Raw genomic sequence first — 56,539 nt, 5'->3', positions numbered from 1 at the left:
GATAAAGTGGTATGCGCCGTCGACTGTGGGGTTGCCGTCAACCCCGACATCATCAAGGCTCAGATGCAAGGCGGCATAGGTTTTGGGCTCTCACCCGCCCTGCTTAGCGAGATCACCTTAAAGGACGGCGGAACCGTTCAATCCAACTTCCATGACTATCTGGTTCTGCGCGAACAACAGATGCCGGAAATTGAGGTGTATATCGTCCCTTCCGCCGAGGCACCCACGGGTGTTGGTGAGCCAGGCGTCCCACCGATTGCACCGGCAGTGGCCAATGCCGTGTTTGCTGCAGTGGGTAAACGCATCTATGAACTACCCATGAAGTTATCCTGATACTCGAGCGGAAAAGGAAACGGTGTCAATGAGCAATCACCTTTTACATTTGTTGAAAGTCTGGTTTGAGGAAAAAGACAGTGCCGAGTGGGTGCTCGGCACTGTCTTTCAAACCGAAGGCCCTTGTTACAGGAAAGCCGGCGCGATGATGCTCTTTAGCAGCAACGGTCATCAGTTGGGCATGCTGAGTGGCGGTTGTCTGGAATCGGACCTTCAACGCCATGCCCGAAAAGTGATGGCAACCGGCAAGCGTTGTGAACTGGTATATGATGCGCAGGATGAAGATGACCTGACCTTTCAGCTTGGTATTGGCTGCGGCGGAAAAGTACACATCCTGCTGCAACCCCTGTCATCGTCAAACCAGTATCTGGCATTGGATAAGGTATTTCTGCATCTGTCCCGGAATCAATCTGGCCACTACTATCAATCATTGACACCAACAGGTCAGGAAACCGCCCATTTCATTCCAGGCTCAGCCCCCTCACTCTACCTTGCCGACACTCATACTATCGGAGAAAAGATTGATGAAGGAGGCGCAGTCTGGCTGAAAACTTACCTCCAACCTCCTGTTCATTTACTCGTCTGCGGTGGGGGTTTCGATGCGCGCCCGGTTTGCGACATCGCACACCGCCTCGGTTGGCGGGTAACACTTTGGGATCCCCGCCCCGCCAATGCCCGGCGCGACTACTTCATGAATGTTGATACAATTTTGCGCGAGCCTGCCGGAACACTGGCCAATTACTGCAATTCACAGAACGTGAATGCAGCAGTTGTGATGACGCACAGTGTGTCCTTGGATTCGGCCGCCATTGAAGCGCTTAATGGCACGCGAATTCAGTATGCAGCGCTGTTGGGACCAGTTCACCGGAAATTCGAAGTGCTGGAAGCCGTAACACTTTCAGAAGAGAGACTTTCGTACCAACTTGCGGGACCTGCAGGACTAAAATTAGGTGCAGCATTGCCAGAAGGCATCGCACTTTCTATTCTCTCTGAATGTATGGCGTATTTAAACGAAGCAAGCGCCAAATCATTGAGTGGAATAGTGAAAGAATGACAAATATTGCTGCGGTTATATTAGCTGCTGGCCGCGCATCCCGATTTCAGTCTTGCAAAATGTTGGCACCGGTCAACGATACCCCTTTAATCAGCTTCCCTATCAAGGCTGCGCTCAGCGTGACGCCCCATGTATTTGTGGTGACCGGCTACTGGCATGAAACACTGTCTGAGGCAAAAGAGCGCTATAACTGGCCAGTGACGCTGCTCCACGAGGATACGTGGGACGAGGGAATAGGAAGTGTCATCGCTAAGGTCACGAAGCAGCTGTCTTCGCAGTATGATGCCCTGTTGTTTATGTTGGCAGATCAACCTGCTGTCAGCGCAGACAATGTCGCGTTGCTGTGGAAAGTATTTAGCGAGCATTCAGTAGATGCCGTTTGTTGTCAGTACCGGGACTCTGTCGGTGTGCCCGCTATTGCCGGAAAATCAATGTTTGGAGCACTCCAGCGACTTAGTGGGGATTCCGGAGCCAAACATCTGCTCAGCGATGAAAGATACAAGATAACGGCTGTAGACATTGACCAATGCAACATTGATATCGACACCCCCGCTGACCTTGAATGTTATGTGCACTACATCAACAACATGGCATCCCTGTGGTAGTGCAAATAGTTTAAAACAATCTCAGTTCAGAATTATGAGTGTCAGATGCGTTAATAACTACCTTATCACTAAAGAAACCTGCAAAAATGCCGCTAGTTATGGGACATATACCCAAACAACCTGAAGATGCAGGATTCAGCGAGATTGACTGTCGTTGTGATCGCGGCGTTCCTTTGTAGGTGTAGCCACCTCCATCAAAAAGGAACAACAAAGAGCATGGCGTCAGTCAACTCGCCCGAAGGGAGGCCATCAATGCGCCCACTTCTTCGTTAAATTCCACGGAAATAGAACGACTATTCCTCGTAAAATTTGCCTCGAATTGAACGCATTTATGACCTCTGAATGCGCGCATCTTCAGGTCGTTTGGGTATAAAATCAACGTTTACTCTGTGTATCTTTCCTTTTCGAAACAAGCCATGTTTCAGAGTAACGGCTATACAGCTCATGATGAGTGGCTCCCAAACTAACTGGCGGATAATCAACCTGTTACGCTAAATATACATCTCGGATGATTATTAAAATATGTCAACAATTCCCTGCTACGCTTATAGGGCGGCTTTTTAGGGACTAAAGGATACAAAATGGCGTTCTGGAACAACAAAAAAAAAGAAAGTGAGTTTAACGCGAAAATAGCTGAACTTGAGGCCGGCTATAGTGAGCGTCTTTCTGCAGTAGAAATGCAACTCCAGGAAAAGGATGCATTCATCGCGGAATTGGAAAGTCGAATCGTCGATTTGACTGAAACCAGTCGCTGTCAGCAGAAAGGCTCGGCCATGCTTGAAGCCATCCGTGAAGGACTACTAGCAAATGCAAACACCCTCGTCACAGAAAAAGAGGAACTGGTAGAACTGGACGATATGTTCGCTCAGACCCTGAGCGCTATCCAAAACCTTGCCAACCGCGCCGACCGCATCACACAAGAATCGCAACGCAACCGTTCAGCCGTTGCAGAGCTCACCCAGACCACCACACAGATCAACCGCTTTGTCGCAGCCGTTCAGGAAATTTCTGAGCAGACCAACCTTCTTGCGTTGAATGCCGCCATTGAAGCCGCACGCGCGGGCGAAGCAGGTCGGGGTTTTGCGGTTGTTGCCGATGAAGTACGCCAACTGGCGAGCAAAGCGGGTGAAGCAAGTAGCCAGATTGAAGGGTTGGTGAAGAAGGTTATCAACCAGAATACTGATATCGAAAAACTGGTTGAAGAGAGCCAGAAAGGCGCAGAAGAAGTATCAGCATCGTCCACACAAATCGAAGCAGTTGTGGTTCAGGTGGTGGAAAAATCAAAATCCATGCAGCGCGTCATTCAAAACGCCGTGGTTTCTTCGTTCCTCAACACGGTGAAACTCGACCACGCCGTGTGGAAAAGCATGGTTTACAAATATGTCAGCAACGGCGAATTCCACCAGACGGTTAACCGACACACCGAGTGTCGCCTTGGTAAATGGTATTTCGAAGGGGATGGTGCAAAACAATTCAAAGCCATGCCGTCGTTTAATGCTATTGATAACCCGCATAAACAAGTGCATGAATCAGGCCGCCAGGCACTTGAAGCAGGCACACGCGGTGATTTCCGCACCATGGTTGAATGCCTCAATTCAATGGAAGAAGGCAGTATCCGCGTGACTGACGCGCTTGAACGACTGATTGGTGAAAGCGCAGCTTAGCCCTGTTTTCAATAAGTCATAAGCATAAAAAAGCCTGATTTATCAGGCTTTTTCTTTGGATTTCAGTTTTGCATTCGCATGCGCTTCAATGATCTGCTTGTGCAATGTCTTTGCTGCACGCTGTAGCTTTGGATGGATCTGCAGTTTCTTATCTGCCACCAGCGTTTTGTTGTAATTAATCACTGACGCTGTCAAACAGGCTGCTACCTTAACCTGCCCTAATTTTTGTGCGTACATGGCTGTTTTAATAGCCATAAATGCGCGCTGATCATTCTTTTTGTACGTCTGTACAGCGAACCGCTCAAATCGCTGAAAGTCTGTATGGTAAGCGCTATGAATACGGGCGACATGCTTATCGTAGTATTCGCGGTACTTATTGTAGCTACCAGAGCGGTTGGCTTGCATGAGCTTTTTAACCCAATCCGTTGATTTCAGGGTCTCTTTTCTGAACAAGCTAGTTAGCCATGCAAACATTAATCCTCCTAGAACACTCCCAACGACGTCGATCCAAAATAGATGTCAAAGCTTCGAAGGGAAATGGTTATATCTTTTCTCTACTATCCCGCATCATATTGTGTTTATACGCTGTGCGGTATCGGCAGATTCTACTGGAAATTAGCCCAAAGTCTCCAAAAGATTTGTCAGGAATCGTTAGTGCGTCGGGGCTGAATCACCCTTTGCGACGCTAACGCCTTTGAGCTGCGCATATACACGCTGCCCCTGCGACAACGAGAGCTCATCAGCAGCCCATTGGGTAATATTTGCCAACAGAGTTTGCTGACCGATTTTCAGTGCAAGCTGGCAATAACCCGCCTCACCATTCCCACTGTCACACTGCATGACGTCGGCAATTTCCGCTGGGATTACGTTTCGAATACTCGAATCAGTCGGCTTGGTTTTAACAATGGAAATATCATTGGCGAAAATGCGTAAACGCATTCGCGCTCCCTTTTCAGCCTGAACCCGCTGCACCCAAAGTGGCCGTCCTTCGAGATCCAGTTGGGTCATCGCATAGTTTTCGTGATGCCCCACCACTGTCGCCATTACCAGCATACTTTGCTCTTTTGCGCTAAGCCACGGCCTCATGGGCTCAGAACCCCACACTTCATGAATAGGGCCGTTTGCGACTACATGACCGCGGTCAAGGATCAGCATGTTATCAGCGAGCTGTAGGATCTCATCCAGGCTGTGGCTGACATAGAGCACCGGAACTTTGAGCTTCTCAACCAAAAGCAACAGATACGAAATCAATTCCTGTCGGCGTGGTGCATCCAAAGATGCGGTAGGTTCATCCATGATGAGCAGTTCAGGTGCCGCCATCAGAGCCCGGCCAATCGCAACCCGTTGTTTTTCGCCGCCGGAGAGATCCCTCGGATACCGGGTCAGTAAAGTTTCGATATCAAGCAAAGCGACGATTTCTTTGAAAACTGAAGGCTGGTTTCGCTTTTCTCCATAACGCAGGTTCTTCTCTACGGTCATATGAGGGAAAAGACGTGCATCCTGAAACACATAGCCTACCCTGCGTTTTTCAGGCGGAAGGTTAACCTGTTGTTCACTGTCAAAAAGGGCTTTCTCCCCCAATGAAATACGGCCCTGTCGTGGAGTAATTAAGCCACTCACCGCGTTTATCAGAGACGTTTTACCGGCGCCGGAACGACCGAATACCGCAGTGATCCCCGAAGCAGGAAGTGTCTCATCAAGGTGAAGCGAAAAACTGTCCAGAGAGATATCAAACGAGAGCGTAATCATTTCAGCCCCATTTTTCTTTTCATACGTCGGCTGAGCCATTCCGAGCCGAACAGGGAACCAAGGGCAATCACAATGGAAATGATGCAAAGCCGGGCTACCTGTTCTTCTGCGCCCGGTGTCTCCAAAAAGGCGAACATCGCCAAGGGTATCGTCTGGGTTTCACCGGGAATATTGGATACGAAGGTGATAGTAGCGCCAAACTCTCCCAGACTTCTTGCGAAGGCTAAAACCACCCCGGATAAAATACCTGGCATCATCAAGGGCAAAGTAATCGTGAAAAAGACACGCCACGGTGATGCGCCCAGCGTACGTGCGGCTTCTTCAAGCTTGCCATCAATCAACTCCAGCGATAACCGCACAGCCCTGACCAGAAGCGGAAATGCCACCACGGCTGATGCCAGTGCTGCGCCACGCCAACTGAAGGCAAAAGACAAGCCGAAAGTGTCATAGAGCCAACTGCCAATCACACCGCGTCGCCCCATAGAAATAAGCAGCAGATAACCTATAACAACAGGGGGCAGAACGAGAGGTAGATGCACCAGGCCGTCGAGGATCGACTTGCCGATAAACTGTTTTCTTGCCAGCAACCAGGCAACCGCGATGCCAAGAGGCAGACTCACCATAACGGCGACAAAAGATATTTTAAGACTAAGCGACAGCGCTTCCCACTCCAGCGGGGTCAGTAACATGACGTTTATTGCTCTTGTTTATTCAGGGTTAACAACAAAACCGTTCTCCATCAGAATGGCTTTCGCCGCGGGAGAATCAAGGAAACGGAAAAAAGCCTCGGACGCTGCTGATGCTTCATTCGTCAGCGCTTTGGGGAACACAATCGGCGTGTGCGAATTATCCGGCAACATAGCCGCCACTTTAACATGGGAGGAAGCTTGCGCGTCGGAGTAATAGACAATGCCAAGAGGTGATTCGCCACGCTCAACCAACGCCAGTGTTGATCGCGCACTGTTCGACAGCGCCAATTTGTTTTCCAACGCTTGCCAAAGGCCAAGGTTTTCCAGCGATTCTTTACCATAGATCCCTGCCGGGACATGGGTAGGATCGGCAAGTGCCAACCGGCTGTCACCCAACACCGCGAGCATCTTATTTGCATCCAACGCGACAGGTATATTTTCCTGGTCACTGGCGATCAGCACCAATTTGTTTTTGATCCAAGGTGTCACTGACTCTTTGCGGATCACGCCTTGAGACACCGCATAGTCCATCCATTTTTCATTCGCAGACAGAAAGATATCTGCCGGCGCACCATACGCGAGTTGACGAGCCAATGCAGAAGACGAGGCAAAGGAAAGCGTGACTTGTTGCCCTGTCGCTTCATGATACGCAGAGGCAATGTCATTCAATGCCGTGGTTAACGATGATGCTGCAAAAACGAGGACATTGTCGTTTGCAAAAACTGGTTTGGAGAAAAGGAGAAATGCGCTGAAGAATGCCAGTAAAACGCGTTGCATATAACCTCTTGCAGGCTCATGACTGAAAGGCGCTATCATAACAACGATTTGGCGTGGACAGGTATTCAATACGCCAAGTAAACACCTGTCTGCCGTGAAAGCGAGCAACAGAGAAGAAGGTCAAGCCTCTGTATTCATGGTGATGGTATAGCGGTTGTTGCCTGCAGGAATCATATAAAGAATTTGCTGCCCCATACTGTGGTGGGAAATCAGATAATTTCCTTGGGGGAATTCGGCACTGTCCGGCCCTTCAAGGACAATGGTGTAGTGCTCAACCAATCGTCCATCTATGGTTTCACCGTTGTGCGCCTCTTCACGCACGGTCTCAACCTGCACTTCATACTCATTTTCAGCACCGTCTAACAGTTGTACCGTTTGCCCAGTCAACTTGGAGATATTCTCCCAAGACAATACATTCATCGCTTTCTCCTGAACCATCCAGTAGCCATAGTCACGGCGACAGCAGACAGAATGCCATTTCTAGCCGCGTACTGACGCCATCAGCATTAAATGAGTGTAGCTTTCCCCACTAACAGAAACCGTTTTTAAGCTGAATTTTCTGACAGTTGCCCCACTTTTTCATATATGGGTATAGGTGGGCTGAACGTGATGAATGCGAGGAGAGAGAACGGATGAGGAATATTTAAACCAGAAACGCCGGTTGGCGTTTCTGGCCTTTTTACGATTAACGCAATTTTATTGGACGCGTTTTCTGAGTTTTACTTTGATGGTAGAACCACTGGCGTCTGCTTTTATTTGTCATATTAACACCTCATAGAACAATGTCAGTCTTGTCTCAAAACCACTCTTTGAGGGTTTTGTGTCCTGACAGATAGTCATACGTCGGCCGCACTTTGCCACTGGGTGGCTGTCTCCCCTTTTTCATTTCTCAAGGAGCACGTCTTGTTGAGATGAAGGACTCATCATCACGTGCAAGTCGACGATATATCTATGACAACAATAACAAGGAAAAGATTCGTTTCGTTGTCACGATAAGCTTATATTTATTACATACACTTGCATCTTTCAAGTGAATCCACACCCATCGATGCAACCTGAATCACACTTCTTTCCATTAATTCAATTAGTTGGACACAAAACGGCCAAGTTTCTCAGAACATCTCATTTCCCTTTGTCCGTAACACTTCCGTGTCCACTCTCTGGCTCGTCAGCCAGCCGACTTGGGGATCCCAGCAATTTCAGATACACTCCCGGCGAAAGTATCAATACAGAGTGACAAACATGTCGCAAGAAGAAATTGAAATTGAAGCAATCGGCATTGAAGTCTCAGAACAACCGGTAGAACTTTATAAAGTGCTGAAAATTGCCAATGCTGTCAGTGGCGGCGGTGAAGCAAAAATGGCGATCACCGAAGGGTATGTCATTGTTAACGGCGAAGTGGAAACCCGAAAACGTTGTAAAATTTACGACGGTGACCTGATTGCCTTTAACGAAGAATTTTATGTACTGGTTTGTGATACGCCACCGCTTCCGGTAGCGCCTAGAGAGAAAAAAGCAAAACCTGCGGCTCAGCAAAACTCAAACCCAAAATCGGCCAAGCCTGCTAAAACCAAGCCGCAACCGAAGCAGTCGCCACAAAATAAAAAAGCTCAGAAAAACAGCACAGTAAAAGGCAACAAAGATGCAACGCCAAGTGTGAAAGCGAAGCGTGAGCAAACCCAAGGTGAGATCGCCCCTAACGGCAGAAAACAGATTTCATTCTGACAAAAAAAGCCACCGTGATTCGGTGGCTTTTTACTTAACTCTATCAGTTAATGTTGGAAAAATGTGGTTTGTTAACATTTGTATCACTGTGTATGCCTTACGCCGCTCATTACGTTGAGCCACTTGACCTCGTGCTGGTTTGCCATGGGTCGATTTGCGATAAGGGCTTTTGACTATCAGTTAGCGTATTCCTACGCACATTAAACATTCCAAATTGTTATGCGACCATTGCCAGATTCAAGTCTCTGACGGGACACGAGCTTTTTGCTCCTAAGTTGTACCTTATTTCTTGGTCGCACTTTGATTATAGGCCAGTCCCCATGCGGGTCTACGTCTCGTATTTGTGATTGTGACGCGCTTTCCCAATTTAAATTTTTCTCTGCGCCCAAGCACCAACTGGGCGGGAATTATGCATGAGAAAAGGCCCTTCACGTTTAACATCCAGTTCCATTTTTTCGGTGTCTCCTATTCACTTATTTTTCAAAAAGAAAGTAGAAAGTTAACCCGCACAAGTCACTCAAGCATGCGTATAATGCAGCTGTTAATTTGAATTTTTGGGTGTTTTTTTGACTGTGTTTCACTCGCCTTTTCGTTTTATTCCCACAGCACAAGCTTCCCTTGCCATGGCATTTTTTGGTCTTGGCGCGGCCTGGTCTTTGTATCATCCAATCACCGGCCATATTTCACGCCCCCTATTGTCCACCATCGGTATTTTGCTAATTGCGCCGGTATGGCTGAAATACTTTTTTGAGCCAAAGCGTTTTTTTCAGGATTTACGCGACCCGCTATATGGCAGTCTGATGGCGCCAATGACAATGTCGCTGCTGTTGATGGCGGACTTTCTTTCCGGTGTCGATTCAGATTGGGCGACGGTAGTTTGGTATCCAGCCATGGCTATGCATGTCTTTATGATGTGCTACTTCTTCTTTTTCCAGTTCAAATCCTTCGATAAGAAAAACATTTATCCAAGCTGGTTCCTGTATCCCGTTGGCTTAATCAGCAGCACCCTGGCGGGGCCAAAACTCGGCTTTGGCGAAGAGTCTGCATTTTTAGCGCATATCTGCATTGGTGCGTATTTCTGCATGTTGCCATTTGTTTTGTACCGGCTTTGTTTTCTCGAAACGTTACCACGTAACTCCCGTCCGGTACTGGCTATCATGGCCGCGCCGGTAAATCTGGCGCTTACAGCTTATCTGGTGAACCTGCCGCAACCGGATCCGGTATTGGCAGGTGCTCTGGCCGGTGTGGGCATCATGATGACATTGTTCGTCTATCTCTGTTATATCGATTTGCTGCGTGAGCCATTCCAGCCCACCTTAGCCGCACTCACCTTCCCCTCAGTGATCAGTGCCGTCGCCATGGAGCGACTGACGATTTGGCTGGGACACGATTTTCCCCACTGGTCATGGCTCGAAAGGTTGGGGTTGGTAGAACTGGCCGTCGCCACTTTGCTGGTGACTTGGGTGAGCATTGGCTATATCCGGCATTATGGATTCGGCAAACACCTTCAATAGCCGCTTATCGAAACTGCAATGAGCAGGAACTGCTATCCTGCTCTTTTTAACATCCCTTCAGATACCAAAAACTCCAGTATTTCCGGCAACCCTTGGCGCTCTTTAAGGTTGGTAAAGACATAAGGTTTGCTTGGGCGCATCCGTTTGGTGTCCGAGTCCATCACATCCAGATTCGCGCCAACGTAAGGCGCCAGGTCGATCTTATTGATGACCAGAAGGTCGGAGCGGGTGATGCCCGGCCCCCCTTTGCGCGGTATCTTCTCCCCTTCCGCCACATCGATGACATAGATGGTCAGATCAGCAAGCTCGGGACTGAACGTTGCACTCAGGTTGTCTCCACCGCTTTCAATGAATACCACCTCCAAGTCTTTATGCAATTTTGCCAATCCCTCTACCGCTTCCAGATTCATTGAAGCATCCTCCCGGATTGCTGTATGTGGACAACCGCCAGTTTCCACACCCACAATACGGTCAGCAGGTAGAGCGCCTGCTTCAGTCAAAATTCTCTGGTCTTCACGGGTGTAGATATCGTTGGTAACTACCGCGATGGAATAGCTGTCCCGCATCTCTTTACAGAGCACTTCCAGCAATGCCGTTTTCCCCGACCCAACCGGGCCTCCTACGCCAACTCTAAGCGGCTGTTTATAATCCATATATCAAACTCCTTATGATCGAAAAAGTCGGGTGTATTGGTGCTCATGACAACTTGAAGCAATGGCCTGCGCAGGGGCAAAGCTGCCAATCTGTGCATCAGAAATAAAATTGGATGCCTCCACTGCTTGCTCAAGGGTTGCAGTAACCGCCAACAACACCCGCTGACCCGCTGTCTGCCCAAGCGGGATCAGCTTTACACCTGCCATCACACTGTTTTCAAGCCAACTCCACGCATACCCTCTGCACAGCGCGTCCGGTTCGATGTTCCACTTCACCCCAGCACAGGCGAACCCCGCCAGGGCTGACTTACCTATCGCCTCATTGTGCGGCGAATCTGGTTCGGTCAATCCCAACTGCTCCAGCAGTTTTCGCATGGTTCGTCCACGTTGAACCTCTTCCAGCCTCAGCTCCGAGGTCTCACGGGTAACGTAGAGCTGAGTAACCCAATGTTCCAACGCTTCAACATCCTCGTCCCTGGCGGCTTGATATAGTCGACGCAAAATAGGCAACTCAAGATATTGCAGTGTTTCTACCCCCAAGCAGTTGAGCCAATCCACCAGCGCAGATTCGCTGTCGACCCATCCGGACTCCACCGCCCACTCCAGCCCCTGGGAGTAACTGAACGCCCCTACAGGCAAAGACGGGCTGATCAGCTGGAAAAGACGATATTCCTGATTCACTGGCGTCTCTTCTTGATGTAAACCAGCACACCTACCACGGCAGCAATCGCCAGCCACGTCGTTAGGTGGGTAAAACTGTCGCCAATGTGCGCCATCACCGAGCTGTCTGGCCCATGGCCACTGTGAGCAAATACGGGAGAAGCCAAAACCACCGCCGTCGCTGCCAGTAATTTATTGATGTTCATAAAACGTCCTCTGTCCTTGTTTGAAATTCTGTAACCGTTAATGGGAATGGTGGTGGCCGGATGAATGACCGCCATAAGCCCCTGCCTCGGGCTCAAACGGGGCCATTTCCACAATCACTGTGCCGCCAAGTAAACCGACCATTTCATCCAGCACATGGTCGTGCTGGTATCGCACCCACCAGTCTCCTACCTGCAGCGGTACATGCCGGTTTCCAAGGTGATAGGCAAGGCGCGCCAGAAGAACGCCGTCTTCTGCGTGGGCAGTCGACACCTTTTCATCGGCTGCAATCACCCTGACTTCCTCACCGGATTCAGCCTTTAAAACGTCGCCACTCCGCAGCGTGTTGCCACGCGGCAAAAACAACCCGGCTTCACGGCCATCGTCGAGTGTGATTCTAAGCCGGCTCTTTATCCGTGCATCTATGGGGAGGTGCACTGTCGGCAAGTCTTTGTCCTGCTCACCGCTAACAACCTGCGTAAATTCGATCATGCATGTCCTTTATCAATGTCGTTGTTTAAACAAATGCCTTACTAAAACAGGAAATATCGCTGTGCCATTGGCAGTACATCCATGGGCTGGCATACCAGCAACTGCCCATCCGCCCGCACCTCATAGGTTTGGGAATCCACCTCAATGTTGGGCTGCCAGTCATTGAGCTTCATGTCTTTTTTGCGGATGTTTCGGCAGGATTTCACCGCGGCAATGCCGCTTTTCAGTGCTAAAGCATCCGGGACACCTGCGTCTATCGACTGCTGGGACATAAACAGCAATGAACTGGTTGCGGGGCCTGCGCCAAACGCGCCAAACATTGGGCGGTAGTGGACCGGTTGTGGCGTGGGGATTGAGCCATTGGGGTCACCCATTGGCGCAGTAACGATCAGACCGCCTTTGATAACGAGTGAGGGTTTCACGCCGAAAAATGCCGGCTTCCAAAGCACAAGATCTGCCAGTTTGCCCACTTCAATCGAACCAATTTCATGGGACATACCGTGGGTGATGGCCGGATTGATGGTGTACTTGGCGACATAGCGTTTCACCCGGAAGTTGTCTTTGTAAGGAGAGTCCGATTCCAGCGCGCCAAACTGTACTTTCATTTTGTGGGCGGTCTGCCAGGTACGGAGCACTACCTCGCCAACCCGGCCCATTGCCTGGGAATCTGAGGAGATCATCGAAAATGCCCCCAGATCGTGCAGCCTGTCTTCGGCGGCGATAGTTTCACGGCGAATACGCGACTCGGCAAAAGCGACGTCTTCAGCAATGGAGGGTGACAGGTGATGGCACACCATCAACATATCGAGGTGCTCATCAACGGTGTTAATTGTGTAAGGGCGGGTCGGGTTCGTGGAGGACGGCAACACATTCGGTAATCCGGCCGCTTTAATGATGTCGGGTGCGTGACCACCTCCCGCCCCTTCCGTGTGATAGGTATGGATGACCCGATCGCCAATCGCGTTGAGCGTCGCTTCCACAAAACCGCACTCGTTCAACGTATCAGTATGGATAGCGACCTGAACATCGGTTTTTTCTGCCACTCCCAGACAACAGTCAATCGCGGCTGGTGTCGAACCCCAATCTTCATGCAGCTTCAAGCCACAAGCGCCTGCTGCGACCTGCTCTTCCAGCGCTTCGGGCAGACTGCCATTGCCTTTACCCAATAAGCCGAAGTTCATCGGAAATGCATCCAGTGACTGCAGCATCCGGTGAATGTTCCACGGCCCTGGTGTACAGGTTGTCGCGTTGGTACCGGTTGCAGGCCCTGTTCCGCCACCAATCATAGTGGTGACGCCGGATGTCAGTGCCTCTTCAATTTGTTGGGGGCAGATGTAGTGAATATGGCTGTCTATCCCGCCTGCGGTAACAATCTGACCCTCACCGGCAACCACTTCAGTACCGGGGCCGATGACGATATCGACCTTGTCCTGAATATCTGGGTTACCCGCTTTACCAATCGCCATAATGCGGCCGTTTTTCACCGCCACATCCGCTTTGACAATGCCCCAGTAATCGAGCACCACCACATTGGTGATCAACAGATCCGGCGTTTCCGCACTTGGCCGCTGGCTTTGCCCCATCCCGTCGCGGATGGTTTTACCGCCGCCAAATTTCACTTCATCGCCATAAACGGTGAAGTCTTTTTCAATCTCAATCCACAAATCCGTGTCGGCCAGACGGACGCTGTCTCCGGTTGTGGGACCGAACATTTCGGCATAAGCCTGTCGTGAAATCTTCGCCATGTCAGTCGTCCTTATCACTGTCTAACGCGCCCATCACCCGCCCCTGAAAGCCATACACAGTGCGGCTGCCGCCATAGGCAACCAGCTCAACCATGCGGCTTTGCCCTGGCTCAAAACGCACTGCTGTACCGGAAGGAATGTTGAGACGGAATCCTTTAGTCATGCTCCGGTCGAACACCAGCGCATCATTGACTTCGAAAAAATGGTAGTGGGATCCGATTTGCACTGGACGATCACCGGTATTGGCGACATCCACCACCACGGTCTGCTTTCCGGCATTCAACTCAATGTCGCCTGCCTTTGCCCGAAGTTCGCCGGGTGTGAAGCCAAAATGGGTAGACTGTTTCATCCAAACCTCCCTACACAATTGGGTCGTGAACAGTGACCAGTTTGGTACCATCGGGGAAGGTCACTTCTACCTGCACATCGTGGATCATCGCCGGAACCCCCTCCATCACATCATTTGCAGTGAGTATGGTGCGCCCGTAATCCATCAACTCGGCCACGGTCTTCCCGTCACGAGCGCCTTCCATAATGGCAGCACTGATCAGGGCGACGGCTTCTGGGTAGTTGAGTTTCAACCCCCTCGCCATCCGCCGCTCCGCCAGCAGCGCAGCGGTGAACAGCATTAGCTTGTCCTTCTCTCTGGGTGTTAACTCCATGTCTCGGCTCCTCGCCTCATGTTGATTTGTATAACGTTATGTGCGCCAAATCCGCGGTATTTCCGGTGTTTTGCCCGTCCAGTGTTCACGCGTATGCTGCCAACAGTGTGTAAAAGCAGAGAACAGGGCATCCGTGCGCTTGGCAAGCCCCCGAACCACCAGCAAACCGTCAATGACTGTCAGCCCAATGGCCAAATCACGGTGCGATGCCAGCGCCTCACGCCACGCTTCCAGTTTCAATGCCAATGCTTGTGCATCGCCATAAACGTAAAGGGTTCCGCTAACGGGGAACTCCCGCAATGTCGCCGCGCGATACGCGCTGAATCTGGGGTTCACCCGAAACCGCTCACTCAAAATTAACTGGTTATCAATGCTGATTTGTGTCATCCCATCTACCGAGCCCTCTCCAAAAGATTGCCCAGCCACCGGCTGACCAAGCATCCAGATGTCCCAGCCAATAAACTGTGAACCCGTGGAAAGATTAACCATGGTTTTGGTTTCAAGATGGGCATTGGGAAAGGCAATATTTTCCAGCGGCATCCACTCAAGGCGACTGTCTGCAGCAACATCAAGTTGTTGGCTCAAGGAAGCAACCAGACCATCTGAACGATAAAAACGGGTTGCACCAGGTGTGGTAACCAGCGCTACAGCCCCCGCCTCAGTACGCGCTTTTACCGTCAGGCTGTCACCACCCACTACACCGCCTGGCGGATGTAACAGATAGCTGTGACAAATAGCCCCCTCAGGATACAGCGCCCTTTGTACAGACAAAGGGCCTTTGTGGCTGCGGTGTTTTAGCACCGTTTTACCCGCACCAGCCGCAAATCCAAGGCACAACTCCGCCTCCCAGCGCCCATGGCCAGGAAGCGGTTCAGTTTGGGTAAGATCAGACAGGGTTTGCGCCATTCAGTGTCCTTATACCGTCAGATACTGGCGGATGAGATCATCACTGAGATCATCCATTTCCCCGCTGGCAACATTCCTGCCACGGTCGAGCAGGACAAACCTGTCGCCGACTTTGCGCGCGAACGGCAGTTTCTGTTCTACCAGAATCACCGTCAGTCCCAGCTCCCGGTTCAACTGACAAATAATGTCGCCTATCTCCTGAACAATATTGGGCTGAATGCCTTCTGTCGGTTCATCAAGCAACAGCACGCTGGGGTCAATCACCAAAGCCCGGGCAATGGCGAGTTGCTGCTGCTGACCACCGGAAAGGTCACCGCCATTCCTGTGTCGCATCTCGTGCAGTACCGGGAACATCTCAAAGATATGTTCCGGAATTTTCCTGTCGTTTTTTGGACGGATAGGTAAGCCAATTTCGAGGTTCTCCTGCACCGTCAGGCGAGGAAAGATCTGCCTTCCTTGCGGCACATAACCGATTCCCACCCGTGGCCTTTTTTCCGCCGGAGCCTTGGCAATATCCTGACCATCCATCAGGATCTGCCCGTCATCTATGTTGAGCAGTCCCATAATGCTCTGTAGCAGCGTGGTTTTTCCCACGCCGTTTCGTCCCATCACCACGGTGCATTGCCCTTTGGGGGCATCAATTGATAAATCCCACAGGGTCTGGCTCTCGCCATAGCGCTGGTTTAATCCGTTTACACTCAGCATGGCCGCTCCTATTGTCCTAAATAGACTTCGCGCACCCGCGCATCGTCCTGAATTTCTTTCATGCTGCCTTCAGCCAGCACATGTCCCTGATGCAGCACAGTCACTGTGGACGCAATACTGCGCACGAAGTCCATATCGTGCTCAACCAACACAATGGAGTGGTCACCGGTCAGTGAAAGTAAAAGCTCCGATGTCCTGTCCATTTCCTGGTGGGTCATGCCCGCAACGGGCTCATCCACCAGCAGGAGTTTCGGCTTTTGCATCAATAGCATGCCAATTTCCAGCCATTGCTTCTGACCGTGTGAAAGCTTGCCCGCCAGCATATTTATCTGTGCTTCTAAGCCTATAAGTTCAAGCACTTTTTCGATGTCGCATTTCTGCTCTGACGACAACACGGCGCGGAATATCTGCCAGACACTTTTGTTCCCCGCCATCGCAAGTTCCAGGTTTTGCCAAACCGTCAGCGCCTCAAACACCGTCGGTTTCTGGAACTTTCTGCCGATACCCGCATTGGCAATATCAGCCTCTTCCATCTTGAGCAAGTTAAGTTGCTGTCCAAGCCATACTTCGCCTTGGTCTGGCCGCGTTTTACCGGTGATGATGTCCATCATGGTGGTTTTCCCCGCGCCGTTAGGGCCGATGATGCAGCGAAGCTCGCCCTCTTTGATGTAAAGGTTCAGATCGTTTATCGCCTTGAACCCGTCGAACGACACCGTCACGCCTTCCACGTAAAGCAACATCCCATTCTTTACATCAACCTTTGGGTTATAAGGCGGCGTCAGGAAACTGAATACCTGGTCGCGGCGAGTAAAATCATTGAGGATCTCTGCGGCTTTACCGCCTTTTGTTGTCTCTTTTGGCTGCATTTTTGCCAGCCCCTGATCTAACGTATTGGTAGTCATGCCGTCGCCTCCTGCTTACGAAGCAATCCACTCACCCCTTTTGGTAAATACACAGTGGCGAGTACAAACAGTGCGCCCAGCGCAAACAGCCAGACTTCCGGAAATTCCACGGTGAACCAGCTCTTGGCATAGTTGACCAAAAGCGCACCGATGACTGCGCCGAACAGGGTCGCGCGGCCACCCAATGCCACCCAGACCACCACTTCAATCGAGTTGAGCGGAGAAAATTCTCCCGGGTTAATAATGCCAACCTGCGGCACATACAGTGCCCCGGCGATACCGGCGATAACCGCAGACAACACAAACAACGCCAGTTTGACGTGTTCAACTTTGTAGCCGACGAAACGGGTACGTGACTCAGCATCGCGCACCGCCACTGACACGGCGCCCAAACGGCTGGCGACCACGCTGCGACAGAGCAGATACGCAAGCATCAACGCCACAACGGTGGCGACAAAAAGCCCCATGCGGACGCCATCGCTTTGCAGACTGAAGCCGAGCAAGTCTTTAAAGTCGGTCAGACCGTTGTTTCCGCCAAACCCCATTTCATTGCGGAAAAACGCCAGCATCAGGGCGAACGTCATCGCCTGAGTCATGATGGAAAAGTAGACGCCGGAAACCCGTGACCGGAATGCTAGCCAGCCAAAGACAAAGGCCAACAAACCAGGGATAACAACCGCCATCAGGCAGGCAAACCAGAACTGGTCAAACCCAGACCAGAACCACGGCAGTTCAGTCCAGTTGAGGAAAACCATAAAATCTGGCAGCTCGGGGTTACCGTAAACACCGCGGTCACCAATCTGGCGCATCAGGTACATGCCCATGGCGTATCCACCCAAAGCGAAAAACGCGCCATGACCCAGACTCAGAATGCCGAGATAGCCCCAAATCAAATCCACGGACAATGCCAGAATGGCGTAACAGAGGTATTTGCCGAGCAGTGATACTGTGTAGGTTTCAAGGTGCAAAGGGCTGGTTTCCGGAACCAAAAGGTTCATCATAGGAACCAGAACAGCCAGTGCCGCCAACACCACCATCATCCAAACCGTCGGACGGTCAAAGAAAGTACGGTTCATCGTTTAGCCCTCCTCTGCCATGCGGCCACGTTGCGGGAACAGACCCTTTGGCCGTTTCTGGATAAAGAGGATGATGAACACCAGCACCAGAATTTTTGCCAGCACAGCCCCCGCCCAGGGTTCAAGCACCTTGTTCAGCACGCCAAGACTGAGGCCTGCCGCCAGTGTGCCCCAGAGGTTTCCAACGCCGCCGAAGACCACCACCATAAATGAATCAATAATGTAAGCCTGTCCCATGTTCGGGCCGACATTGGTTAATTGCGACAGCGCAACACCCGCCACTCCGGCAATACCAGAGCCCAGCCCGAAGGTCGCCATATCTACCCATTCAGAACGCACGCCCATGGCACGCGCCATTGCACGGTTTTGGGATACCGCACGAACCTGAAGTCCCAATGGCGTACGTTTGAGCACATAAAGCAATGCGAAAAAGACCGCCAGACAGAACACGATGATGTACATGCGGCTCGCCGTCAGTTGCAACATAGGGGAAATTTCAATCATGCCGCTCATAAAGTCCGGCGTGCTGACTGAGCGGTTAAGGGGGGAGAAAATACTGCGGACTGCCTGCTGTAAAATGAGGCTGATACCAAAGGTCGCCAGCAGTGTCTCCAGCGGCCTGCCGTAGAGGTGGCGGATCACTGTCCGCTCGATAACAATCCCAACAGCACCGGCAACCAAAAACGCACAAGGAATAGATACGATCAAGGCAACCCCTGTGTATTGGGGCAGCAGTTGCTGGATAACGTAGGTTGTGTAGGCACCCAGCATGATCAGCTCTCCGTGTGCCATGTTGATCACGCCCATCACCCCGAAGGTAATAGCAAGACCAATCCCGGCCAGCACCAGAACAGAGCCAAGACTCAGGCCAAAGTATAGGGTTTGCGCCGCGTTCACGACCCGCTGCTTTTGCTGGAAATCGTTAATAGCTTCTGTCAGCGCAATGCCTAAAGGCGAAGCCAACCCGCTTTCGGTTGCGCTTTCAAGACGGCTGGCAGAGAGCAGTGCGTCGTACGCTTCAGGCAAACCTGAGTCTTGAAGTGTGTCAACGGCAGCAAGCTTTTCGCTTTCCCCTGCACCACTTTCACCCAACGTGTACACCGCAAGTGCAGCAGCAAGATAAGACTTAGTGACACTGTCACTCTCGGCATTTTGTCTTTCGATAAGCACAGATGACAAGTCGGCATCCACGTCGCCAATCAACCTTTTGGCTGCTGCACGTTTTGTCGATTTATCTTTGCTGCCAAGGGCACTTGTCGCCAGGGCTGTTTTAATCAACCCACGGATATGGTTGTTGATGGTGACGGTTCGGTATTGACGTTTCTTCTCAACAGTGATGCTTTCATCACCGTTAAGTGCGGAGAGAACACTCCCTTTATTTAGCGGTTTTTCCGCCACAAGCCAGACCGTTTCGTCCTTTTTGTCGTAGACCACCTGCCCGTTGAGCAGATCTTCAAGCACCTGCATTTTTTGAGGCAGTTCAGAGGCTGCCAGCAAATCCACCGCTTTGGCTTTGTCATCAAATGACTTGCTGGTTAACAGCGATGAAATTGAATCCGGCGTAACTTCTTCACTGTAACTGCTCAGTGAAAGCAGTGTCAGGAAAAGCACACCTAACCATTTTACTAGCTGCCACGTCTTTCCTATTTGGAAAGGAAGACGCGCTATAGCTGTCGAACGTTGCATGTTTCGATCCTTCGAAAAAGACCTGCCAACGCGCTAGAACAAGGAGATAAGGTCCGCTGGCAGGTAAACAGAAATCGTAAGCAATGCGGACGGGTAGCCGCCCGCATGAACGTCTTAGTGTGATTATTCTGTGACGCCGCTACATTGACCCGTGGTGACATTGAAGCTGCCGCAAGACATAGGCTTGAGCCAGCTTGCGAACAAGTCTTTCGAGCCGGATAGATAGTCAGACCACGCATCACCAGCAACCACGTCTGGGGTTTCCCATACGGTTACAAACTGGCCGTCGTCCTGGATCTCTCCGATAAGGACAGGCTTGGTAATGTGATGGTTTGGCATCATGGTGGCGTATCCGCCGGTGAGGTTAGGCACAGTCACACCGATAATGGCATCCTGAACGGCGTCAGAATCTGTAGTGCCCGCCTTTTCAACCGCTTTCGCCCACATGTTGAAGCCGAGATAAGTCGCTTCCATCGGGTCATTGGTCACACGCTCATCGTCTTTGATGTAGGCATGCCATTTCTCTACGAACTCATCATTCGGATCCGTCTCTACGCTCATGAAGTAGTTCCAAGCTGCGAGATGGCCGACCAGCGATGATGTATCCATGCCTGAGAGTTCTTCCTCGCCCACAGAGAACGCCACGACTGGGATGTCTTCTGCAGACACGCCCTGTGCGGCCAGTTCCTTATAGAAAGGCACGTTGGCATCGCCGTTGATGGTAGAGACAACCGCGGTTTTCTTGCCCTGGGCACCGAATTTTTTGATATCAGAAACGATCGACTGCCAATCTGAGTGTCCAAATGGGGTGTAGTTGATCATGATGTCTTCTTTGGCGACACCGTTATCAAGCAGGTAGGCTTCGAGGATTTTGTTAGTGGTGCGTGGATAGACGTAATCGGTGCCCGCCAGTACCCAGCGTTTCACACCCAGCTCGTCTTTCAGATAATCCACCGCAGGAATCGCCTGCTGGTTTGGCGCAGCGCCGGTGTAGAAAACGTTTTTCGACGATTCCTCACCTTCATATTGCACGGGATAGAACAGAAGGCTATTCAGCTCTTCAAACACGGGAAGAACAGATTTGCGGCTGACAGATGTCCAGCAGCCAAAGACGACATCGACGTCCTCTTTTTCAATCAGCTCACGGGCTTTTTCGGCAAACAATGGCCAGTTTGAAGCAGGGTCAACGACCACGGCTTCCAGTTTTTTACCGAGCAAACCCCCTTTTTTGTTTTGCTCCTCAACCATCATCAAAACCGTGTCTTTCAACGTGGTTTCACTGATGGCCATGGTTCCGGACAGTGAATGAAGCACACCCACTTTAATCGTGTCCTCTTCCGCTACCGCGTTAAAGGCCAGTCCTGCCAACGCAACAGCGCTTACCCAATTTAATGCAACCTTCTTTCCTTTCATTGCAAAAGCTCCTTATGAGTACCTGATGAGCCTTTGAGCAAGGAGTTTGCCAATATTGAATTATCACTCGCATAAATATCGCAACTTTATGTAAATAAAGGAAATATATGAATAGTCAGCATGGAAATAGGTGTGTATCAAATTAGACACAATGTCATTGCGTGGTGCACATGCCCGCACATCATGCGCTAAATTAGCATTCACTTATCTAAAGGTCGTAATTTGCACAATAACGGTGCGTCATACGATAAAAACGACAGATTAATCCAGCCACGCTACGCTTTCGTAATGCAGTCTATCGGTCTCAAACTGGAGAGAGTGACTATGCGCAGCATCCGCATTTTTCTGTTCCTAAGCAGTTTGCTTTTCACAGGTTCAGTTGCTGCTTACCCGCACTATGCTGTGATCGAGCCCCACCGCACTTTGATGTTTTTTTCGCCGGGATTTGATGAAAAGGTGGCAGATTTCAAGCGTCAGGTACTTATCCATCGTTGCCAGATTGAAGACAGGGATCTTTACACCCTGATCCTGGACACAGGTACGCTTTCAGACTCCGCTGGGATTTTCTCTGCGAAAGATGTGTTGAAACTGAAAAATAAGTACCGGATTGGCAGCGATGAACACATCGCGGTGTTGATTGGAAAAGATGGCACCGAAAAGGCGCGATGGTTCCAAACCATCGACATCAATGAACTGGTGGAGATCATTGACGATATGCCAATGCGCCAAGCCGAGATCAGAAAACGCGGGCTAAGGTGTAGCATCTAGCCCGCGTCATAACAACTGACCTGTTCAGTGTTGTAACCGGTTCAGTCTTGGTGCAGCGCATCCGTTTTGGCCGCACAGATAAAATCGTTCATATGCAGCCCTTTAATTTTGTGTGTCCACCACGTCACCGTGCAGCGCCCCCACTCCAACAGAATCGCCGGGTGATGCCCTTCCTCTTCTGCTAGCGCCGCCACTTCGTCTGCAAACTCCCACGCCAGTCTAAAGTTACGAAACGTAAATACCCGTTGCAGCTGATCTATGCCGTCCACATTCAGGAGTTGCCATTCAGGCAACGTTTTCAGCAGCTCTGCAGCTTCTTCTGCCTGCACCCTCGGCGCGCCGGCCTGACAAGCTTCACATTTTAGTTCGGACAGGTTTTCCATTTCACTCTCCCTATTGTGCGATTTTTTGTGGGTACTTCTCTGGGTATAAAGGCGCATGCAGTCCAAGCGCCATGGCCCGGCGAACACACGCGATTAAATCCATCTTCTCAAGTTCATACAGCTCGTCAAGCGACTCCAGGCAGTAATAGAGTGGCTGGAGAATGTCGATGCGGTAAGGTGTGCGCATTACATCCAGAACATCCAGCCTTTTTCTGACTGGTTCACTGCTGGCAAAGGCGTACTCAGTCTCAGCAGGTGATGACAGAATGCCACCGCCATAAATTGAACGGCCACTGGCGTTTTCAATCAGCCCGAATTCGACGGTAAACCAATAGAGACGAGCCAGATAAACCCGTTCTGCTTTGGAGGCATTCAATCCAAGCTTGCCATAATGATGGGTAAAGGATGCAAAAGCCGGATGGGTCAGCATGGCACAGTGACCAAAAACTTCGTGGAAGAAGTCTGGCTCCTGCAAATAGTCAAAGTCGTCTTCGGTACGCAAAAACGTTGCGACGGGAAACTTCCGGTCTGCCAGTAAAGCGAAGAATTTATCGAAATCTATCAGCGCGGGTACGGCTTCCAGTTGCCAGCCCGTGCTTTGCATGAGCACACGGTTTATGTCGCTCACCTGAGGCGCATTGTCTGTTGGCAGGCTTAGCATGTCCAAGCCATCAAAGTATTCCTGGCAAGCTTTACCTTTGATGCAGGATAGCTGTCGGGTTACCAATTTGTGCCACACAGTATGCTCAGATTCCGACCACGCGATCTGTCCATTATCGTCCATGGGTTTTGATACGTATTTGCTGATTTTCATCATCCATCTCCCCAGCGCGAGCCATAACCAAACGATAGCGGCTTAAATTTGAAGCGGAAGTGAAGGCGGATTTTTACCGCATGGCGATGTGTAACAATTTTTTTACGTACGGTTTTTACATTGCGGAAAATAGGGTTTAACAGCCTGTCTTCAATTCAAAGCCGAATAACCCTAAACTTTTGACACTGACATGGAGTGGATCACATTAATCTCGCGCCGTGAATTGAGGGAGTTTTTCCGTGCCTATGTTTCGCGTAACATGGTACAGATCCGCATGCAGAGGTAGCGAATTTTGGACACCCAGTTAATGACACAAGCCGAATTTGAACAGTGTCTTCACGTCGAAGAAAACGGTGATGTAATTGCACTTTTCAATGGTCTTGTATTTCGTAGTGTTTACCAGCCAATATTCCGCGCTGACCAAACCGTTCTGGGGTTTGAAGCATTGCTCAGGGCTACCAACGAAGATGGAGAAACTGTCTGCCCTGCCCATATTTTCCGCAACCTCGATAGAGGGCACCCCGACTACTACAAGCAGATAAGCATCGATAAACTGGCGCGTGTTATTCACCTGCGTAACTTCTCTCGATGCGCAGGCACTTACTCTATATTTTTGAATATGTTGCCATCGTCTGCGGTGGCTTCCATTGCTAACTTTTCCAGCCAAAAACTGATGCTGAAGCGGTTGAAGGAAATTGGTATTCCCCGCCGCCATGTAGTGCTGGAAGTAGTCGAGCATTTACATGATGATCCCCTCTCCCTGTCAGTCGCTGCCGAACAGTCTATTTCGTCCGGTTTTAAGATTGCGGTTGATGACTATGGTGTGGAAGGGTCAAAAGAATCGCGCGTTAGGATGATCAACCCAAATGTGCTAAAAATTGACCGTTCTATGCTCGAACGCTACATGACAGGCGAAACAACACCTTTGATGGAAGCAATCACCCTGGCGAACGAGGTGAATGCCAAGGTATTGGTTGAAGGAATTGAGAATCTTGATGAGTACAACGCAATGCGCTTATTGAACGTTGATTACTACCAAGGGTACTTCCTGGGTATGCCGCAATCTATCGAGGCTTTCTTTTCCCATCCGCAAGATTTCATCACCATTCCGCAAGTGGCCGAAGTTATGTAGCCTTCCTCCCGGCGGTAGCGCCGGGATATCGCCCATCCCTTAACCAGTCATGGGTCTGTCTCGCTGTAAATTTTTACGTTCGCTCACGTAAAGTGCTAGAATCAGCGCCAAATTCCGTCGGCACCTTTTGCAACGTTTGCAAAGCGGTTGCGCGATAGACAGATTTCAGAAAGGCAATCATCCCCATGATTAATAACTCTATTCAGTGGTTCCCTGGCCACATGCACAAAGCGCGCAAAGAGATTGAAGAAGTCGTTCCAAAGATCGACGTCATCATCGAAGTTCTTGATGCCCGTATTCCGTTCAGCAGCGAAAACCCGCTGATCCGTCGTATCCGTAAAGACAAGCCTGTGATCAAGGTGCTGAACAAACGTGATTTGGCAGACCCTGAAATGACAGCCCTGTGGCTTGAGCACCTTGAGAAAGAGCAAGGCGTAAAGGCGATGGCAATTACTACTGAGCAAATCAGTGAAGTAAACAAAATCATGGAGCTTTGCCGTAAACTTGCGCCACATCGCGAAGAGATGGGCAAGAACATCCGCACCATGATCATGGGGATCCCGAACGTGGGTAAATCCACCATCATCAACACTCTGGCAGGCCGAGTGGTTGCAAAAACCGGTAACCAACCTGCAGTAACCCGTCAGCAGCAACGTATCAACCTGCAAAACGGTGTTGTGCTGTCAGACACGCCGGGGATCTTGTGGCCGAAAGTTGAAAACCCGCACAGTGGTTTCCGTCTGGCGGCAACTGGTGCGGTAAAAGACACCGCGATGGAATATGATGAAGTCGCTTTCTACACCGTTGAGTATCTGGCAAAAGCCTACCCAGAATTGCTGAAAAAGCGTTACAACATCGACGAGCTTCCAGAGAATGAAGTGGAGTTGATGGAAGCAATTGGCGAGAAACGTGGCTGTCTGCGTGCCGGTGGCCGTATCGACCTGCACAAAGCCTCTGAAATCCTGCTGAATGACCTTCGTAGCGGCACCCTTGGCCTTATCACGCTGGAACATCCAGATATGATCAGTCAGGAACTGGTTGAAGTGGAAGAAGCTGCCGCGCAAAAAGCGGAAGAGAAAGCCAAGAACAAAGAAGAACGCCGTAAGCGTTATCTGCGTAACAAACGCTGATCATTTCAAAAATTAAAAGCCCCGCATCTGCGGGGCTTTTTGTTGGCAGCGCTACTACTGAAAATCCGCCAGTGTCCAGGCACACACCTCTTCTGGCGTTAGCCTTACCAACTTAACCACCGACAGTTCATAACGGCGTGCATGACCAAGAATGGAAGATAAGTGGGATGAAATGGTGTCGTGACACGCAAGATAGAGGCGTTTTTTGCAGCTTACCGCCATGTCTATCAGTTTGAGCATATCTTCCGGCTTCAGCAGATGAGTGTCATCCACCGCAATAAACCGGCAGTCGCGCTCTGCCATCTGCTGCCATTCCTGTTCGGTAATGGTTGTGTCACCGCCGCAATAGGCGATTTTTGCCTTGGAAACGTCAAGCGTAAAAGGCGTGTCACCGTACTGCTCTAAAAGAAATTTGGTCTTCTCGGTGCGGTTTGCGCCGACAATCAGGCTGATGTCGTGAAGTTTGAGTTGGTAGTCGACTTTATGCCAGAGCATGATTTCCCTATATGCAACTGTGTTGTTTAGATAAAGGTTATCGTAATTACACTTCAATTCACTGTCCATTTTGATGAAAGTTTTGTGTAGGCAAACCGAGACTTAGGTTCGCTTAACCGTTTTCTTTTGCGCAAATCAAGATTGTTTTCCGTCTCAAACCTACCCCAACAGTACAGCCATCTCTGTTCTATGATTCGTGAAACTAACGACAACTCATCGAACAGGATGGTTTATGAACGAACTCATTGCTCTGGCACAGCCGGGCGTTTTGTCTGATCCAACAACCCATGCAGAATTTCTGACCTTTACGCTCAAAGACCAGTGGCTGAATGTTGAGGAAATCAACGAGGCACTTTCCCAACTGCCCGGTATCGAAAAGTCCATCCGGCAAAAAGATTCAAATGCCGGGCTTTCCGTAACAATGGGCTTTTCTGCAAACAGTTGGCCGATCCTGTTTCCTGATGTCGCCTTACCGAAAGAGCTGCATCCCTTCCCTGCCCTTGCCGATGGCGGGCGAACATTTCCCTCAACGCCTGGTGATATCTTCCTGATGATTAAATCAGAAAGGAAAGACCTAAACTTTCAGGTAGCCAAACACATGGCCGGTGCGCTCAAGCACATCGCGGATTTGTCCGAAGATATCCAAGGCTATAAGTATCTCGACAACCGCGACATGATCGATTTCGTTGATGGCACAGAAAACCCTGTCAGTGATGAACGCGCTGAATCGGTATTGGTGAGCGAGGGCTCTGACACAGAGCTTGGTGGCAGCTACCTGGTTGTTCAACGTTATGTTGACCGACAGGAAGATTGGGATGCGCTTGCAACCGAGCAGCAAGAGCGTGTGGTTGGGCGAACCAAAATGGATGATATCGAATTAAGCGATGAGGAGAAGCCTGCCTCGGCGCACAATGCAAAAAGCAAAGTGGAAATCGACGGCGAGGAGATCAAAATGTTTCGCCAGAACCGTCCTTACGGGAATGCCATTGAGCATGGCACCATGTTTGTCGGGTTCGCCGCCTCGGTCTCAACCATCGAAACCTCACTTAGCCAGATGATCCATGCCGATGAAAACGGCCACTACGATCACCTGCTGAATTTCGTTGAGGCTCAGACAGGCTGTAATTACTTTGTACCTTCACAGCGTTTTCTTGATGAAAGATTTGAAGGATAGAAGCGAGAGACAACAGATTAGAGACTTGAGGTTAGAGATTAGAGATTTGGAGACAAAAGAGAGAAGAGAGAAGAGAAGTAGAAACACAATGAAGGCGGTGAAAACCGCCTTCATTGTTATGCGCAGCCTTAGCTTTGGTAGGCTTCGCCGGCTGCGGCAACGAATGCCATCTCGACCAAGTACTCAGGGTCAGCCAGCTCTACTTTCACACACGCGCGGCTTGGTGCAGTACCCGGTTCAAACCAGGCATCCCACACTTCGTTCATCGCAGGGAGATTAGCGAAATCGGTGATGTAGATAGTGACTGACAGAATGCGTGTTTTGTCGCTGCCAATACCGGCAAGATTTTTCTCTGCCTGCGCCAGGACCTGTTCAGTCTGTCCCTTGATATCGGCGCTTAAGTCGCTCTCAGGCACTTCTACAAAGTGAGCGATACCATTGAATACGGTGGCATCTGACCAACGTTGCTCTGGATTAATTCGATGAATTTTCATTGGTTTACTACCTGACTTTCAAAAAAAGACATAGTAACAGAAACGCCCTTCAATGGTTACCCAAATGGCTCAGAACGACGGCAATGAATTTTACATGATTTGTTGCCATCCGACTATTTCATCTTGTTTATAAAACAACTGTCCCGAAAATTATTAATCGATATTTCAGAAAAATGTAATCGTATTTATTCACTATACATTTAACAACAAATAAACGAGCATAAAAATCTCTACACATACATTTAAACATAACAAGGGAAATAATAATGAATAAATTCCTGGCAATGCTGCCTTTTGTTATTGGTACAACAGCGATGTCTTTTACAGTAAATGCTGATGAATATGTATTAGATTCTGATGCTTCTTCAATTAACTTTGCCACCATTAAAAAAGCCTACACAGTAGAGCCCGCAAACCTTACCAACGTTGAAGGGAAACTCGATGACGATGGTGCGTTTTCTATTACATCTCCGCTTAGCTCAATTAGCACAGGTATTCCCATCCGTGACGAGCGCTTGAATGCCTTGTTTTTCAATGCCCAGTCATTCCCGACATTGAGTGTGGCTGGCACGTTTCCCATGGATGAGGTAGAAAAGTCAGGTCGTCAAATGCAGGTTTCCCTGCCAGTAAAAGTGACACTGCACGGAAAAACAGTAGACGTAAACTTTGATGTCAATGTATTAAAGCTGGGTGATACTTTGGTCGCTTATACTTATAAACCAACCATTATCAGCGGCTCTTCATTTGGTATTCCAACTGAAAACCTGAATAAACTGGCAGAAACCGTTGGTAGTATTCCACTGTCTGATACAGTTCCGGTTAATGTTAGTCTCGTATTTAATAAAAAATAAGACACGCCACTTAAATAAAAATGGCCGATTTGTCCGGCCATTTTTATTATATATACCCAAACGACCTGAAGATGCTCATATTCAGGTTGTTTGGGTATATTTCAGTTTATTCTGAAATAGTGATTAAGGCATCTGCCAAATAGTCGATTCTCGCTTCAGTCAAACCGGCAATGTTAATCCGGCTGTCTCCTACCGCGTAGATGCCGAATTCATCACGCAACTTCGCAACCTGCTCAACCGAAAGGCCAAGCACAGAGAACATCCCTTTGTGCGATTTGATGAAATCGTACCGGTTATCACCAGTGCGTGCAGATAACGCCGAGCTCAACCCTTCACGCAAAGAAACAATGCGGTTTCGCATGGTATTTAGCTCTTCACGCCATTGTGTGGTCAGTGCGTCATCCGTCAGGATGGTCTGTACGATCGCTGCGCCGTGATCAGGTGGCATGGTATAGGTAGCTCGCGCCAGCTGAAGAATGCGCCCTTTCGCGTTCATTGCTTCTTCTTTGTTTTTGCCGATAACAATCGCAGCACCGGTACGTTCACGGTAAAGACCAAAGCTTTTCGAGCAAGAAGTCGCAATTAGCATCTCTTCCACAGAGTCCGCAAGCAAACGCAGACCTGCTGCATCTTCCTCAATGCCCGAACCAAAACCCTGATAAGCAATGTCGACAAACGGGGTAAACCCATTTTTCTGTGCCAATTCATTGATGGCTTCCCAATGCTCATGGCGAATGTCCGCGCCTGTTGGGTTGTGGCAGCAGCCATGAAGCAGGACGACATCGTCCGGGCCTGCTTTAGAGAGCGCTGCCAGCATCGCTTCACCATCAACCTGTTTGGTGGTCATGTCAAAATACGGGTAATACTTCACCGTCAACCCTGCCGCCTCCATCACAGGCTTATGGTTCACATAGCTTGGATTGGTGATCCACACCGTAGTGATAGGCTTTGCGAGATACATAAGATCAGCCAGCATGCGCAAAGCACCGCTTGCGCCGGGCGTTTGTACCGCGGCACAGCGACTGTAGCCATCGGTACCTTTCAGCAGCAGATCAACCATTGACTGGTTAAACACTTCGCTGCCCGCAAGGCCGACATAGCTTTTGGTTGTCTGGGTTTCTGCAAGTTGCTGTTGTGCCGCTTTCACAGCCTGCATAATCGGAGTAATGCCTTGACTGTCTTTATATACACCAATGCCAAGATCCATTTTTTCGGTGCGTGGATCTTCACGGAATGCGATGGAGAGGGACAAGATAGGGTCTTGTTGCGCTGGAGTAAGCAGGTCTAACATTCAATAACTTCCATATTTGTAAACGGTGAAAGCTACATTACTAAATGCACAGTAAGGCGCAAGTAAAAAAGCGCATCCGATAGGTATCGTGATGCGCTTTTTTTTGTACCCAAACAACCTAAAGTAGCAGGATTCAGCGTGACTGACTGGCGATGTGATCGCGCCGTTACGGTTTAGGCTGCACGTAGCGGCGGCTGACATCCACTAAAGCAGTGTCTCTCAGATAACTACGCCCCAGCAGCACAGGATAAATAAGATGCTGGCGATCCCTTAGCGTAAACTCGGTTTCTTCCGTTACATCACCAATGGTAATCGGCATTTCAACCACATAACGGCGATCATAACCCTCAACACTCGACTGGATAATACGCACAATGCGTTTCACCGGACGTTCCATCACTTCGCTTTTTTTACCATCATGAGCCAGTCGGAAGCGCACCCACTTTTTACCATTGCGGTCGAACGGTTCGATATCTACTGCGCTGATGGAAGATGTGGTTGCGCCGGTATCAACACGCGCCTTGAGTACGATGTTTATACCATCTACCTTCACCCACTCTTTTTCACCCATCATCAGCTTGCCATCAACGGCGTGTTCATATGTTTGGGACGAGTCAGCTGCCAGCGCCATATGAAAAGGCAGGAAAGTCAGAAGAAAGAGAAAGGCAGCAATACGACGTTTCATTGCATAGTCCTTGTGGTTTACAAAAAGAGAAAAACGAAAACGCGCCGTAAGTGGATTTTCTCCCCTTATCCGGCGCGCTTTAACAACTATAGCGGAAAAGATCCTGCTGAATGTTAGCAGGAGGTCAGGCGATGCACTACCTGATTACTGCTCCCCCGCCAAGGCAGCGAAGGGTCTGCAAGAGATTGGTCGAATTTTCCATCCACCAGCACATCCACATACTCAACAACCTTGCGTTGGTTTTCGGTCAGTGTGTCCAGTGTGTACCCCGTCCAAAGCCAGATGTCTTTGCCATCACACTCTGCTCTCACCCGCTGAACCAATTGCAGAACTGCATCGAGGTTAGCGGGATGAAGCGGATCGCCACCACTCAGTGACAAACCACGGCGTTTGATTCGCGTGTCATTCAGATCGGCAATGATCCTGTCTTCCATGGTTTGATCAAATGGTTGCCCTGAACTTGGCGACCAGGTGCTCTGGTTATAGCACCCGCGGCACTGGTGCTCGCACCCTGAAACAAACAGGGTGCAGCGCGTACCTTCTCCATTCACCACATCGACGGAGTAATATTGATGGAAGTTCATTGCCTGCCTTACATGTGCTTAACGCGACGTTTCACTTCTTCCTGTTTACCGTCGTTGAATGGGCGCGCATCCGGGCTGCCCAGGTAGCCACACACGCGGCGGGTTACCGAAACTTTGGTACTGTCATGGTTGCCACAGCTTGGGCAGACAAAACCTTTGCTTGAACAATCAAACTCACCGGTGAAGCCACACTCGTAGCACTCGTCGATTGGCGTATTGGTGCCGTAGTAAGGTACGCGCTCATAGCTGTAATCCCACACGTTTTCCAACGCTTCAACGTTGTGTTGAATGTTCGGGTATTCGCCGTAACAAATGAAACCACCGTTAGCGATTGACGGGTATGGCATTTCGAAATCGATCTTGTCGTAAGGGTTGACCTTCTTCTCCACATCTAGGTGGAAGCTGTTGGTGTAGTAACCTTTGTCGGTCACGCCCTCAACAACGCCAAACTCTTTAGCGTCAATCTTACAGAAACGGCTGCACAGGTTTTCACTTGGTGTGCTGTAAAGGCTGAAACCATAGCCCGTCTCTTCTTTCCAGCGATCCGTAGCTGCTTTCAGGTGCTTAACGATCTCAATCGCTTTTTCGCGCAGGATTTCGGAGTCGTACACATGCTGGTCATTGCCAAACAGAGCATTAACGGTTTCATGTACACCGATATAACCCAGAGAAATGGACGCGCGGCCGTTTTTAAAGATTTCGCTGACATCGTCATCCGGATTCAGGCGCACACCACACGCACCTTCCATGTACAGGATTGGAGCAACGCGGGCTTTCACACCTTGCAGACGTGCAATGCGCGTATCAAGACCTTCACGGGCAATGCCCAACACATCGTCCAGCAGTTTGTAGAAGGTTTCTTCACAGCCGTTGGCACGCATAGCGATGCGCGGCAAGTTCAGGCTGATCACGCCAAGGTTGTTACGCCCTTCATGGATCAGCTCGCCGTTTTCTTCGTAAGGACCAAGGAAGCTTCGACAGCCCATTGGTGTTTTGAATGAACCGGTCACTTCAACCACACGGTCAAAGTTCAGGATGTCCGGGTACATGCGTTTAGATGCACATTCCAGCGCCAGCTTTTTGATGTCGTAGTTTGGCTCGCCGTCTTTCAGGTTCAGACCTGCTTTCAGGCTGAATACCAGTTTCGGGAATACCGCTGTTTTACGGTTTTTACCCAGACCGGCAATACGGTTGCGTAAAATAGACTGCTGGATAAGGCGCGCAGACCAGGATTGACCAAGGCCAAAGCCAAAGGTCACAAACGGCGTCTGGCCATTTGCGGTGTGGAGCGTGTTCACTTCATATTCCAGTGATTGGAATGCGTCGTAACACTCTTTTTCGGTACGTGCCATGGCGTAACCTTCCGCATCCGGAATGTTCCACTCTTTGGCAATCGCCAGATGTTTTTCGTAGCTGATTTCAACATACGGTGCCAGCGTTTCATCGATACGGTTGATCGTGGTGCCACCGTAAATGTGACTCGCCACCTGCGCGATGATCTGTGCTGTTACCGCCGTTGCCGTCTGGATAGATTTTGGCGTATCAATTTCCGCGTTACCCATTTTGAAGCCATGGGTAAGCATGTTTTCCAGATCCACCAACATGCAGTTGAACATCGGGAAGAACGGTGCGTAATCCAGATCGTGGTAGTGGATATCGCCCTGCTCGTGTGCACGTACAACCGCTTTTGGCAGCATGTATTGTGTTGCGTAGTGCTTAGCAACGATGCCCGCCAGCAAATCGCGCTGGGTTGGGATCACCTTGCTGTCTTTGTTCGCATTCTCGTTGAGGATATCTGAGTTGGTTTGCTCTACCAGACCGCGGATTTCGTTATTCAAGCGGCTTTGTTTTTCACGAATACTGTCGCGGTCGTGACGGTATTCGATATATGCACGTGCAACTGCCTTGTACGGCCCTGCCATCAGGTGATTTTCAACAGCATCCTGGATCTGGTGGATATCCACTTCATCGTGACGCATAAACTGCGACAACACGCCATCTGCTACTGCTGCTGCATAGGCTCGATCCATGTCTTCTACTGCTTGTGCCGCGCTCAGCACCGCTTGTTCGATGCGGTGGCATTCAAAAGGTACGCGGCATCCATCGCGTTTGATGACAACAGGTTTCACAAATAGCTCCTCAACGAACTTGGACCCTTTACTAGCAGGGAGAGAATGAAAAACGTAAGAAATTGCCGATAGCTAAATCGGGCAATGATTGCAGCGGTGAGACCCTCAATCTTTGTCCATTTTGTACAAAAATGATCAAGATCGTTTAAAGAATCAGCGATATTCCAGCGGCCTACATGCAAATGTGAACGAGGTCAAGGAATACCAAATATGGGGATAATCGGACGCACAACTACAATATGTGGTGCATTAGACCGCTGACGACGAATTGATACATTGATTTAGATCATGGCTCTGGGGGATGCGATTTTTATCTATTCGATTGTTGTGGTCGAACTTCAATAAATGAAAAAAGGCCAGCAAAATTTGCTACTAAGCACGCAAATTCATGATGTAGACAAATCTGGACGTTACCGTATGCACTACTATCCGAGGTGAGCCACCCTTTTTTACCATTACTACAATAAGTTACCTTTCTATTAATGATGTTGTCCTCCCCATTGCCATTTTCACGTTTGTCAGCGACAAGACTGCAAAGCCTTTTCAACCACACGTTGATCCTGCTTTTCGTCTTCTATTCTGCTTTGACGCATGCCTCGCTGACACTGGCGACCTGGAACATGGAATGGCTTTCTGAGAAAGGCGACATGATTCAAAGCAAGCGTGAAGATCAGGACTACCTGATGATGAACACCATCAACTCCGTTCTGGATGCAGATCTACTGGCGTTTCAGGAAGTCGACAGTATCGAAGCACTCTCCCGCGTGGTGAACCCCGATATCTATGACTACTACTTTTCTGATCGCGCCGAACGCTTGGGCTTTTCCCGCCGCAGCCAGCAATATACCGGTTGGGCAGTGAAGAAGAATCTAGACGTGATAGACAGGCAGGACTATCAACCCCTCGGCCTACCGACATTTCTTTCCGCTGGTGATCTTCGCTATGGTGCTTATATTGAAGTAGAACGCGACGGTTTACCGCCATTGCATCTGCTCTCCATTCACCTCAAGTCCGGCTGTTTTGAAACCCCCGTACGCCGCAATAACAGCTGCAAAAAGCTAGACCACCAAATAGAAGCGTTGATTATCTGGATCCAGACCCGCATCCGGCTCGGGCAGGAATTTGTGATTGCCGGTGACTTTAACCATTACCTCAATGACAGCAACGAATGGGTCTGGGACAAGCTCGAAAAAGAGATTGGACAAGGCAATTTGGTAAAACTGACCGAAAACACGCCAGCAAAATGTAAAGCGAGAAAATTTAACTATCGAACCAAACGCTGGGAACATGTTGTTTATAGCAAACTGATTGACCATATCATTGCCAGCAAAGGCGCACTGTCGTCAATGTCTATTCCGCAGGCCAAGCAATATCAGTTTTCTTATCATGCTGTTGCGACATACCGACTATCAGACCACTGCCCCATCATTGTTAATTTGTGACATTAAGCCACAAAAATCGAATAAACCCGCCAAAAAATCACTTTTTGTATCTGCATCCCTCTTGTCTTAACCCTCTGCTGACATTTCTGACAATACACAGCAGTAAACTGCCGCAAAACGATGATGACGGATCACAACCATGCGCAAGTTCAATTTGGCATTTATTGCTGCTGCCCTTCTCTCCTCTTTCAACGCGACTGCCTCTCCAGAGCTGAACACATCAGCTGTGCTTAATGTAGGTTATTTCCAGAAAGTGCAGGAAATGACTATTTATGGTGATATCAAGCAAGATATCGTCGCTTTAGCAACAAAAGAGGTGTCTGACTCAAACGCGGATTTGTTTATCATCGATGACATCAATGAGGATATTGAGCACAACACAGTGATCCTGCTGGTTTCTCTTTACGATGATCTCAGCGATGGTCTCGTGAATCGCTAACCGCCCTCCTTCGTGGCGCGGATATCTGATAGAATCATCCGCTTGTGAAGGACAACAGAAACACATCATGATTACTGGCACTTTGAGCAAAATGAAAAGCACACTCAACGACGGTGTGCTTTATACCCTGCCTGTTGGTGAGAACGGCATTGATCTTAACGCCCTCATTGGCAAGCCCCTCAAACTTACCTACACAGGCAACATCTATTGTGATGCCTGCGGCACCAAAACCAACAAAAGCTTCAGCCAAGGCCATTGCTTCCCTTGCACCAAAAGGTTGGCCCGCTGTGACATGTGCATTCTTAAGCCGGAAACCTGTCACTTTGCAGAAGGCACCTGCCGCGAGCCCGAGTGGGCTGAGCAGTTTTGTATGACTGACCACGTGGTGTATCTGTCAAACACCTCAGGATTAAAAGTCGGCATCACCCGTGCGAACCAAATCCCTACCCGCTGGGTAGATCAAGGTGCAACACAGGCGTTGCCTATCCTGAAGGTGAAAAGCCGCTTCCTGTCAGGGTTGGTTGAAATCGCTATCGCCGAGTTTCTGGCAGATAAAACCAACTGGCGCGCCATGCTGAAAGGCGACAATGTAGAAATAGATTTGAAGGAAGAAGCACGCAAGCTGTTGCCGCAAATCGACGCGCGGGTTTACAGCCTCAGGCTGCAATACGGTTTTGATGCTGTTGAACCAGTTCAACATGACATTGTGAATATTCGTTACCCTGTCACTGAATATCCGACCAAGATTGCGTCGCTTAACTTTGACAAAGACCCAGTCGTTACCGGAGTATTACAGGGTATCAAAGGCCAATACCTAATCTTCGATACCGGTGTAATTAACATCCGCAAATTCACCAGTTACGAAGTCACGGCTGAATATTGATTTTCCGTTTCCCGTAAAAGCAAAAAGCCACTGTCCGTCAGTGGCTTTTTAGTTTCACTTCTTTTCGTAGCCCGCCCCAGCCATGAACATTGTCCTTGGCTTCGATAAACACTACCTCTACCCCATCGGGAATAACCACACCGGAAAGGCTGCGGGTAAAAGGCTGTTCATTGACATGGGGATGCAGCAACACCCGAGTCCCCAACACATCACCCTCTGCTGAAACAACCCGCCATGCGTCGGCATAATGATCCCAGCCTTCATCAGCATGTTGAACCGTAGCAGAGAATTGCCACGTATCGCCGGTGGGTGTAGCGGTTGCATCAACGACATCCGCTTTTCCGGCCAGCGCCATACCACTGGCCAAACAAAGAACTGCTGCGAATATCCCTTTCATGCTTACTCCTTGTGTTATATTTCGGGGCTAGCGTTTTATCGCGATACCGGTGGCCTGCGCCACAGCTTCCAGGTTTTCCTGGCTACCAAGTGAAATACTCCAGTTTACCGAACCACCGCTGGCCACCAAGATACACGGTAAGCCCAACAGGCTGATGTCATCCGTCTGGGCCTGCAAGGTGATTTGGTTTTCCTGCAGTTTCACCATCACTTCATGCGCCGTGGCAATCACACGCCCACCGGGAATTGTAATCACCATTATTGCTTTCCTTTATGCTGCAACACCGCCATGGTCAAACGGCTTGTACACACCAGTCGCCCGCGCTCGTCAGTGATTTCAATTTGCCAAACCTGTGTCGTTGCACCAAGGTGGATAGGCGTTGCCTTTCCGGTCACGCTTCCCGAACGCATGGCACGAATATGGTTGGCATTGATATCAAGACCGACACAATAGCGGTTTTCTTCCACACACATATTGGCAGCAAGTGAACCCAAGGTTTCAGCCAGTACCACAGATGCCCCGCCGTGTAGCATACCCAGCGGTTGATGGGTTCTTGCATCAACAGGCATGGTGCCACTCAGGCTGTTGTCATCAAACTCGGTGTATACGATGCCCAGATGTTCAACCAAGGTATTTTTTGAGGTCGCATTTAACCCATCAAGCGAAATTGGTTTCTTCCAGATAGCCAAGACGACTCCTTATAGCTTTTCGTTTTCGTTGGTACTCATCGTCACGCTGCTGTGCCATCTTTAATTTGGTGACATTCGCTGGTAGGTGACGGTCTTAGACTTAAATCCATGAACAGGTTACCTTAAAATAACGACAGGACAATCACCGGGCTCAAGGGACACAGAAATGAAGCTCAAATCACTCAAAATTTATACCGGTGCAGCGCTGTTGGGCGTTCTTATGGGTTGTACCACTTCACCGACTGGGAGAAGCCAGTTTATATTGGTTTCCGGTTCAGAAATGGCCTCCTTGGGTGCGCAGTCTTTTTCCCAGCTCAAAGAGAAAGAGAAAATCAGCACTGACAAAAAGACCATTAAGTACGTTCAATGTGTGACGGATGCGATACTGGCTGTCACCCCACCACAGGCGGATTTCAAAAAATGGGAAGTGGTGGTTTTCGACAGTGACCAGGTGAATGCCTTCGCCTTGCCGGGAGGAAAAATCGGGGTCTACACAGGCTTGTTGAAAGTCGCGAAAACCCCCGACCAATTGGCTTCTGTCATTGGACATGAAGTAGGACACGTCATGGCAAACCACGGTGGTGAACGGGTTTCGAGCAGTCTTGCTGCAAACAGTGCGCTGCAAATCACCAACATCGCCCTCGGTGCATCCGGTACAGCCAATGCTGATCTGATTATGGCTGGTTTAGGCGTAGGGCTGAATGTCGGCGTTTTGTTGCCGTTTAGCCGAACTCACGAATCAGAATCTGATCTGATTGGCGTGCGTTTAATGAACGAAGCAGGCTTTGATCCAAACCAGAGCGTTGCTCTGTGGCGGAATATGGCAAAAGCCTCAGATGGCGCACCACCTGAGATTCTTTCCACTCACCCTTCACATGACACCCGAATCGCAGATTTGCAGGCAGCCATCAACGCCCTTCCAAAATCAAACCGCAAAGCGCCAAACTGCGGAAAACTGAATATCTAAGCGCTTCACATCTTCACTACACTGGCAGCGACTACATACGCGCTGTCAGTGTTCTGCAGCCATTTCAATCCACTTCATAAACCTCCCTTCAAAGGAAATATCGAGTTATTCCCCCTCATGCCCCGGCACAAGCGGCCAGAGTAAAAGTCACCATGCCCAGATATTCAGACCAATATAATGGAAGCCATAAAAATAATGCGTCTAAATTTCATTCAAGATCAATCACTCCAGAAAAGGAAGTTAATTAGTAGCTTGTTTACAATGTGACTAGAATCAAAATATTTAAAAAACTTAAAATAAAACCGCATATTCAAATACACATTTTATAAAACCAAGTTTCATATTTATTCCTGTGACAAATATCATGACAAGTGAATTTTATATACAACTAATTAATTATCAACCAAAGAAACAACAATGATTATGTGTTCAGTTGATGAATCCACTGAATCACATTAGAGACACCCCCTCCCACTGCAGCCAACTAGATAAAAATTAAAATGACTTGTATCTTGTGTCCGGACTTGGATGAAAGTTGAAATGGGGGTTTTCCTTTGTTACCCAAAGCACTGCGCCCAAGTTTTGATTCCCTAATCAATTTCAAAATGGAGTTTTCCTATTATGCTTTCAAATATTGTTAAAGCATTCATCCGCGATGAGCGCGGTGTTACCGCTATTGAATATGCAATTATTGGCGTTGCTATTTCAGCAATTCTGATGGCGGTATTCGCGAACAACGGCACGTTAGGCGGTGCACTGGATGGTGCGATGGACTTTATCTCCCAACAAATCACTGATGCACAAACAGGTCCAGGTGCTTAATTGATTTAACTAGCTTTCTCTTCGCGCAGGCATGCTCGTTACAGAACTGCTACTTGCAGTCAGCTCAGGTGTCGTAGTCATTACTGATGTAAGAAACAGAAAAATAAGCAACAAGATTTGTATTTTGATTTTGCTTTGTTGTCTGTTAATTAGCCTTGAGAATGAAAGCATTAAACTTCAATTCATTCAGGCAGTATTGGTAGTTGTATTTGGGCTGGCTCTTTTTTCTCTCGGAGTCGTAGGTGCGGGAGATGTGAAGCTTCTTAGTTGTTATTCGTTGATAATCTCTCCAAAGTATTGGTTATTAACATTGATGCTTATTGGCTTCATAGGTGGTATTTGTGCGATTACGATTCTAGTGAAAAACTTGTTATTTAGTCGCCAAGAGAATTTCGGGGTGCCTTATGGTATTCCTATCGTTATATCGAGTCTGTTTTTTATACACCTGACGATAGTCAGCTAGACCGATAGTTGGCGTAAACCCCTATATAAAATGAAGTCAAATGAGCCAGCGATTATTTTTTTTCATAGCATTATTGACGATCTTGATTGGCCTGTTTGGACTAACTGGTGTTATCCGATTTAACCAAACAACCGCAGAAGAAGCCCCTCTCCCCACTTTTCAGGTCGTTCAACTTCAAAAAGCATTAGAAAAAGGTGAGTCTCTTGAGCGGGAAAATATCCAATATGTTCGCTTAAGTGAATCCGAGGCGATGCAGAATGGGATAGCACAAGACACATTGCTCGATATTATCCCTGGCATGATCGCCCTGAAAGGTCTCAATGAAGGCGCGTACATTTTTCAGCGTGACTTTATTACCCCAGGCGAGAAAGGCTATATCGAAGCTGCGATTAAGCCAGGTATGACACCTTATTCATTCCGACTGAAAGGCCGGGATTTCTTGGGCTCTGGTATTGCCGTTGGGGATTACATCGACGTCCTTGTTCTGACGTCTGATGAGCAAAATATCGGCGAAACAGGCAGAAGTGGTTCTATTCAGTCTTTTCGCACCTTGTCTGTCTCTCCCTTGCTGTACAACGTAAAGATCCTGGCTATTGAAGGCGAAGAAAACAGTGCCGATGCCAGCCTCCCCATCACCATCGAATTGAGACGCGACCAAATCGGCAAGATGGTGATTGCAAAGCGTATTGGCATTATCGAAGTGGTGAAGTCACTCACCCAAAATTCCTCCACTGCAGGATTGGAAGCGGATACCCATGATGTCCTTCCAAACTTCAAATCCATCACAGAAATACGTGGCCAAACTAAGGCATACAACTAGAGAGCTCAGGATGATTACTCATTGTTTTCGCTTCGTCGGTATTATTCTGCTGCTAAGCGCACTACCCAACGCTGTTTTTGCTGCACCCATTTTAAACCTTGGCACAGGTGATAGTCGCTCAATGCACTTTTCATCGACCATAGGCACAGTGTTCGTCGCTGATCCTGAAATCGCAGACTATCAAATCATTGATAACAATAGGATTGTTATCTTTGGTAGAAATATTGGCACAACCACATTCATCGTTTTCAGCCAAAACAGTGAAACCCTCGCAGAAAGGAAGGTCGTGGTGAACAAAAGCCTGATCAGCATTGAACAAATCCTCTCATCCCAATACCCCAATGCCGATGTATCGGTATTAAACCTTGGTGATCGCGTTGTTTTGGCGGGTACTGTTCCCACACAAAAGGAAAAGGACGAGATCTATGCCATCGCCGGGGAACTGCTCAGCAAAGAACAAGAAGAAAAGGACACCACACTGGTTTCTTTGAACACTGACACACCGGACAAAAACATCGCCTTTTTGCGGCACAAAACCTATGAAGGATTGGTGAACAACCTTGAAGTCACGGTGACCAAGCAAGTCAATGTAAAGCTGACAATTGCCGAAGTTAACAGCTCTTTGGTGAATGAACTGGGTATTCAATGGGGAACCGTACTAGAAAATACGTTCAACAACGGTCAGTTCTTCCGCGCCATTACAGGCTTCAACGGCAGTGCAACCAACGTGGCGACCTATCTATCCGCCATCAATGACGACCGTATTGGTCAGGTGCTTTCCGAACCTAACCTTTCCGTTATTTCTGGGGAAACCGCCAGTTTTCTGGTCGGTGGTGAAGTACCCGTTTCTTACCTGACGCAAGACGGCTACGTGATTGAATACAAGACATTTGGTATTGGTCTTGAACTGGCGGCAAAAGTACAACGGGATGACAAAATCATCCTCACGTTATTCCCTTCGGTCAGCTCCGTTGACGAACAGTTTGGCGACACAGCACTCGATATCCCTGCCTTTCGTGTTCGCCGTGCACAAACCACCATCGAATTGGGTGATGGAGAAAGCTTTGTTCTCGCAGGCCTGTTGAGTACGGAAGATCAGGAGTCTCTGGCCAAGATCCCGTTTATTGCTGATGTCCCTATTTTGGGCGCGCTGTTCCGCCACTCCTCCACCATACGCAGGAAAACTGAGTTGGTGATTGTCGCGACTGTTTCGTTAGTTGCGCCTATTTCATCTGCCAATGTCTCAATACCTACCATCCAGCGTACCAGCACATTGTCGCGATTCTTCGGTGTTGATTTAGATGACAAATCTGACATTGCTCAATGGCAAACCGACATCTTGTCTACCGGAGGGTTCAAGAAATGAACATGAAGAAACCTCACCGCCTCATCACATTCTTCGCATTGTCTTTGCTGCTCCTCGGCTGCGAAAACGCCAGTCACAGTACCGCTGTAAGTGGCGGCGACTTAACTGTCATCCCCGTCACCTACACCTATACCGTGACACTCAAAGACGGCAAAACAGAAAAAGCGAAGAAAGAGCTTTTCAACTATCTGCAAAACAACAAAAAAACCTTACTTGTTTATGGGGCGAATATTACCTGGACTAACAAGCAGACTAAGGCACTTGCAGACAGTGCGTCCAAATGGTTGATAAGTTCGGGCACCCCTATTGAGCTGGTGAAGGTCGTCCAGTCTCCAGACACAAAACAACCCGGCGCCATTTCGCTCTCCACCAAGCTGTACCAAGTACAGACTCACCTATGCAAATTCCGGTCAATCAGTAATTACCACTCGGGTGATGATGGCTGCTATTCCGACAATTTGCGGTGGCAAGCCATGCTGCATCCCGACAGAAAACTCGCTGGATACTCAAATATCACTGCCGACAATACCCAAGATCAATGAGAGCAACGCAATGATTTTTGACGAACTATTAAAAAAAGATGTCAGTAAAGAAGCCGAAACGCTGGGCAGCAACACCGGGATAAAAACCGTTCAATTCTACCGTACAGACGTAACCCGGACGCTGATCGAAGAAACATTTACCTTCATCGGTGAAACGCTGCCAGCGGCAGAGAAATACGTTTTCAAAGAGGTTCCAAGCTCGATAGAAACGCTCAAGGCGCAAGTGGCATTTATTGACCTTATTGATGCAGACAACATTCTCAATGAATGCCGTCAATTGTCTGAACGCCTGCCCGCGTCGCTGTCGGTGATTATTCTTGGCAGCGTTGACTCAATTTCCGTCGTTCGCGAGCTGAAAGCCTTTGGTTTCTATTACCTCTTATGGCCGGTGACCAAAATTGAACTGGGCGAATTCATCGAAGGCGTATTGGAACAAATTGAAAGCGCGAACTTCAAAAACCGCCGTCTTGCGAAACGCATTGGCGTTGTAGGAACGCGCGGAGGTATCGGCGCGACGATGATCGCCGCAGAGCTTGGCTGGCTTTTGTCCCACGAAAAGCGGGCATCCTGCATTGTTGTCGACAACAACTACCTTTCCAGCAACCTTGATATCTTTTTGGGTGTAAAAAACCGGGAAAAGAGGCGCCTTAACGCAACGGAAATCACAGGTAACATGGATGACTCCGCCGCCAGGTCATTACTGACGCGCGTAAGCCCGCGGCTTGATTACTTGTCCCTGGGTTTAAACAATGAAAGCTCGTCAGACTTTCATGAAACCAACGATGTCATCGTCTCTGTGCTCAAGCGCGACACAAACTTTATCGTTGATGACCTTTCTGCGTCGGTAAGCTTTGATATCAAAGCCAAAATGCTGGTGAAACAACTCGATCTCGCCGTGATTGTCATGGAGCCGACTATCGCCTGCCTCCGGGAAACCTCTGCCCTTTTGCAAAGCATTAAAAAACACATAGAAGAAAGCGAGCAACGCAAAACGCTGCGTATTTTATTGGTACTCAACAAACATCGCGCTTCCCGTTTTCAGAGTGTCACCGAAGCCGAAATTACTAAATACCTCAGCACCAATATTGATGTGGTACTTCCCTATGAAATATCCGCAGAGGAAGTGCTGGTCAGCGGCAATAAATTAAGCAGTGGGAAAACCAAACTCGGTAGCCAACTTCGCAGCCTGTGCTCCCTTATCGTGGGTGAACAAACCTCTTCACCACGTGCGAAATCCCTATTGTCTCTGTTTTCCAAAAATGGAGCCTAACCGATGCACCCTTCTCGCCAGCTTTACCTTTCTTTTCGCACACGTATCTTTGATGCATTGGATGCGGAAGCCGTCACCACGCTGACCAAAGAAGAGCTTAAACACCAGCTTTCTCAGGCCATCAGTGTCCTTGCAGAACAAGACAAGGCTGCGGTTTCAGTGGCATTGCGCAATGAATTCACCACCATGCTCTATGACGAGCTGCGCGGGCTGGGGCCTATACAAGGCCTGATGGAAGATGACGGCATCTCTGACATCATGGTCAATGGCCCCAACAACGTGTTTATTGAACGCCACGGTTTGGTAGAAAAATCCCCGGTCACCTTCATGGATGAAATCCAACTGACCAACGTGGCTAAGCGCATTGCTGCGCGGGTTGGCCGCCGAGTCGATGATTCTATTCCCCTGTGTGATGCGCGACTGGAAGATGGAAGCCGTGTCAACATCGTGTTGCCGCCTATCGCCATCGACGGTGCGTCGATTTCCATTCGTAAATTCAAAAAACAAAGCATCAGTTTTGGCGATTTGATTGAGTTTGGCGCGGTGAGCCCTGAAGTCGCAAAGCTGATGATTATCGCATCACGTTGCCGTCTCAACATTGTCATTTCCGGGGGTACGGGCTCAGGGAAAACCACCATGATGAATGCCCTCTCCCAGTACATTTCTGAGTCTGAGCGTGTGGTGACCATCGAAGATGCCGCCGAGTTGCGACTGCAACAACCACACGTAGTGCGACTGGAAACCCGCACTGCTGGTATAGAAGGAACCGGCGAAATTAACCAGCGCCAATTAGTGATTAATGCGCTGCGTATGCGCCCTGATCGCATCATTATCGGTGAGTGCCGTGGCCCTGAAACGTTCGAAATGCTGCAAGCGATGAACACGGGGCACGACGGCTCAATGACCACCTTGCACGCCAACACCGCCAGAGATGCCATTTCCCGTATCGAAAGCATGGTAATGATGGCGACATCCTCACTGCCCCTCGAAGCCATTCGACGCACCGTTGTCAGCGCGGTGGATCTTATTATTCAAATCAGCCGTCTTCACGATGGTAGCCGTAAAGTTATGAGCATTTCTGAAGTCGTCGGTATGGAAGGTGATGGTGTGGTGATGGAAGAGATTTTCCGATTTGAGCACCAGGGCTTCTCTCAAAAAGGCCGGATTTTGGGGCAATTTATCACCTCCGGACTGATGGAGCGTTCAGCGCTCTATGAGAAAGCGCGTTACTTTGGCCTGGAAAAAGAGCTGAAAAGCATCTTTGGCGGGTTAGCGTCATGATTGAAAACATCTTTTTCATCCTTCTGATTGGTGTTGGTCTCTACATGATCAAGAGACAGGCAACGCTCAATGAAAGACGTGAAAGCTTATTGCGGGAAAATAACACCTTACCTGAGTCAAAAATGATCGAGAACCGGGCGGTCGATATGGAAGCCCTCTCAAAGATTTCGCTCTATCAACGTATCTCCCGGACACTGCGGAACTTGTATATCGATCTTGGCGACTACGCGGTTGTCAAAATACTGGCCTTCTATTTTGTCGCGTCTTTGATTGGTGATTTTGCTTTTGTCACTGTCTTGGGGTTTTCCACCCAGACTACTCTCTTGCTGACATTTCCAATCGCGACCGTTTTAGGCATTCGCTTTATTGAATATCGAACCCAAAAAGCGTTTGAGGATCAATTCCCAGACGCGCTCAACATGATTGCCAGTTCCGTATCTGCCGGCGAGAGTTTGCTTCATGCCATTCAGTATGTCGGACGGACACTCGACAGTATTGTAGGCAGGGAATTCAAAATCATGGGAGAGCGGTTAAACCTGGGCGAAAGCACGGAAGCGGTATTCGCGCGCGCCTGTCAGCGTTTTCCTACTCCCACGTTTCAGTTTTTCGTTATCGCAATGCGGGTAAATGTAAACCGTGGCGGGCAACTTCGCCGGGTCATCAACAATTTGAACCGGGTTCTGTTTGACGCAAAAAGCGTTGAAATGAAAAAGCGCGCACTCACCGCTGAAGCGCGCCTTTCCTCCTACATCATTTGTGCCATTCCATTTTTCTTTCTCTTTGTGGTGCTGCGCTTTATCGCGCCAGAGAACTACGACTTTGTCATGCACGACCCTGACGGGCGCTTTTTGCTCTACTACGTGTTGATCAGTGAAGCGATTGGTATTGGCATCGTGACCCTATTGATGAAGAGTGTGAAATAGCCATGACGCTTCTACTCATTATTTTCATTTTTTTGATTGCGGTGGGCTCTGCCATTGTCCTTTCGATGATTTACACCCAAATCAAGCGAAAGCGCTACATTGAAAGCACACTGGACATTGAGCAAGTCGAACGCCGCTCTGTATTGGCGGAATCGTCAAAAGTCATTGCTTCATTCTTTGCTGCCAGCAGTAAAGAAATTGAAGAAAAGTTCATTGGCGCAGGTTTCTATAACACTGCCATCGCACCCTACTACTTTCTTATCAAATACACGGTTTTTACTGTCGGGGCTGCCATCATCATTTTGACCAGAGACGTTCCTTTTACGGACGCGCTCTTGTCACAAATTATCTGGCTTGCCGCGCTGGCGTTGGTGGTGGTCATTGGCCCTGATTTCTACCTCGAATTACGCCGGCGCGCACTGGCGCTGCGCCTCACAAGGCAGCTTCCGTTTCTGTTGGATTTGATGGCAACCTGTGTGCAAACGGGCATGACCATTGAGTCGACGCTGTTTTATTTAACCGCGGAAATGGCCTCATTTGATCGCCACCTTGCGCATATGCTCAGACGACTCAGCCAACGTGCAAAAACCGTGGGCATTGAGCAGTCACTCAAAGATCTCTATACAAGGGTTCCCTCCCCCGAGATGCACAGCTTCATCATGACGCTGAGCCAAAGCATGCAACACGGTACGTCGGTATACGAAATATTGACGACCCTCGCCAATGATATTCGCAAAATTCAGCTACTCGCCTTAGAGGAAAAAGCGGGAAAGCTGTCATCGAAAATGTCTGTCCCTATGATCATTTTTATCATGATGCCAGTCGTCGTTCTTATCGTCGCACCGGGCGTCATGAGGATGCTGGAAAACATATGAAAAAAATTACATTTTTCGTTTCTGCCTTGCTGCTTTCTGCCTGCTCATCCAATGGCGTTGTTGAAGAGTACGCGGGAGAAAAAGGCGATCAACTGCTGATCCAGACAGGGAATTACTCTGCATTGGTAAACCGTTACCAAAAGCAGGTAAAAGAATCCCCCAGCCCAGAGCTAAGGTTCAAGCTGGCCAATGCCCTCTACCTTTCAGGTGACCCCGAAGCCGCGCAATTTCAACTGGCGCTTATTCCTCAGGATGACCTGAAAAATGCCGAACTGGATATGCTACGTGCGAACGTCGCGTTTGATCTCAACAAGAACAATGTCGCTGAACAGTTTATTAATGCTGCACTGCGAAGAAATGACCGTTATGCAGAAGCCTACAACTTAAAAGGACTGTTGTTGGCGCAGCGTGGCAGTTTGCAAGAAGCCAAGAAGTCTTTTGATGCAGCAAGACAATATGGTTTCGATGACGCCATTGTAAAAAACAACCTCGCTATGGTTGCGATGCTCCAAGGCAATTTCGAACTCGCGGCTGATATCTTACTCCCACTGGTTCGCAACGGCCGTGCTGACAGCACCGTCGAGGCAAACCTTTTACTCGCCTTAGCGAAGTCAGGCAGAACCCGTGAGTTCAGTCAGCTAATGAGCACTCAGGGTAGCAACGCTGCAATGCGCGAAAAGTACATCAGCCTGAATCAAGCAAAAGCGATCAATCAATTTTCGCAATCAAAAATCACGCAGCGCCCCACGACGCTGCCAACTGCTTTGCCCAATTTAGAGAAAGAAAAAGACCTGGCTGAACCAAGCGCCATCATCGCGGCAAGAACGCTTTCACCTAAGCGTGAAATTTTGCCCAAGGAGAAGCCAAAAGACGTTATCCCCGCGCCAAAAACGCCAGCACCTATCGTGGAAAAACCGACGGCATCGGCAGATGAAATGAAGCTTTTGCTAGCTAAAAAACGTCTCAAAGCCGCATTGGAGGCCAAACGACGTGGCGAAGAGATAAAGCCCGTTCCAGTAGCTAAAACCGCTTCAACGCCCAAGAAAAAAGTGAAAAAGAGCCGCTCCCGCTATTTGGTGACGGACATGAACTACGTCGTTCAAGGCACTGATGCACAATACACAGTCACGTCAGATTTCGAGCTTGGGTCTATTCGTACCGAGTACCTGGAAAAGCGTAAAAAGTGGGTATTCGACATCAAAGGGGCGAAAGATTTTACGATCAAACGCAGGCGCTACCTCACCGACGGGCCAGTGAAAAAGATCGTGCTGGGCGAGCATCCCGGATTTGTCAGGGTGGTACTAGAAATGCGTGAAAACACCCCACAAAAGCCAGAGCTTTTGGTTGAAAACAACACCTTAACCATCCGCTGGAAATCTTGACATGAACAGGCGCTATCCCTTCGCCAATCGCAAACACCGTGGCTTGGTCACGCTGGAGTTTATTTTCGGCTTTATGGTGATGTTTACCTGCTTGATGTTTTGGGTTGAGCTTTGTGTGATCGGGTTTCTCTCATCCATGGTGGACTATGCCGTCGCCGAATCATCACGGGTCGCCAGAAGCTCAGCCAATGCCAACTATGCCACCGTTTTTCGCTCTGCCATTGATAACAGCGACGACGTGTGGACCAAGATCATTGACCCCGAAAAATTCGCCGTTTCAGTTGAGTATTTTAGCTCATTCCAGGATGCGGCCACGCCACCTGGTTCTGTTTTCGGCGTCGATAAGCCCATTGCGCTTTATGAAGTGACGTATCACTACGACCCAATTTTCCCTATGTTTTTCAACGAAGACAATTTGACCCTCACCCGTCAGGTGTTCGCTATTCAGGAATATGAACGTGACCAGTTTAGCCAGTAAACAACGCGGCGTTTTCAGTATTGAGCTTTCCATCATATTGATCGGATTCGCTCTCCTTATCGTGTTCACGATGGACGTGGTCACGAAGCAGTCTGTAAAAGGAAAACTGGACCGCCTTTCCTACTCCCTTGTGAGTCTATTGAAAGAACGTACCCAGCTCTTCGACGGCAGTGCCACATTGTCGCGCAATGAGGTAAACGCTGCCCTATCCCTGGCGCAATACTCGCTCAGAAGCACGATGGGAAGTTTCGACGCCAGCCGGCTAGGTCTCATGATCGAGCAGCAACAGTTCAATAGCGAACAAGCTCCCACTCCAGCAATCAATGGACTGCACGTTTTCAGAGCCGGTGAATATGCGTGCGAACCCTCGGAGAGACTCAGCACGAAAACGGATTTATCACCGATCACTAACTTCGGTAATCGTCTGGCGCTTTACCAAGTCACGCTTTGTTATAAAACCAACAATCTCTTTGGGTCACTCGTTGGCAAACAGTGGGAGCTGACCAGCTCAACATCCCTTTCCATCGGACGGTAGCTGCTATGAAAATACCATCAAGCCGCAAAAAGCAACGCGGTGTAGCCAGCATCATCTTCGTGCTGACATTTCCACTTCTATTTAGTGTGTTTGTGCTTGCAGTTGAATCCACGCGATATTTGCAAACCCATGCACGGATTAATGACGCTGTCGAGATGGCATCGTTGGCCGTTGCGGCGAGCGCTTCCCAAACGACCCGTGAAAACCAGCTTCTTGCCAAACGTTTCGTTGAAAGCTTTGTTCCAGATGGCGACATTGACCCGTCTGACATAAGAATTGAGAGAAAAAGCTGCGACGATATCTACCAGGATTTATGCGGTCAGGCGGGAGTTTATGACAGGGATGGCCTGATATTCACCCAATACAAAGTCACTTTAACTTCCGATTTTGATAGCTGGTTTCCTAAAGACGGCTATCACTTAGGTTATGCCGAAACCATGACGCTCGGTGGTGACGCAACGGCGAGAAAATACCAGGGCTTCACCATAGACGTTGCTTTTGTTGCGGACTTTTCCGGCTCGATGGAATGGGTATGGCAAGGGAATCAGTCAGAAGATAACGGAGAGTTTTCTGGCATTACTTCGAAGTACCAAGGTGTGGTGGAAGTCATCAAGCGTGTCACTGAAAGGCTTGAAGATTATAACGCGTCAACCGATCAACAACTTAGCGGACAAGATCTTGCCAATCGCGCGGCTTTTGTTGGCTACAATTTTTACCCACACAAAAATGGGTCTTACTACAGCAATGTAAGTTATCACAACAACACTGGCTCAAAATCGTGGCGTTGGGATTACAACATCCCCCAGATTAACTTCAATGCTACAGCCCGCGATCCACTCGGAACCCCTGTCACCACGATCATCGGGCGCAGCAGTGCAGACTCCTCGTACTTTAATACCTTACCGCTCACTGAGGACTTCCAAACCTTTCGCGCCCAAATCAGTCAGTTTGTTCCAAACTATGGTACCGCCTCATATGAGGGGATCATTGAAGCCGCAAAAATCGTTTCACGCGGAGAAAACGTCAGAAAGCTCATTGTTGTGCTTTCAGATGGCATTGACTCCGCAAACGGTAATAACTCCGGTGACAGACGCTACCCCAACTATGCCGCAACCCAACTCTATGACCGTGGGTTGTGTCAGAACATCATCCAGTCGTTGGAGCAGCAGGTGGTTAATGGCCGCAATGCTGAAGCCCGCATATTCGTGATTGGTTTTGACTACAACCTTGATGACAACCCGGGGCTAAAAACCTGTGCAGGCGAGGAAAACGTTCAGGCTGCACAGTCTTATCAAGACATCTATGACACTGTGCTCGAACTCATTAGTGAAGAAGTCGGACGGCTCTATTTTGGAAGCTGATAAAACCAAACATCCTGCATCTTTAGTTCGTTTGGGTATCAATATTTGGAGACACCATGAAATTATCACCACCAGCATGCGCATTGACGATACTCATGAGCGCCGCTATTTCGTCGGCACACGCAGACACGCTGTCCACCACTGTATTTGAAGACATCTGTGCCGATAAAAACACCGAAGTCGCATTCCGCGTGGATATCGAACCGGGTACTGACGTTTATTTCCATAAATCACAATACATCCAACTCGAAAGACAACGTCTGTCGCCGCCGACTACCCCATTGTTTATCAATGCGCTGGTAAATGTGGGTTTAAGTAAACAATGTGCAGAACTCTTGGTTCGGGAAACACCGAAATTGACGCCAGAGAGCGATACCTTATTGGCGCAGGTTCAGTTTGGTTTCGACAAGTCATCTCTCACGCCCACCGGCAGAAAGATTCTGGCCGGCATCATTGATACCATCAAACGCGCTAACGGCCCGCTCACGTTATCCGGGCACACGGACAGTATAGGAAGCCCAGGTTACAACCTGAAATTGGGATTAAAACGGGCTGACGCGGTAAAAACCTATTTGGCGAAAAGCACGAATGGCGAGATAAAAACCCTCTCCTACGGTGAAACACGCCCTATCGCCCCCAATAACACGCCAGATGGTCGTCAACAAAACAGACGGGTGGAAGTTATCCTGAAGCCAGGCAGCAACACTGCCAAGTGACCCCTGTCCCGAAAAGAAACGTTATCGAGCTTTGATAATACGGCAAGAAAAAACCAGCGGATTCGCTGGTTTTTTGCAATTCACTATATGTTAAAGATGTTAGCGCATCGCGAGCGCTTCACCGGTGACATCCGCAATCGAGATAAACATGTGCTGCGCTTCACCACGCAGGTTTACCATTGGGTTCAGGGTAACGTTTTGGTACATAAAATCGACCTGCCCGGTAATGGGGCGCACATTCCGGCAATGGAACAGATACGGGCGCTGCTTCCATACCACGAAGCTTCGGCACTTGAGTTCAAACACGGGACGGCATTTAGCGCGGAACCAGGGCTCAGGGATTTCTGGGAAAACCTCAAACAATGATTTTCCCTGCACCTTGTTCGGATGCTTGCCGGTGTGGTGCACCATAAAGCCATTCCACATCTGGATGGTGAAATCACGGTCAACCACAATCAGTCCCATGTCGATATTCTGAACCATATCGACCATCCAGTTGAATTGCTCAAATTCTGGCGAGTCAATCATGGTTACTCCTCATCCAACAAATAGGCTAATTTCGCATCCAACAGAGGCAGCGATTCGTCTACGAGCAGCAAGAGCAAATCACATTTGATGTTGGTGTCGCCGATGGCATAACTGACTTCAATCGTCACTGTGCGTTTCCATGTCCCCCGCATACCGTCGACCAACTTGTCTACCGCTAGGTGTTGGCCAATGATCGCCGGATAGCTCTGCGCAAACACCAACCCCGCCTGTTCGCCTAGCCCGGAAAGGAAGGCACTGATCAGGACGTTACTGACATCCACCAGCACTTCCAGTTCATTGTCCACCGAGCCGTCGTCCGGATAATCAAGAATTTGCAGCAACTCTTTCATGGAAGAGTCAGAGATCAGCATCAGGGCTTCCCCTGCGAGCCCTTCGCCGCTAAAGCCCTGACAAATGCCCGACATGTTGTCGTTGTTTGCCAGATGGCGAATGGTCATCGTTAATTCGCTGACTTCAAAGACGTTCACCTGCGGTAACGGCATATGGACAAAGACATCGAAAAAACGGGCCAGGGAGTCAGCAGCACGCCCCATCGCAACATTAACCACTTCGAGGTACATTTCACGGCGGCCAACTCGCATCGTGCTTGCGACAGGCTCCGCTTTAGGTGCTGCCGACGCCGCGTCAGATTTGAACGGTTCAAGTATGTCCTCTAACTGTTTCGGGCTGACCGGTTTTTGCACAAAGGCTTTCGCGCCCAGTTCCATTACCCGTGCCTGTGCCTTAGGCTGAATATCGCCTGAGACCACATAAACCGGGACAGTGAGCCCGTGTTGACGCATCGCCTCCAGTGTTTCATAGCCATCCAACACCGGCATGGTGAGGTCGAGAAACATGACGTCGAATTCGTTGGCTTTCAATTGCTGGATAGCCACTTCGCCATTCTCGGCAAAAGTGACTTCGGCGTTGATAGATTCCGGCAACGAACGCGCCAGCTGCTTACGCGCTAAACCGGAGTCATCGGTGATCAGTACTCGGGTCGTCAAATTATCTACCCCCGAAAGGTCGGCTGAATATTTTTAAAGTCGTCATTTGGTTTTGCAAGGGTGCGATATGATTCGCAAATATTGGAATTGTTTGACCTTACTCTCATAAGCATAGTGTGTCTTTGCGACTTTTCCGCCGAAAGAAACACTTTCGGCGAAATTCGTTAAGCTCAGGAAAGTGAAGTGATTTAAGAGCGTTCGGATTCTTGCTGGGCGTCAAATGCTGAGAGTTCGCGTTTGATTCGGTCAAGATCAGCACTGACGTCATCAAATTCGGTCATCAGGGCATCATTTTTGGACTTAATTTCATCAAAATCATCGCAATCTTGCTGTGATACGCGATTCCAAGAATTGCCTTTCTTGTACTCTTCGCACGCTTTATGGCTAAGTTCCATTTTATGGCTGTCTTTCAAAATGCGCTCGCGAAGATCATTCACTTCTTGGGTTAAGCGGTAGCGCTCTGCATAGAGATAATCTGTGTCTGCCACCCGTTTTTTCAACTTAGCGATGGCTTCAGACTGGGTTTCAACCGTCTTTTCTAGCTCAACCGTGCTGTTTTTCGCCCGGTTTTGTTGCTGTGAAATCGACGCCTTCAACGATTCAATCTCGCCGTTTTTCGCCACAATCTCTTCAGCAAGTTTCTCAGCGTCAGTGCGCTGTTGGTCCAGCTGCGTTGTCAGTGTTTCCAGCGTCAGGTTTGTTGCCTGTAATTTGTCCTTGGCTTCTGCAAGTTCCGCTTCTACTGAGCCCAGTGTTTGTTTCTGGATGTGCTCTTGTGAAGACCAATGGTTGGTTGCCACCAGTCCCCCAAGCACAATGCCGCTCACAAACAGCAGCGCCCCTTTTTTATTTGCGCTTGTCATTGTATTCCCTGCGGTAAAATCCGCTTAACCCTAAAAAAGAAAATACTCAGACAGCGGGTGTCTGAGTATTTGTAATCATAGCGCAATCGTGTGCTGTGTTTTGTTAGTAATAGGAAAAAATCCTTTGCATTCCGACTGTTTGGTCAGGCTTTAGTCAATACCACATCACTTTTCGGCACACAGCAACAGGCCAACACCAAACCCTCTTCTTTTTCGCCCGGGAACAGGGCTGGCATATCCGGTTGATGTACTTCCCCTTCCAGAAGTCGCATCTTGCAGCAACCACAAACGCCGGCGCGACAACTGTAGTCGATGAACACGCCAGACTCTTCAGCCTGAATCAGGATCGGACGTTGGTTGTCACCCCGAACGTACTCTCCTTCAACCGTAATATTCACTTCCATTGGCGGGGCATCAACCCCGGAGACTGGTGGCGAGAAAAACTCCTGGTGACACTGATTTTCCGGCACGCCCAGCAAGGAGAGCAGATTCAGCGCCGAGTCCATAAAGCCTTCAGGCCCACAGACAAACACTTCACGTTGTGCCAGCTTCGGGATCAAGGCCAAATGTTCCTGACTCAACCGTCCTGACATACCCTGCCACGCTTCAGAAGGTTGGCTCAGTAGCGTGTAGATTTGCAGCCCGGCATGTTTTTCTTTCAATGCATTCAGCTCTTCGGCAAATGGAATGTCTTCTTCGCTTCGGCATTGATGGAAGAAAACCACGTCCCCGACGTCATCGTTATCGGACAAGGCACGCAGCATGGAAATCATTGGGGTGATACCACTGCCACCTGAAAGCAATAACAGGGACTGGCGCTTCGCGCTATCTTCACTGAGGTGGAATTGCCCATCCGGTTGCTGCGCTTTAATAACACCGCCTACCGTCATATTGTCGTGCAGCCAATTAGATACGGTGCCGCCTTCCACGCGCTTCACGGTAATTGAAAGCAGTTCCGGGCGGGTTGGCGATGACGACAAGGTATAGCGGCGCTGAACACGTTCACCGTCGATATCAAGCTCAATGGGCAGATGCTGACCTGCCTTGTAGGTAGGTAACGTTCCCTGTTTGCTGGTGAACCAGAAGGTGCTGAAATCACGCGCTACTGGCTCAATGTCGCTGCACTTGAGGTTGAGCTTAGGCGTCGTGTGGTCTTCGTAGCGCTCAGGCTCACGGTAAGCTAACACTTCAATCTCATCATCGGTTGAGATAATGCCTTCGTTGAGCGCAATAAGGTTCATCCCGAAGTTCACATTGCCCTGCCCGTCAGTACGGAACTGGCTCAGGGTCGTGATAGGTTCACCATTGGGACGGAAACGGCCGCTTTCCAAATCCAGCGTGGTGAACACACAGCGGCTGCATGGGCGATCCAGTTTAAACGTAACGCCACCAATACGGATTTTGTCCCAGGTATCTTCCTCAAACGCACCACAACCACGCGCAACGATATTGGTGCGGAACTGATCCATGCTGTGTTTGTCCGGAGAACGCTCATTCAGCGCCTCCAACGACGCTTCAGAGATCAGCAGCAAAGGATAGCCGTCAGCAAAACTCACTTGGGTGTCGGCACTCTGGGAATAGCGTGGCGACGACTCTTCACCGGTAAACAGCAGCTGTTTGTTACCGCCGAGAAGGTGACTGAACCAAGCATTGGCCGTCGACGTTGTGGCGAAACCCAGAAACTCATCTTTCCAGACGCCGGTGGCAGTTTCACTCATGGAAAACTGCGCATACTTCAACACCAGCGGTGACATTGTTGGATGTGTCAGGGTAATGCCATTGGCTTGGAGGGAAACAGAGACTTCGGTCAGTTTTGGCTCAGTGCGGCCAGTGACCATTTTCCCTGTGCTGTCGGTGACCATAAAACGGCGATCGAAGCTCAGGCCGACTTTTTCGACCCAGGCATTTGAAAGAGAAATTCCGCCGGCAGATTTCACCGGAAAGATAGTAATTTGGCTGACTTTGCTTCCCACACTCACTCCCTGTTTATTTTTCTTTATTTAATTAGGCTTCATTGTACCCAAACGCCTTATCAAATCTGCAAGAAACTGTTCACAAAGAGAAATGCGTAACCTAAATTTCGTTCAACTAACAGGCGATGCTTTTGCCGTTGCAGGCAATAATGCGCTCCAGTCGGTATGGGTCACTCACCATGGCGGGGAATTTGAGGTAAAGGTGGTGTAAGCAGGTCAGGCAGAGTGACATACAGGCCGTGGTCTTTTCACGGATCTCTTCGCTGTCCCACCACGCCTCACCGGAAAGGATCATGTCCCAATCCTCAGCCAGCGTTTTGGCAAGTTCAAAAGCTTCCCGGGCATCTTTTGTGATAAGCACACCGACAGCATCCGGCACTTTGTCCGCATTGGCACCGGCGGCGAAAATATTTCGCAGTGCCACAATAGCATCCAGTAACCCGTCGAGGCGTTCCGGCTGGCGCGCTGCACTGAACAGGCGACCAAACGCTAGGCGGATGCCTGTTGAATCTGTGTCTTCCAGCAGCAGGCTCCAGTTTTCCAGATCATCCAAAACCTGATTGGTGACGCAAACCGGCTCGTCAGCTTCGCGCACCGTATCAAGCTGGGCTTTCGCTCCTTCCAGCGAGAAGGGATCGATATGCCACGCCCATTCCGGCGCAACAAACGGCGGCGTTTGGTTCAGGAAGCACATGGCCATACAAAGAGTGATGTTCAATTCGGTGGCGACCTTTTCGTTATCGGCCTCCATCACTTCATCCGGCCAGTCGTCATCGTCGAGCAAATCCCCGACGTTAATCGCATAGGCGTAACCGGACTCCAGCATAAAGCCGCTGTCTTTGCGTTTTGCCATCTGGCTGGGCAATTGCAACACATATTCAGCAATGGCGGGGGTATACCGGCGCAGCATGCCCCATTTGGTATCCAGTTGATCGAAGTCCACCAGCGCGGCGTTTCGAAAGCCCACAAACAGGGGAATATGTGCCACTTCGCCATCTGCCACGCTTCGTGCAATTTCGAGCATTTCCAGTACGGTTTCGACAAAGATTTCCGGTGATATCGGCCCGCGCACGCGCATCAAGTCATAACTATTGATCAACAGCGCCGAAGGCAGCGAAGCCAGTGTGATAACGCCGCGTTTGCCGTTTGAGTCGGCATAGTGGCCGAATGTTTCGCTTGGCGCATTGCCGATAGTTTCAAAAACCCGTTCGAACGACGGATCCTCTGTGAAGCTGCGGTAAAGTGCTTTGTTACCGGGAAGATGAGCAACGGCTGCGGTTAAATATCCCGATGCCCGGTAAAACAGGTGTGATCTTGCACCTGCTTTGATCAGAAACAGCGGGTACAGCTCGGCCGCGACATGGGCAAGGTTT

Annotated in this window: 63 protein-coding genes (2 of these 63 cut by a window edge); 29 read left to right on the top strand and 34 right to left on the bottom strand. The window is 49.3% G+C overall.

The window, feature by feature from the left end; translation table 11 throughout:
* From KU854_RS01310 to KU854_RS25195, 4 genes are all read left to right on the top strand, one after another.
* Positions 1-333: the final stretch of a xanthine dehydrogenase family protein molybdopterin-binding subunit gene (locus KU854_RS01310; RefSeq protein WP_218356689.1), read on the top strand. The gene continues 1,866 nt to the left of window position 1, outside the view; the window shows 333 of its 2,199 coding nt (coding positions 1,867-2,199); the start codon falls outside the window, past its left edge; it ends in the stop codon at positions 331-333.
* A 28-nt stretch (positions 334-361) separates the two neighbouring features.
* Complete coding sequence (locus tag KU854_RS01305; protein WP_218356688.1) at positions 362-1,387, top strand: XdhC family protein; 1,026 nt, start codon at positions 362-364, stop codon at positions 1,385-1,387.
* On the top strand, positions 1,384-1,992 hold the full coding sequence (locus KU854_RS01300; protein ID WP_218356687.1) for a nucleotidyltransferase family protein: 609 nt from the start codon (positions 1,384-1,386) through the stop codon (positions 1,990-1,992). Before KU854_RS01305 ends, KU854_RS01300 begins: the two co-directional genes overlap by 4 nt.
* Positions 1,993-2,573: 581 nt before the next feature.
* Positions 2,574-3,656: a methyl-accepting chemotaxis protein gene (locus KU854_RS25195; RefSeq protein WP_218356686.1), complete on the top strand. Its 1,083-nt coding sequence runs from the start codon at positions 2,574-2,576 to the stop codon at positions 3,654-3,656.
* A 42-nt stretch (positions 3,657-3,698) separates the two neighbouring features.
* Here KU854_RS25195 and KU854_RS01290 read toward each other — a convergent pair whose 3' ends face one another.
* From KU854_RS01290 to KU854_RS01270, 5 genes are all read right to left on the bottom strand, one after another.
* A complete protein-coding gene (locus tag KU854_RS01290; RefSeq protein WP_218356685.1) occupies positions 3,699-4,130 on the bottom strand; it encodes a hypothetical protein in 432 nt (143 codons plus the stop codon).
* Between the two features lie 177 nt (positions 4,131-4,307).
* Entirely contained in the window at positions 4,308-5,405 is a 1,098-nt protein-coding gene (gene modC / locus KU854_RS01285; protein WP_218356684.1) for a molybdenum ABC transporter ATP-binding protein ModC, read from the bottom strand.
* Positions 5,402-6,094, bottom strand: coding sequence for a molybdate ABC transporter permease subunit (gene modB, locus KU854_RS01280; RefSeq protein ID WP_218356683.1), 693 nt, complete (start codon positions 6,092-6,094; stop codon positions 5,402-5,404). Before modB ends, modC begins: the two co-directional genes overlap by 4 nt.
* An 18-nt stretch (positions 6,095-6,112) precedes the next feature.
* A complete protein-coding gene (gene modA, locus KU854_RS01275; RefSeq protein ID WP_218356682.1) occupies positions 6,113-6,871 on the bottom strand; it encodes a molybdate ABC transporter substrate-binding protein in 759 nt (252 codons plus the stop codon).
* 120 nt (positions 6,872-6,991) lie between these two features.
* Complete coding sequence (locus tag KU854_RS01270) at positions 6,992-7,291, bottom strand: DUF6916 family protein (protein ID WP_218356681.1); 300 nt, start codon at positions 7,289-7,291, stop codon at positions 6,992-6,994.
* Between the two features lie 822 nt (positions 7,292-8,113).
* On the opposite strand from KU854_RS01270, the gene KU854_RS01265 reads away from it, so the two are divergent.
* Positions 8,114-8,596, top strand: a complete 483-nt coding sequence (locus KU854_RS01265) for an RNA-binding S4 domain-containing protein (RefSeq protein ID WP_218356680.1) — start codon at positions 8,114-8,116, stop codon at positions 8,594-8,596.
* A gap of 566 nt (positions 8,597-9,162) precedes the next feature.
* Positions 9,163-10,110, top strand: a complete 948-nt coding sequence (locus KU854_RS01260; RefSeq protein ID WP_218356679.1) for a TDT family transporter — start codon at positions 9,163-9,165, stop codon at positions 10,108-10,110.
* A 32-nt stretch (positions 10,111-10,142) separates the two neighbouring features.
* On the opposite strand, the gene ureG is transcribed toward KU854_RS01260, so the two are convergent.
* The 13 genes from ureG to urtA all read right to left on the bottom strand — a co-directional run bounded on the left by ureG (position 10,143) and on the right by urtA (position 21,214).
* Positions 10,143-10,763, bottom strand: a complete 621-nt coding sequence (gene ureG / locus KU854_RS01255) for an urease accessory protein UreG (RefSeq protein WP_218356678.1) — start codon at positions 10,761-10,763, stop codon at positions 10,143-10,145.
* A 12-nt stretch (positions 10,764-10,775) separates the two neighbouring features.
* Positions 10,776-11,444 (bottom strand): urease accessory protein UreF, encoded by a 669-nt coding sequence (locus KU854_RS01250; RefSeq protein WP_218356677.1) that lies wholly within the window; start codon positions 11,442-11,444, stop codon positions 10,776-10,778.
* Positions 11,441-11,629 (bottom strand): hypothetical protein, encoded by a 189-nt coding sequence (locus KU854_RS01245; protein WP_218356676.1) that lies wholly within the window; start codon positions 11,627-11,629, stop codon positions 11,441-11,443. The genes KU854_RS01250 and KU854_RS01245 overlap by 4 nt, the downstream gene beginning before the upstream one ends.
* A gap of 37 nt (positions 11,630-11,666) precedes the next feature.
* Positions 11,667-12,119, bottom strand: a complete 453-nt coding sequence (gene ureE / locus KU854_RS01240) for an urease accessory protein UreE (protein ID WP_218356675.1) — start codon at positions 12,117-12,119, stop codon at positions 11,667-11,669.
* A gap of 41 nt (positions 12,120-12,160) precedes the next feature.
* Entirely contained in the window at positions 12,161-13,864 is a 1,704-nt protein-coding gene (gene ureC / locus KU854_RS01235; RefSeq protein WP_218356674.1) for an urease subunit alpha, read from the bottom strand.
* Position 13,865: 1 nt separating this feature from the next.
* Positions 13,866-14,213 (bottom strand): urease subunit beta, encoded by a 348-nt coding sequence (locus KU854_RS01230; protein WP_218356673.1) that lies wholly within the window; start codon positions 14,211-14,213, stop codon positions 13,866-13,868.
* Positions 14,214-14,223: 10 nt separating this feature from the next.
* Positions 14,224-14,526, bottom strand: coding sequence for an urease subunit gamma (ureA, locus tag KU854_RS01225; RefSeq protein WP_218356672.1), 303 nt, complete (start codon positions 14,524-14,526; stop codon positions 14,224-14,226).
* A 36-nt stretch (positions 14,527-14,562) separates the two neighbouring features.
* The gene (locus KU854_RS01220) at positions 14,563-15,432 is read right to left on the bottom strand and encodes an urease accessory protein UreD (RefSeq protein WP_218356671.1); all 870 of its coding nucleotides are present in this window, start codon (positions 15,430-15,432) and stop codon (positions 14,563-14,565) included.
* Positions 15,433-15,441: 9 nt separating this feature from the next.
* Complete coding sequence (gene urtE / locus KU854_RS01215) at positions 15,442-16,137, bottom strand: urea ABC transporter ATP-binding subunit UrtE (protein ID WP_218356670.1); 696 nt, start codon at positions 16,135-16,137, stop codon at positions 15,442-15,444.
* Between the two features lie 8 nt (positions 16,138-16,145).
* On the bottom strand, positions 16,146-17,003 hold the full coding sequence (urtD, locus tag KU854_RS01210; RefSeq protein ID WP_218356869.1) for an urea ABC transporter ATP-binding protein UrtD: 858 nt from the start codon (positions 17,001-17,003) through the stop codon (positions 16,146-16,148).
* Between the two features lie 32 nt (positions 17,004-17,035).
* A complete protein-coding gene (gene urtC / locus KU854_RS01205; RefSeq protein ID WP_218356669.1) occupies positions 17,036-18,115 on the bottom strand; it encodes an urea ABC transporter permease subunit UrtC in 1,080 nt (359 codons plus the stop codon).
* A gap of 3 nt (positions 18,116-18,118) precedes the next feature.
* On the bottom strand, positions 18,119-19,801 hold the full coding sequence (gene urtB, locus KU854_RS01200; protein WP_218356668.1) for an urea ABC transporter permease subunit UrtB: 1,683 nt from the start codon (positions 19,799-19,801) through the stop codon (positions 18,119-18,121).
* A gap of 123 nt (positions 19,802-19,924) precedes the next feature.
* A complete protein-coding gene (urtA, locus tag KU854_RS01195; RefSeq protein WP_218356667.1) occupies positions 19,925-21,214 on the bottom strand; it encodes an urea ABC transporter substrate-binding protein in 1,290 nt (429 codons plus the stop codon).
* 324 nt (positions 21,215-21,538) lie between these two features.
* Here urtA and KU854_RS01190 point away from each other — a divergent pair, with 324 nt between their 5' ends.
* The gene (locus tag KU854_RS01190) at positions 21,539-21,982 is read left to right on the top strand and encodes a DUF4174 domain-containing protein (RefSeq protein ID WP_218356666.1); all 444 of its coding nucleotides are present in this window, start codon (positions 21,539-21,541) and stop codon (positions 21,980-21,982) included.
* A 41-nt stretch (positions 21,983-22,023) separates the two neighbouring features.
* On the opposite strand, the gene KU854_RS01185 is transcribed toward KU854_RS01190, so the two are convergent.
* Both KU854_RS01185 and phhA read right to left on the bottom strand, forming a co-directional pair.
* Entirely contained in the window at positions 22,024-22,365 is a 342-nt protein-coding gene (locus tag KU854_RS01185) for a 4a-hydroxytetrahydrobiopterin dehydratase (protein ID WP_218356665.1), read from the bottom strand.
* 10 nt (positions 22,366-22,375) lie between these two features.
* Positions 22,376-23,173 (bottom strand): phenylalanine 4-monooxygenase, encoded by a 798-nt coding sequence (phhA, locus tag KU854_RS01180; protein ID WP_218356868.1) that lies wholly within the window; start codon positions 23,171-23,173, stop codon positions 22,376-22,378.
* A gap of 313 nt (positions 23,174-23,486) precedes the next feature.
* Here phhA and KU854_RS01175 point away from each other — a divergent pair, with 313 nt between their 5' ends.
* A complete protein-coding gene (locus KU854_RS01175) occupies positions 23,487-24,311 on the top strand; it encodes an EAL domain-containing protein (protein WP_255555319.1) in 825 nt (274 codons plus the stop codon).
* A gap of 185 nt (positions 24,312-24,496) precedes the next feature.
* Positions 24,497-25,441, top strand: coding sequence for a ribosome biogenesis GTPase YlqF (gene ylqF / locus KU854_RS01170; RefSeq protein WP_218356663.1), 945 nt, complete (start codon positions 24,497-24,499; stop codon positions 25,439-25,441).
* A 54-nt stretch (positions 25,442-25,495) separates the two neighbouring features.
* Here ylqF and KU854_RS01165 read toward each other — a convergent pair whose 3' ends face one another.
* Positions 25,496-25,936: a hypothetical protein gene (locus KU854_RS01165; protein ID WP_218356662.1), complete on the bottom strand. Its 441-nt coding sequence runs from the start codon at positions 25,934-25,936 to the stop codon at positions 25,496-25,498.
* A gap of 232 nt (positions 25,937-26,168) precedes the next feature.
* Between KU854_RS01165 and KU854_RS01160 the strand changes: the two genes are divergently transcribed.
* Positions 26,169-27,110 carry a Dyp-type peroxidase gene (locus KU854_RS01160; protein ID WP_218356661.1) on the top strand — a complete coding sequence of 314 codons (942 nt, stop codon included), beginning with the start codon at positions 26,169-26,171 and terminating at the stop codon, positions 27,108-27,110.
* A 128-nt stretch (positions 27,111-27,238) separates the two neighbouring features.
* Here the strand turns inward: KU854_RS01160 and KU854_RS01155 are convergent, their stop codons facing one another.
* Positions 27,239-27,604 (bottom strand): RidA family protein, encoded by a 366-nt coding sequence (locus tag KU854_RS01155; RefSeq protein WP_218356660.1) that lies wholly within the window; start codon positions 27,602-27,604, stop codon positions 27,239-27,241.
* A 266-nt stretch (positions 27,605-27,870) separates the two neighbouring features.
* Between KU854_RS01155 and KU854_RS01150 the strand changes: the two genes are divergently transcribed.
* Positions 27,871-28,455 carry a YceI family protein gene (locus KU854_RS01150; RefSeq protein WP_218356659.1) on the top strand — a complete coding sequence of 195 codons (585 nt, stop codon included), beginning with the start codon at positions 27,871-27,873 and terminating at the stop codon, positions 28,453-28,455.
* Positions 28,456-28,561: 106 nt separating this feature from the next.
* Here KU854_RS01150 and KU854_RS01145 read toward each other — a convergent pair whose 3' ends face one another.
* The 4 genes from KU854_RS01145 to nrdD form a co-directional block, all read right to left on the bottom strand.
* Positions 28,562-29,746 carry an amino acid aminotransferase gene (locus tag KU854_RS01145; RefSeq protein WP_218356658.1) on the bottom strand — a complete coding sequence of 395 codons (1,185 nt, stop codon included), beginning with the start codon at positions 29,744-29,746 and terminating at the stop codon, positions 28,562-28,564.
* A 166-nt stretch (positions 29,747-29,912) separates the two neighbouring features.
* Positions 29,913-30,431, bottom strand: coding sequence for an ATP-dependent zinc protease family protein (locus tag KU854_RS01140; protein ID WP_218356657.1), 519 nt, complete (start codon positions 30,429-30,431; stop codon positions 29,913-29,915).
* A 113-nt stretch (positions 30,432-30,544) separates the two neighbouring features.
* Positions 30,545-31,015, bottom strand: coding sequence for an anaerobic ribonucleoside-triphosphate reductase-activating protein (gene nrdG / locus KU854_RS01135; protein WP_218356656.1), 471 nt, complete (start codon positions 31,013-31,015; stop codon positions 30,545-30,547).
* An 8-nt stretch (positions 31,016-31,023) separates the two neighbouring features.
* Positions 31,024-33,144, bottom strand: a complete 2,121-nt coding sequence (nrdD, locus tag KU854_RS01130) for an anaerobic ribonucleoside-triphosphate reductase (protein ID WP_218356655.1) — start codon at positions 33,142-33,144, stop codon at positions 31,024-31,026.
* Between the two features lie 482 nt (positions 33,145-33,626).
* On the opposite strand from nrdD, the gene KU854_RS01125 reads away from it, so the two are divergent.
* The 3 genes from KU854_RS01125 (at position 33,627) to KU854_RS01115 (ending at position 35,908) form a co-directional block, all read left to right on the top strand.
* The gene (locus KU854_RS01125) at positions 33,627-34,586 is read left to right on the top strand and encodes an endonuclease/exonuclease/phosphatase family protein (protein ID WP_255555318.1); all 960 of its coding nucleotides are present in this window, start codon (positions 33,627-33,629) and stop codon (positions 34,584-34,586) included.
* A 139-nt stretch (positions 34,587-34,725) separates the two neighbouring features.
* On the top strand, positions 34,726-35,025 hold the full coding sequence (locus KU854_RS01120; protein WP_054779745.1) for a hypothetical protein: 300 nt from the start codon (positions 34,726-34,728) through the stop codon (positions 35,023-35,025).
* A 67-nt stretch (positions 35,026-35,092) separates the two neighbouring features.
* The gene (locus tag KU854_RS01115; RefSeq protein ID WP_218356654.1) at positions 35,093-35,908 is read left to right on the top strand and encodes a DUF2797 domain-containing protein; all 816 of its coding nucleotides are present in this window, start codon (positions 35,093-35,095) and stop codon (positions 35,906-35,908) included.
* A 37-nt stretch (positions 35,909-35,945) separates the two neighbouring features.
* Here the strand turns inward: KU854_RS01115 and KU854_RS01110 are convergent, their stop codons facing one another.
* Genes KU854_RS01110 through KU854_RS01100 form a run of 3 tightly spaced genes read right to left on the bottom strand, consistent with a single transcriptional unit; the run spans position 35,946 to position 36,994 of the window.
* Positions 35,946-36,305, bottom strand: a complete 360-nt coding sequence (locus KU854_RS01110) for a hypothetical protein (protein ID WP_218356653.1) — start codon at positions 36,303-36,305, stop codon at positions 35,946-35,948.
* A gap of 27 nt (positions 36,306-36,332) precedes the next feature.
* Positions 36,333-36,563: a DUF3389 family protein gene (locus KU854_RS01105; RefSeq protein ID WP_218356652.1), complete on the bottom strand. Its 231-nt coding sequence runs from the start codon at positions 36,561-36,563 to the stop codon at positions 36,333-36,335.
* Complete coding sequence (locus KU854_RS01100; RefSeq protein WP_218356651.1) at positions 36,563-36,994, bottom strand: hotdog fold thioesterase; 432 nt, start codon at positions 36,992-36,994, stop codon at positions 36,563-36,565. The genes KU854_RS01105 and KU854_RS01100 overlap by 1 nt, the downstream gene beginning before the upstream one ends.
* 166 nt (positions 36,995-37,160) lie before the next feature.
* On the opposite strand from KU854_RS01100, the gene KU854_RS01095 reads away from it, so the two are divergent.
* The 15 genes from KU854_RS01095 to KU854_RS01025 all read left to right on the top strand — a co-directional run bounded on the left by KU854_RS01095 (position 37,161) and on the right by KU854_RS01025 (position 50,795).
* Entirely contained in the window at positions 37,161-37,961 is an 801-nt protein-coding gene (locus tag KU854_RS01095; protein ID WP_218356650.1) for a M48 family metallopeptidase, read from the top strand.
* A 621-nt stretch (positions 37,962-38,582) separates the two neighbouring features.
* Positions 38,583-38,783 carry a Flp family type IVb pilin gene (locus KU854_RS01090; protein WP_218356649.1) on the top strand — a complete coding sequence of 67 codons (201 nt, stop codon included), beginning with the start codon at positions 38,583-38,585 and terminating at the stop codon, positions 38,781-38,783.
* A gap of 31 nt (positions 38,784-38,814) precedes the next feature.
* Positions 38,815-39,246, top strand: a complete 432-nt coding sequence (locus KU854_RS25100; RefSeq protein ID WP_218356648.1) for an A24 family peptidase — start codon at positions 38,815-38,817, stop codon at positions 39,244-39,246.
* 40 nt (positions 39,247-39,286) lie between these two features.
* A complete protein-coding gene (gene cpaB, locus KU854_RS01080) occupies positions 39,287-40,066 on the top strand; it encodes a Flp pilus assembly protein CpaB (RefSeq protein ID WP_218356647.1) in 780 nt (259 codons plus the stop codon).
* 10 nt (positions 40,067-40,076) lie between these two features.
* Positions 40,077-41,432: a type II and III secretion system protein family protein gene (locus KU854_RS01075; RefSeq protein ID WP_218356646.1), complete on the top strand. Its 1,356-nt coding sequence runs from the start codon at positions 40,077-40,079 to the stop codon at positions 41,430-41,432.
* Entirely contained in the window at positions 41,429-41,974 is a 546-nt protein-coding gene (locus KU854_RS01070; RefSeq protein WP_218356645.1) for a hypothetical protein, read from the top strand. The genes KU854_RS01075 and KU854_RS01070 overlap by 4 nt, the downstream gene beginning before the upstream one ends.
* Before the next feature lie 10 nt (positions 41,975-41,984).
* Positions 41,985-43,244: a CpaE/TadZ family protein gene (locus KU854_RS01065; RefSeq protein ID WP_218356644.1), complete on the top strand. Its 1,260-nt coding sequence runs from the start codon at positions 41,985-41,987 to the stop codon at positions 43,242-43,244.
* Between the two features lie 3 nt (positions 43,245-43,247).
* Positions 43,248-44,525 carry a CpaF family protein gene (locus tag KU854_RS01060; RefSeq protein ID WP_218356643.1) on the top strand — a complete coding sequence of 426 codons (1,278 nt, stop codon included), beginning with the start codon at positions 43,248-43,250 and terminating at the stop codon, positions 44,523-44,525.
* Positions 44,522-45,448, top strand: coding sequence for a type II secretion system F family protein (locus KU854_RS01055; RefSeq protein WP_218356642.1), 927 nt, complete (start codon positions 44,522-44,524; stop codon positions 45,446-45,448). Before KU854_RS01060 ends, KU854_RS01055 begins: the two co-directional genes overlap by 4 nt.
* A gap of 2 nt (positions 45,449-45,450) precedes the next feature.
* Positions 45,451-46,323: a type II secretion system F family protein gene (locus KU854_RS01050; RefSeq protein WP_218356641.1), complete on the top strand. Its 873-nt coding sequence runs from the start codon at positions 45,451-45,453 to the stop codon at positions 46,321-46,323.
* On the top strand, positions 46,320-47,705 hold the full coding sequence (locus tag KU854_RS01045) for a tetratricopeptide repeat protein (protein ID WP_218356640.1): 1,386 nt from the start codon (positions 46,320-46,322) through the stop codon (positions 47,703-47,705). The genes KU854_RS01050 and KU854_RS01045 overlap by 4 nt, the downstream gene beginning before the upstream one ends.
* 1 nt (position 47,706) lies before the next feature.
* Positions 47,707-48,183 carry a TadE/TadG family type IV pilus assembly protein gene (locus KU854_RS01040; protein WP_054779754.1) on the top strand — a complete coding sequence of 159 codons (477 nt, stop codon included), beginning with the start codon at positions 47,707-47,709 and terminating at the stop codon, positions 48,181-48,183.
* Positions 48,164-48,718 (top strand): tight adherence pilus pseudopilin TadF, encoded by a 555-nt coding sequence (gene tadF / locus KU854_RS01035; protein ID WP_336245213.1) that lies wholly within the window; start codon positions 48,164-48,166, stop codon positions 48,716-48,718. The genes KU854_RS01040 and tadF overlap by 20 nt, the downstream gene beginning before the upstream one ends.
* Positions 48,719-48,723: 5 nt before the next feature.
* The gene (locus tag KU854_RS01030) at positions 48,724-50,079 is read left to right on the top strand and encodes a TadE/TadG family type IV pilus assembly protein (protein ID WP_054779756.1); all 1,356 of its coding nucleotides are present in this window, start codon (positions 48,724-48,726) and stop codon (positions 50,077-50,079) included.
* A 56-nt stretch (positions 50,080-50,135) separates the two neighbouring features.
* The gene (locus KU854_RS01025) at positions 50,136-50,795 is read left to right on the top strand and encodes an OmpA family protein (protein ID WP_218356639.1); all 660 of its coding nucleotides are present in this window, start codon (positions 50,136-50,138) and stop codon (positions 50,793-50,795) included.
* A 99-nt stretch (positions 50,796-50,894) separates the two neighbouring features.
* Here KU854_RS01025 and KU854_RS01020 read toward each other — a convergent pair whose 3' ends face one another.
* From KU854_RS01020 to KU854_RS01000, 5 genes are all read right to left on the bottom strand, one after another.
* The gene (locus tag KU854_RS01020; RefSeq protein ID WP_218356638.1) at positions 50,895-51,323 is read right to left on the bottom strand and encodes a PAS domain-containing protein; all 429 of its coding nucleotides are present in this window, start codon (positions 51,321-51,323) and stop codon (positions 50,895-50,897) included.
* 2 nt (positions 51,324-51,325) lie between these two features.
* Positions 51,326-52,330: a response regulator gene (locus tag KU854_RS01015; RefSeq protein WP_218356637.1), complete on the bottom strand. Its 1,005-nt coding sequence runs from the start codon at positions 52,328-52,330 to the stop codon at positions 51,326-51,328.
* Positions 52,331-52,518: 188 nt separating this feature from the next.
* The gene (locus KU854_RS01010) at positions 52,519-53,193 is read right to left on the bottom strand and encodes a hypothetical protein (RefSeq protein WP_218356636.1); all 675 of its coding nucleotides are present in this window, start codon (positions 53,191-53,193) and stop codon (positions 52,519-52,521) included.
* Positions 53,194-53,336: 143 nt separating this feature from the next.
* Complete coding sequence (locus KU854_RS01005; protein WP_218356635.1) at positions 53,337-55,166, bottom strand: MOSC N-terminal beta barrel domain-containing protein; 1,830 nt, start codon at positions 55,164-55,166, stop codon at positions 53,337-53,339.
* A 115-nt stretch (positions 55,167-55,281) separates the two neighbouring features.
* Positions 55,282-56,539: the 3' portion of a hypothetical protein gene (locus tag KU854_RS01000; RefSeq protein WP_218356634.1), read on the bottom strand. The gene runs 326 nt beyond the window's last position; only the last 1,258 of its 1,584 coding nucleotides appear in the window; its start codon lies beyond the right edge, outside the window — the gene reads right to left on this strand; its stop codon occupies positions 55,282-55,284.

The organism is Enterovibrio paralichthyis (genome assembly GCF_019209835.1).
Lineage (GTDB): Bacteria > Pseudomonadota > Gammaproteobacteria > Enterobacterales > Vibrionaceae > Enterovibrio > Enterovibrio paralichthyis.
The sequence above is the reverse complement of the archived record's forward strand: the minus strand, read 5'-3'. Positions and strand labels throughout refer to the sequence as shown.

Excerpts from the sequence above, each read along its gene's own strand:
- KU854_RS01305 (WP_218356688.1), top strand. The coding sequence starts at position 362 with ATGAGCAATCACCTTTTACATTTGTTGAAAGTCTGGTTTGAGGAAAAA.
- KU854_RS01300 (WP_218356687.1), top strand. The coding sequence starts at position 1,384 with ATGACAAATATTGCTGCGGTTATATTAGCTGCTGGCCGCGCATCCCGA.
- KU854_RS25195 (WP_218356686.1), top strand. The coding sequence starts at position 2,574 with ATGGCGTTCTGGAACAACAAAAAAAAAGAAAGTGAGTTTAACGCGAAA.
- KU854_RS01290 (WP_218356685.1), bottom strand. The coding sequence starts at position 4,130 with ATGTTTGCATGGCTAACTAGCTTGTTCAGAAAAGAGACCCTGAAATCA.
- modC (WP_218356684.1), bottom strand. The coding sequence starts at position 5,405 with ATGATTACGCTCTCGTTTGATATCTCTCTGGACAGTTTTTCGCTTCAC.
- modB (WP_218356683.1), bottom strand. The coding sequence starts at position 6,094 with ATGTTACTGACCCCGCTGGAGTGGGAAGCGCTGTCGCTTAGTCTTAAA.
- modA (WP_218356682.1), bottom strand. The coding sequence starts at position 6,871 with ATGCAACGCGTTTTACTGGCATTCTTCAGCGCATTTCTCCTTTTCTCC.
- KU854_RS01270 (WP_218356681.1), bottom strand. The coding sequence starts at position 7,291 with ATGAATGTATTGTCTTGGGAGAATATCTCCAAGTTGACTGGGCAAACG.
- KU854_RS01265 (WP_218356680.1), top strand. The coding sequence starts at position 8,114 with ATGTCGCAAGAAGAAATTGAAATTGAAGCAATCGGCATTGAAGTCTCA.
- ureG (WP_218356678.1), bottom strand. The coding sequence starts at position 10,763 with ATGGATTATAAACAGCCGCTTAGAGTTGGCGTAGGAGGCCCGGTTGGG.
- KU854_RS01245 (WP_218356676.1), bottom strand. The coding sequence starts at position 11,629 with ATGAACATCAATAAATTACTGGCAGCGACGGCGGTGGTTTTGGCTTCT.
- ureE (WP_218356675.1), bottom strand. The coding sequence starts at position 12,119 with ATGATCGAATTTACGCAGGTTGTTAGCGGTGAGCAGGACAAAGACTTG.
- ureC (WP_218356674.1), bottom strand. The coding sequence starts at position 13,864 with ATGGCGAAGATTTCACGACAGGCTTATGCCGAAATGTTCGGTCCCACA.
- KU854_RS01230 (WP_218356673.1), bottom strand. The coding sequence starts at position 14,213 with ATGAAACAGTCTACCCATTTTGGCTTCACACCCGGCGAACTTCGGGCA.
- ureA (WP_218356672.1), bottom strand. The coding sequence starts at position 14,526 with ATGGAGTTAACACCCAGAGAGAAGGACAAGCTAATGCTGTTCACCGCT.
- KU854_RS01220 (WP_218356671.1), bottom strand. The coding sequence starts at position 15,432 with ATGGCGCAAACCCTGTCTGATCTTACCCAAACTGAACCGCTTCCTGGC.
- urtE (WP_218356670.1), bottom strand. The coding sequence starts at position 16,137 with ATGCTGAGTGTAAACGGATTAAACCAGCGCTATGGCGAGAGCCAGACC.
- urtD (WP_218356869.1), bottom strand. The coding sequence starts at position 17,003 with ATGCAGCCAAAAGAGACAACAAAAGGCGGTAAAGCCGCAGAGATCCTC.
- urtC (WP_218356669.1), bottom strand. The coding sequence starts at position 18,115 with ATGAACCGTACTTTCTTTGACCGTCCGACGGTTTGGATGATGGTGGTG.
- urtB (WP_218356668.1), bottom strand. The coding sequence starts at position 19,801 with ATGCAACGTTCGACAGCTATAGCGCGTCTTCCTTTCCAAATAGGAAAG.
- urtA (WP_218356667.1), bottom strand. The coding sequence starts at position 21,214 with ATGAAAGGAAAGAAGGTTGCATTAAATTGGGTAAGCGCTGTTGCGTTG.
- KU854_RS01190 (WP_218356666.1), top strand. The coding sequence starts at position 21,539 with ATGCGCAGCATCCGCATTTTTCTGTTCCTAAGCAGTTTGCTTTTCACA.
- KU854_RS01185 (WP_218356665.1), bottom strand. The coding sequence starts at position 22,365 with ATGGAAAACCTGTCCGAACTAAAATGTGAAGCTTGTCAGGCCGGCGCG.
- KU854_RS01175 (WP_255555319.1), top strand. The coding sequence starts at position 23,487 with ATGACACAAGCCGAATTTGAACAGTGTCTTCACGTCGAAGAAAACGGT.
- ylqF (WP_218356663.1), top strand. The coding sequence starts at position 24,497 with ATGATTAATAACTCTATTCAGTGGTTCCCTGGCCACATGCACAAAGCG.
- KU854_RS01165 (WP_218356662.1), bottom strand. The coding sequence starts at position 25,936 with ATGCTCTGGCATAAAGTCGACTACCAACTCAAACTTCACGACATCAGC.
- KU854_RS01160 (WP_218356661.1), top strand. The coding sequence starts at position 26,169 with ATGAACGAACTCATTGCTCTGGCACAGCCGGGCGTTTTGTCTGATCCA.
- KU854_RS01155 (WP_218356660.1), bottom strand. The coding sequence starts at position 27,604 with ATGAAAATTCATCGAATTAATCCAGAGCAACGTTGGTCAGATGCCACC.
- KU854_RS01150 (WP_218356659.1), top strand. The coding sequence starts at position 27,871 with ATGAATAAATTCCTGGCAATGCTGCCTTTTGTTATTGGTACAACAGCG.
- KU854_RS01145 (WP_218356658.1), bottom strand. The coding sequence starts at position 29,746 with ATGTTAGACCTGCTTACTCCAGCGCAACAAGACCCTATCTTGTCCCTC.
- KU854_RS01140 (WP_218356657.1), bottom strand. The coding sequence starts at position 30,431 with ATGAAACGTCGTATTGCTGCCTTTCTCTTTCTTCTGACTTTCCTGCCT.
- nrdG (WP_218356656.1), bottom strand. The coding sequence starts at position 31,015 with ATGAACTTCCATCAATATTACTCCGTCGATGTGGTGAATGGAGAAGGT.
- KU854_RS01125 (WP_255555318.1), top strand. The coding sequence starts at position 33,627 with ATGATGTTGTCCTCCCCATTGCCATTTTCACGTTTGTCAGCGACAAGA.
- KU854_RS01120 (WP_054779745.1), top strand. The coding sequence starts at position 34,726 with ATGCGCAAGTTCAATTTGGCATTTATTGCTGCTGCCCTTCTCTCCTCT.
- KU854_RS01115 (WP_218356654.1), top strand. The coding sequence starts at position 35,093 with ATGATTACTGGCACTTTGAGCAAAATGAAAAGCACACTCAACGACGGT.
- KU854_RS01110 (WP_218356653.1), bottom strand. The coding sequence starts at position 36,305 with ATGAAAGGGATATTCGCAGCAGTTCTTTGTTTGGCCAGTGGTATGGCG.
- KU854_RS01105 (WP_218356652.1), bottom strand. The coding sequence starts at position 36,563 with ATGGTGATTACAATTCCCGGTGGGCGTGTGATTGCCACGGCGCATGAA.
- KU854_RS01095 (WP_218356650.1), top strand. The coding sequence starts at position 37,161 with ATGAAGCTCAAATCACTCAAAATTTATACCGGTGCAGCGCTGTTGGGC.
- KU854_RS01090 (WP_218356649.1), top strand. The coding sequence starts at position 38,583 with ATGCTTTCAAATATTGTTAAAGCATTCATCCGCGATGAGCGCGGTGTT.
- KU854_RS25100 (WP_218356648.1), top strand. The coding sequence starts at position 38,815 with ATGCTCGTTACAGAACTGCTACTTGCAGTCAGCTCAGGTGTCGTAGTC.
- cpaB (WP_218356647.1), top strand. The coding sequence starts at position 39,287 with ATGAGCCAGCGATTATTTTTTTTCATAGCATTATTGACGATCTTGATT.
- KU854_RS01075 (WP_218356646.1), top strand. The coding sequence starts at position 40,077 with ATGATTACTCATTGTTTTCGCTTCGTCGGTATTATTCTGCTGCTAAGC.
- KU854_RS01070 (WP_218356645.1), top strand. The coding sequence starts at position 41,429 with ATGAACATGAAGAAACCTCACCGCCTCATCACATTCTTCGCATTGTCT.
- KU854_RS01065 (WP_218356644.1), top strand. The coding sequence starts at position 41,985 with ATGATTTTTGACGAACTATTAAAAAAAGATGTCAGTAAAGAAGCCGAA.
- KU854_RS01060 (WP_218356643.1), top strand. The coding sequence starts at position 43,248 with ATGCACCCTTCTCGCCAGCTTTACCTTTCTTTTCGCACACGTATCTTT.
- KU854_RS01055 (WP_218356642.1), top strand. The coding sequence starts at position 44,522 with ATGATTGAAAACATCTTTTTCATCCTTCTGATTGGTGTTGGTCTCTAC.
- KU854_RS01050 (WP_218356641.1), top strand. The coding sequence starts at position 45,451 with ATGACGCTTCTACTCATTATTTTCATTTTTTTGATTGCGGTGGGCTCT.
- KU854_RS01045 (WP_218356640.1), top strand. The coding sequence starts at position 46,320 with ATGAAAAAAATTACATTTTTCGTTTCTGCCTTGCTGCTTTCTGCCTGC.
- KU854_RS01040 (WP_054779754.1), top strand. The coding sequence starts at position 47,707 with ATGAACAGGCGCTATCCCTTCGCCAATCGCAAACACCGTGGCTTGGTC.
- KU854_RS01030 (WP_054779756.1), top strand. The coding sequence starts at position 48,724 with ATGAAAATACCATCAAGCCGCAAAAAGCAACGCGGTGTAGCCAGCATC.
- KU854_RS01025 (WP_218356639.1), top strand. The coding sequence starts at position 50,136 with ATGAAATTATCACCACCAGCATGCGCATTGACGATACTCATGAGCGCC.
- KU854_RS01020 (WP_218356638.1), bottom strand. The coding sequence starts at position 51,323 with ATGATTGACTCGCCAGAATTTGAGCAATTCAACTGGATGGTCGATATG.
- KU854_RS01010 (WP_218356636.1), bottom strand. The coding sequence starts at position 53,193 with ATGACAAGCGCAAATAAAAAAGGGGCGCTGCTGTTTGTGAGCGGCATT.